Here is a 56,573-nt window from a genome sequence, read left to right as displayed (position 1 = left end):
CCAACCACCATGCCCACGCCCGGCAGCACGGCGATACCGAAGGCCAGTTCGCGCAGCTGGAAGGGGCGCTTGGCGACCCAGGGTTCGATGACGGCGGTGAACACCGGGGCCAGCGCGATGCAGGTGGCCGCCACCGAGGCATTGGCCAGCTTCACCGCGCCGTAGAAGGTGAGCCAGTGCAGGGCGACCAGCGCGCCCACGCCGCAGTAGCCGGCGAACAGGGCGGGGGAGAGTTGGCGCAACCCGCGCCAGACGCGCGGCAGCAGGGCCAGCATGGCCACCACCAGCAGCATGCGCCACCACACCAGCGGCAACGCGGGCAGGCTGATGAGCTTGCCGAGGATGGCGGTGATGCCCCACAGCAGCACGCAGAAGTGGATTTGCAGCAGCGCTTTGCGGGTGTCGGTCATCGGCATCCGCGTATTGTGCGTCAATCGGCAAGGCCCCGATAGCGCGGGGCCTTGCCCGGCCCTACGCGCCGACCTGCTGCAGTTGTTTCCGCAGCGCCACCGCGGCGCCCGGGTTGCGGTGCTTGGCGGCGCCGATGAACAGCATGTACACCTCGCGCGGCCCACTGGCGGGGGCGTCGGCCGTGATGTGCGGCAGGTCGGGGTTGTCGTCGCCACGCGCCCAGCGCATCGCGCGCAGGCACCACTGTTCCAGCGTGCGCTCGGGGTAGCCGGCACGCAGGTTGGCGCGCGACTGCATCAGCCTGGCGTAGATGAAATCCGCGGTGGGGTCGGCAAAGCTGGGGTAATCGGCCGAGCCGCTGAACACCAGGGCCGCGCCGTGCGCGCGCGCCACGGCCACCAGCTCCGGCGTCCACGCCGCGGCATTGCGCACTTCCAGTGCGTGCCGGAGCAGCTGTCCATTGGCCTTGCCGGGCAGGGCATCGAGGAACCGATCGAACTCCTGTGCACCCGCCGGATGGGTATCGCCAAACTGCCACACCAGCGGGCCCAGGCGATCCTCCAGCGCGGTGATGCCGTTGATGAAGTTGTCGGCGCGTGCGCCGGCCGCCGCCAGGTCGTGGGTCTGGGTGATCGTGCGTGGCGCCTTGGCGGAGAATTTGAAGCCCGGCGGGGTCTGCTCGCGCCACTGCGCGTACACCGCCGGCTTCTGCGCGCGGTAGAAGGTGCTGTTGATCTCGATGCAGCCAAGCTGGCGGCTGGCATGCGCCAGCTCCTCGCGCTGCGGCAGGCCGGCGGGGTAGAACGTGCCACCGCGCCAGGCCGGGAACACCCAACCGCCGATGCCGGTATGAATCGGTCCGGGAACAGCGTGCTTCAAGCGTCGGTCTCCTTCCAGGGGTCGTAGCTGCCGAACCACCACAGGTGGCCCTCGAGGTCGCGGCAGGCATAGCCGCGGCCGCCGTAGTCCTGGTCGGCGATATCGATCGCCAGCTCGGCCCCGGCGGCGACCGCGCGCTCGTAGTGGGCATCGGGGTCGGTCACGATGACGCAGGCACTCTGGGTTTCGCGGCCCTCGACGTCATCGGGTTGCACGATGAGCTTGCCCCAGTCGCCGCCGTTGTCGACCGAGCCGAGCATGATCATGCCGGAGCCGTACACCAGCTGTGCGTGGTACACGAGGTCGCCTTCGGCGTACACGGCCTGCGCGGTGAACCCGAACGCACGCTCCAGCCAGGCGATGGCCGCGCGCGCGTCGCGATAGCGCAGGCAGGGAATGATGGTGGAACCGCGGTCGGTGGGGACGGTCATGCGGGTGCTCCGGGGTGGGCGGCTTCTGGCACAGGCGAGCCTGCGGCCGGCCGCGTTACCATCGCGCGAAACCTGGCGTAACCGACCCGTCGGTGGCCTCGACGCCCCTGCAACATGCAACCGGAGACACTGATTGAACACATCCTGGATCGGAGGCCTTGTGCTGCTGGCGTGCGCACCCCTGGCGTCGGCAGCCGTGCCGGCCGAACTGCAGCGGCTGGATGCCACGGTGGAACGCGTGCGCAGCCAGTTCGACATTCCCGGCATCGCGGTGGCGGTGGTCAAGGACGGCCAGGTCGTCTTCGAGCGCGGCTATGGCGTACGCGAGCTGGGCAAGCCGGCACCGGTCGAGGCCGACACCCTGTTCGCCATCGCCTCCAACACCAAGGCGTTCACGGCCACCTCGCTGAACCTGCTGGCCGAGCAGGGCAAGCTGAAGATGGACGACCGGGTGATCGACCACCTGCCGTCGTTCCGCATGTCCGATCCGTACGTGACCGGCGAAATGCGCATCCGCGACCTGCTGTCGCACCGCAGCGGGCTCAGCCTGGGCGCGGGCGACCTGCTGTTCTGGCCGACCACCACCTACAGCAACGCCGAGGTGGTGCAGCGGCTGGGCAAGGTGCCGCTGAAAGCCGGCTTCCGCGACCGCTACGCCTACGACAACATCCTGTATGCGGTGGCGCAGCAGGTGATCGAACAGGTTTCCGGGCAGTCGTATGCGGACTTCCTGCAGCAGCACATCTTCACCCCGGTGGGCATGGCCGGCACCCGCTTCAATGCCGACCACCTGAAGCCGGGCGACAAGGCCGCCACCGGGCATGCCAAGTTCGACTTCACCGACCTGCGCACGGTGGCGCCGCTGACCTGGTCCAACAACGCCGGCGCGGGCGGGGTGTATTCCAGCGTGCACGACATGGCGCGCTGGATGAACGTGCAGCTGGCGCAGGGCAAGCTGGAAAACGGCACCGCGCTGTTCAGCCCGAAGAGCCAGCAGGCGATGTGGCAGATGATCACCCCGCAGGTGGTGCCCGAACCGAGCGTGCCGGCCCTGGCTGCCGCGCGCCCGAACTTCGCCGGCTACGGCGAGGGCTGGAGCCTGAGCGACTACCGGGGCCAGAAGCTGGTGTGGCACACCGGCGGTTGGCCGGGCATGGTGTCGCGGGTGACGTTGGTGCCGGAGCAGAAGCTGGGCATCGTGGTGCTGACCAACCAGGAAGTGGGCGCGGCCTTCAACGCGGTCACCATGGACGTGCTGGACGCCTATCTCAAGGCGCCGGCCACCGACTGGGTGGCGGCGTATGCCGCGGCGGTGGCCAAGGCGCAGGACAAGGCCGATGAGGGCTGGGCGGCGCACCAGGCGGCACGCGATCCGAAATCCACGCCGTCGCTGCCGCTGGCCCGCTACGCCGGCACCTACCGCGACCCGTGGTATGGCGAGGTGTTCGTCGAGCAGCGTGCCGGCAAGCTGCGCCTGCGTTTCGGCAGGACGGCGCAGCTGGTGGGCACGATGGAGCACTGGCAGCACGATACGTTCATCGTGCGCTGGGACGACCGCTCGCTCAACGCCGATGCGTTCGTGAACTTCAGCCTGGATCCGGACGGCAAGGTGCGCGAGGTGCGCATGCAGGCGGTTTCGTCGCTGACCGACTTCAGTTTCGATTTCCAGGACCTGGTGTTGACCCCGTGAAAACAAACGGCAGGCTGCGGTGGGATAATCGCGGCCTGCCTGTTTTCCAGGAAATGGAATGTTCCGCTGGTTCGAGTCGCTGATTCCCGTATTTCCGCCGATCGACGCGCGCATGCCGCCGCGCCGCGTGCTGCCGTTCTACCTCCACTACCTGCGCCCGGTCTGGCCGGTGCTGCTGGCCACGTTGATCGCCGGGCTGCTGCTGGCGCTGGTGGAAGTGGCCATGTTCGATTTCCTCGGCCGCATCGTCGACATGGTCAGCGAGCAGCCGGATGCGGGCTTCTTCGCCCGGCACGCCGACACGCTGCTGTGGATGGCAGCAATCACGCTGGTGGCGCGGCCGGTGCTGGTGGGCCTGCACAACCTGCTGGTCAACCAGGCCATCGTGCCGGGGTTGAGCAACCGGTCGCGCTGGCTGATGCACAACTACGTGGTGCGCCAGAGCCTGTCGTTCTTCCAGAATGATTTTGCCGGCAGCATGGCCAACCGGGTCATGCAGACCGGTACGTCGCTGCGCGAGTCGGCGGTGCAGATGGTGGATTCGCTGTGGTACATCGTGGTGTACACCGGCACGGCGCTGTACCTGTTCGCGCAGGCGGACTGGCGGCTGATGATTCCGCTGGTGCTGTGGTTGGCGGCCTACGTGGTGATCATGGTGTACTTCGTGCCGCGTGCGAAGGAGCGTGCCTGGATCGCGTCCGAGGCGCGCTCCAAGGCGATGGGCCGGATCGTCGATGGCTACACCAACATTCCCACGCTGAAGCTGTTCGCCCACGGCGGGCGCGAGCAGGCCTATGTGGCCGAGGCGATCGAGGAACTGGCGGTCAAGCACCGCCGCCAGACCCGGATCACCACCGGCATGGACCTGACCATCGCGATCGTCAACGGCTTCCTGATCGCCGGTACCTGCGGGCTGGCGCTGTGGCTGTGGAGCCACGGCAACATCACGGTGGGCGCGATCACGCTGGCCACGGGCCTGGTGATCCGCATCCACAACATGTCCGGTTGGATCATGTGGACGATCAACGGCATCTTCGAGGACATCGGCACGGTGCAGGACGGCATCACCACCATTTCGCAGCCACTGAGCGTGCAGGACCGCGCCGATGCGGTGCCGCTGGTGGTGCACGAAGGCGGGGTGCAGTTCGATGACATCCATTTCCACTACGGCAAGCAGGGTGGGGTGATCGCCGGGCTGGACCTGAGCGTGAAGCCGGGCGAGAAGATCGGCCTGGTGGGCCCGTCGGGCGCGGGCAAGTCGACGCTGGTAAACGTGCTGCTGCGCCTGTACGACCTGGAAAGCGGGCACATCCGCATCGATGGCCAGGACATCGCGGCGGTCACCCAGGAAAGCCTGCGTCGGCAGATCGGCGTGGTTACGCAGGACACGTCGCTGCTGCACCGCTCGATCCGCGACAACCTGCTGTACGGGCGGCCTGACGCCACCGAGGAACAGCTGCGTGCGGCGGTGGGCAAGGCGCGCGCTGCCGCCTTCATCGACACGCTGCGTGATGCCGAAGGGCGGCAGGGTTATGACGCGCACGTGGGCGAGCGCGGGGTGAAGCTGTCCGGCGGCCAGCGACAGCGCATCGCGATCGCGCGGGTGCTGCTCAAGGACGCGCCGATCCTGGTGCTGGACGAGGCGACCTCGGCACTGGATTCGGAAGTGGAAGCGGCGATCCAGGACAACCTGGACGAGCTGATGGCGGGCAAGACGGTCATCGCCATCGCGCACCGCCTGTCCACCATCGCGCGCATGGACCGGCTGGTGGTGATGGACCAGGGCCGTATCGTGGAAACCGGCACGCACGCCGAGCTGGTCGCAGCGGGTGGGCTCTATGCGCGCCTGTGGGCGCGGCAGACCGGTGGGTTCGTCGCGGCGGACGCTGGATAAGGCAACGTCAACGTCCAACGTCAACATCAGCGTTTCAGTTGTTCCATGCTGGGCAGGCCGGCGGGCAGCCCCTTACGGGACACGCCGTAAACCCATCCATGGGGGCTTGGCAAAAACATCCATGTTTTTGACAGTCCCTACAGGGGCTGCCCGCCGGCCTGCCCCTCGGGCATCGTGATCGGCGGAGAGAAGAGCAGCGACGCATGGCGTCGCTCTACGCGGTAGGGTCGGTTCCCAAACGACTGCCAGGACGAATGCAACATCCGATGACGCATGAAAATAATCGAAACCCGTAGAGCGACGCCCTGCGTCGCTGCTCTCCGTTCCGCCCCGCGCAATGCATGAGGGGAGGCCGGCGGGTAACCTCCGTAGGGACTGTCAAAAACATGGATGTTTTTGCCAAGCCTACAAGGACGTACTTGCGGCGTGTCCCGTAGGGGGTTGCCCGCCGGCCTCCCCAGCACGTAACAACCGAAACGCTGCTCTACAAAAACAAACGGCCCGGAATTCACCGGGCCGTTCGACGTCGTGTACCGACCAACGGTCGGCACCTACCGTTGGTCACTCGATCGGCTGGTCCAGCATGAGCTGGCGTGCGAAGCGCACCGGCGGGGCGCCGTAGGACAGCATCTGGTCGTGGTAGGCCTTCAGGTTGAACTTGTCGCCCTGCTTTTCCTGCACCGCCTTGCGCGTGTCGAAGTGCTCCTGCGCGCCGACGAAGTAGGTCGGCAGCTGCGCCGAGGTCAGCTGCGCGCGCACCCACTTGCCCGATGCCTCGCTTTCCTGCTGGAACGCATCGTGGGTCATCAGCTGCATCGCCTGCTCGCGCGTCCAGTTGTCCACGTGCACGCCCTGGTCCAGGATCGCGTTGGAGATCGTGCGCAGGTAGAACTTCAGCTGCACCAGGTGGAACAGCGGATCGTTGTCCAGGTAACCCTGCTCCTGCATCATCCGCTCGGTGTACACCGCCCAGCCTTCGGCGAACAGGCCCGAGCGCAACACCGCACGCAGGGTCGACGGGAACTTGCCCGAATGCCAGCCTTCCAGGTAGTGGCCCGGGGTGCCTTCGTGGATGCTCAGCAGGTGGATCATGCGGCTGTTGTATTCGCGCAGGAACGAATCGACCTGCTTGTCGGTCCAGTCGTCCGGAATCGGCGACACCGCGTAGAAGGTCTTCAGGTTCTTGTCCAGCGGACCCGGCGAATCGCAGTAGGCCACGGCCACGCCGCGCTGGAATTCGGGCATCAAAATGATGTCCACCGGCGCGTCGGGCAGGGTCATCAGGTCATGCTTGCGCACGAACTCGGTGGACTGCGCCAGCGCTGCCTTGGCATCGTCGACCACCTTGTCGCGCGCCGGCTTGTCGGCGTAGGCCAGCTCCAGCGCCGCTTCGATCGCCGCCTGCTGCTGTTCGTCGCTCGGATTTGCCGGCAGCGCCGGGGCGCCCGGCTTGCCGTTCAGCACCGTCTGCGCGATGCCGTACATGTCCTGGCGCACGCGCTTGAGTTCGGCGCGCGCGCGTTCGCCGATCTCGGCGCGCGACAGCGACGAGTTCAGCGCGAACTTCAGCTTCTGGTCGTACAGCTCGGCACCGATGCGGAAATCGCCCTTGGCGTTCGGCACCAGCGTCTTGTCCAGCCACGTCTGCTGTTCGTCCACCGCCTTCTTCAGGCCGTCGATGGCGGCCTGCAGGCGCTTGCCATCTTCGGCCGGCAGTTCGCCGATGTGGGGCGTGATGAAGGTATCGACGATGCTCAGGATGCCCTTGTTCTGCTTGGACACCGTTTCGGCGTGGATCTTCGGCACGCGGGCCGGGTCCAGGTTCTCGCGGGCCTGGGCGAAGATCTGCGGCAGCTTTTCCATGCGTGCGGTGGCCGACTTCAGGCGGTCGGGCAGCGGCGCGAACTCACGCGCCATCAGGCCGTACAGCGCGCTGCCTGCGGTGCCGTTGTAGATCTGCGGATCCCACTTGGACGCCTGCAGCACTTCGGCGTTCCAGATTTCGGACTGCAGCTGGTTGCGCAGGATGGCCGCATCCACCTGGTTTTCGCGCGAGAGCTTGCTCACCTCGACCTTGTCCAGTTCGCCGAGCAGGCCTTTGTAGGCGGTCAGCATCTTCTGCTGGCCGGCCGCGCTCAGGTCGTCGATCTCGCTGTCGTAACGGTGATCGCCGATCTGGGTGGCGCTGATCGGCGACAGCTGCATCCAGGTGTCCAGGGCACGCTTGGACAGGTCGGCGAAGGCGGCATCCACGGCCGCATCGGCGGCGGGGGCGGTGGCCGCGGTACCAGCCGGGGCGGTGGGGGCGTCGGCCTGCTGGCAGCCACCCAGGGCGGCGATCAGGGCAAGGGCAAGAAGATGCTGGCGCATCGGCGATCCTGTGCTGTGGACAATCGCCCAGCATAGGCGCTGCTGGCGGGCGACCGCCCGTGCCATTGGATTACCATGGGCCTTTCCCGCCGGGAGGTGTGCCATGCAGTACGAGGGAAGCTGCCATTGCGGGCAGATCGCGTTCGTGGTCCAGGCCGAGGCCCCCATCACCGAAGTGGTGGACTGCAACTGCTCGCTGTGCCGGCGGCGTGGTGGTCTGCTGTGGTTCGGCCCGCGCACGGCGTTGAGCCTGAACACGGACCCTGCGCAGCTGGCCACCTACCAGTTCAACAAGCACCACCTGCAGCATCATTACTGCCGTGAGTGCGGCATTGCCCCGTTCAGCGAGGGCGTGGACCCGCGCAGCGGCCAGGCGATGGTGGCAGTGAATGTGCGCTGCCTGCCCGGGTTGGAACTGGGTGGGCTGAAGATCAATTTCTACGATGGAGCCAGCGTGTGACGACAGGGACGATGTGGCGCAGCGGCGCCTGGGCAGGGATGCTGCTGGTGGCGCTTGCCGGATGCAGTGGCAAGCAGCACGCGGAAATGGCCAATGCCGGCGCCGCCGGTGCGGTGGCCTCGCCGGAAGGTGCGGCCCTGGCGTATGAGCACGAGGTGGACATCCAGCTCGATGCCGCGCAGATCGGGCCGCGGGTGAAGCAGATCAGCGAGGCCTGCCAGTCCAGCAGGTTCGGCGATTGCGCCGTGCTGCAGGTCGGCCAGCAGGGCGGCGAGTATCCGTCCGGCTCGATCCGGGTACGGATCGCGCCCAAGGGCGTGGAGCCGTTGATCGGGCTGGCCGGGCAGGGCGGCGACGTCGCCTCGCGCAACACCCAGGCCGAAGACCTCGCCCAGCAGGTCGCGGACACCGCGCTGACCAAGGCCCGCCTGCAGAAGGAACACGAACGCCTGCTCGCCTACCAGGACGACAAGGGGATCAAGGTCGCCGACCTGCTTGTCATCACCCAGCGCCTGTCCGAAATCGAGGCAGGGCTGGAGCAGGCCAACAAGGACGCCGCCAACCAGCGGCGGCGGATCGACACCCAACTGCTCACGCTGCGCTTCCAGACGCCTGCTGGCCAGCGCAGCCGCAGCGAGATCGGCGAGGCGCTGGGCGACTTCGGCGCGACCGTCACCAGCAGCGTGGCCTTCGTGATCCGCGCGGTGGCCGCGCTGCTGCCGGTGACGCTGGTGCTGTGGCTGCTGGGCTGGGTTGGGCTGAAACTGTGGCGTCGGCGCCGTCGGGCTTCGTCCATGCCGTGACGCGTATGCACCAACGGTGCATACCTACCGGTGGGTTGCCACGTCAGCCCTCGTCGGTTTCGTACTCGACGAACACGTCCAGTTCCAGCGCCAGCTCCTGCACGGCATCGCGCACCTTCTGCGCGGTGCTTTCATTGCCAACCTCGACCTCCAGCTCATGCGTGCCCGGCCCGATGTCATCGGACAGGCCGGCCGAGCTGGAATCGTCATCGTCCATGTGCGGCATCAGGTCGTCGGTTTCCTCGACGTGCTCGATGCCCTCGATGCTCTGGAGCAGGTCGCTGATGGCGCGCGCATCGTCTTCGGTACCGGTGATCCTGAGTCGCAGCATGGCCATGGGAAGGTCTCGTGGGAGTAGGGATTCCACCGTAGCGATGCGCCGGGCAAAAGCGGGTGAATGCCCGGCCGGCGGTCGGGCGACATTCACCCGCCGGTAGCTCACGACCGTTGGTCGTGAGGCGTTTGGTCGTGAGGGCGGTTCAACAATTCATCCGGCAACGCCGGCACCGGCGTACGTTCATCCTGGGCTTCGCGCTTGAGCCAGTCCATGAACGCCACCGCCGTCGGGCTGAGCGGCCGGTGTTCGGCGTGCACGATGTAATACGCATAGCGCGCCTTCAGCGCCGGCCCGGGCAGGCGCACCAGTTCATAGCGCTGCAGGTACGGCTGGGCGATGTGCTTGCGCGCCAGCACTGCGCCGATGCCATACACCGCCGCGCGCATCGCATCGGTGCTGTCGCTGAAGATGTGCTGCGCGGTCAGGTCCAGGCCGCGCACGCCGGCGGCCCGGAACCAGTCGCGCCAGCCCTGCGGTGACATGTCGCTGACCAGCGGCAGCGTGGCGATCTGCGCGGGCTCACGCAGCGCCGACACCCCCGGCAGGGCCGGTGACGCCACCGGGCACAGCTCGTCGTCCATCAGGTGGTGGGCGGCCAGGCCCGGCCACTGGCCCAGTCCGTAACGGATGCCCAGTTCCGGACCGTTCTCGTCGAAGCGGACCAGTTCGCTGCTGGTCTGTAGCTCGATGCGCATGCGCGGATGCAGGCGAGTGAAACGCGGCAGGCGCGGCACCAGCCAGCAGTACGACAGCGAGCGCAGGGTGGTGATCCGCAGCGGCACCACATCGGCCTGCGGGTGCAGGTTGCCGGCCACGGCGTTGGTGTCGCTCAGGGCGGCGGCGGCGGCGTCGGCCAGCTGGCGGCCTTCGGCGGTCAGGCGCACGCCACGGGCATGGCGCTGGAACAGCACCGTGCCCAGCAGTGCTTCCAGCCGCCGCACGTGGTGGCTGACCGCGCTGGCGGTGAGGTGCAGCTCCTCGGCGGCATGGGCGAAATTCTGGTGGCGCGCGGCGACCGCGAACACCCCCAGCGCGGGCAGCAGGGCAGGGCGCAGGATCATGGCGAGACCCAAATCATATTTGTGGCTTGCAGGGATACTACGCGCTTGTCGAGGCGCCGCGGCAGGTAGATGCTGCGTGTCTGATCCCTGGAGCCCGCGCCATGTTGCTGCCCGTCACCGCTGCCGTCGCTGCCCGTTCCTGCCGTGCCGGGAGCCGCCCGTGAGCGGCGCGCCGGTGAGTGCGGGGGCGATCGAGCGCGACTGGCGCACGCCGCTGGAGCTGACCGTGCTCGGCGCGATCTGGGGCTGCTCGTTCCTGTTCATGCGCGTAGCGGTGCCGTCGTTCGGGCCGTATGCGCTGGTGGAAGTGCGGCTGCTGCTGGGCGCGCTGGTGCTGCTGCCGTTCCTCTGGCAGGCGCGCGCGCAGTTCCCGGCCCGGCGCTGGCTGTGGCTGGTGCCGATCGGCCTGATCAACTCCGCCATTCCGTTCGTGCTGTTCGCCTGGGCCGCGCAGCGCGCACCGGCCGCGATCGGCGCGATCTGCAACGCGATGACCGTGCTGTTTGCCGCGCTGATCGCGTTCCTGTTCTTCGGCGAGAAGATCGGCATGCGTCGCGCGATTGCGCTGCTGGTCGGCTTCGGCGGCGTGGTGGTGCTGGCCACGGCCAAGGTGTCCGGGCTGAGCATCGGCGCGGCGGTGATTGCCGGTTCGCTGGCTGCGCTGCTCTACGGCTTGGGCGTGAACCTGGTCAAGCGCCACATGACCGGCCTGCCGCCAGCGGCGTCGGCCGGCGCCACGCTGGGCAGCGCGGCGCTGCTGATGCTGCCGATGGCGCTGACCCACTGGCCGGACGCGCCGATTCCGGCCGTGTCGTGGGCGTGCGCGGTCGCGCTGGGGGTGGTCTGCACCGGCTTTGCGTTCCTGATGTTCTACCGCCTCATCGCGCGGATCGGCCCGGCGCGCGCCTCCACCGTGACCTATCTGGTGCCGATGTTCGGCGCGCTGTTTGCCTGGCTGTTCCTGGGCGAGCCGGTGACCTGGGCAATGGTGGTCGCCGGCGCGTTGATCCTCGGTAGCGTCGCGGCCAGCCAGAAGCGCTGACGCGACGCGGCATCCCTTACCGCACGGGCACGGGGATGTTGCACAGGTCGATATGCCCGGCGGCGCGCTTGTAGAAGTCATCCACGCGGTTGCGCCGCGCTTCGACCGTATCGGCGAAGGTCTTTGAATCGGTGCGCAGCACCTGCAGCGTCGGTCGCTGCGCTACCGGCAGGTCGCTCACCCGCTGGATCGAGCGGATCGCGGTGCGCTGCGAAGCGTCGGCGTAGAAGCCCATCGGGGCCGGTCCGCGCGGCAGCGCGCTGAGCAGCTCCATGCCCTTGAGCACCCGGCCGACCACGGTGATGTTGCGGTCCAGCTGGCGCGGCGACTGGCCGGTGACCACATACAGCTCGGCGCCGATGCTGCTGTCTTCGTCGTTGTTGCGGCCGGCACCCAGCGCGCCGTAGCAGTGCGCCAGCCAGGTCTTGCCGTCCTGCCGGTCCTGGCCCACCGCGAAGCCGTCGACGAAGCCGGTCTGGTCGGCCCAGCCGTCGCGATCGGGCAGCACGCTGACCTTCAACCCTTTGCTGTCGCGCTGGAACTCCGCCGGCAGCTTGCGCTTGGCCGAGCCCAGCGGCTTGGCCGTGGCCGCGTCGTCGGCATCGGCATCGCCGAACTGCACCACGAAGTTGTCCTGCGCCCGGTAGATGCTTTCGCCATCCCAGAAATGCTCATGGGCCAGGGTCTGGATGTTGGCCACGTGCTGCGGCGCGAAGGCCGGGGCCAGCTCGATCAGGACCTCACCGGCATCCAGCTTCATCACCAGCAGGTTGGCCGGATCCGGCGTGCGCCAGTCGCTCGCGGGCGAGGCCTCCAGGATCTGCTGCGCGCTGCGATAGGGCGTGGCTGCCGTGGCCAGGCCAGGCAGCAGGCAGGAGAGGGCAAGCGCAAGCAGGGCGGGACGGCGTGGCGACATGGTGGACCCCGGGATGAACGATCCCCGATTCTGCGCGAAGCCCGGCTCCGGCCGCCAGCCCACCCTGTTCCTCGGCAGGGTGACTAACGGCACGTTCGCTATAGCTGACTTCGCACTAGTGTTGACTCCACGCTAGCTGGAGATCGTCATGAACGACCACGAGGTCCACCTGAAGAAGTTCCAGAAGGAGCTCAGTGCCGGCACCGTGTCGCTGGCCCTGCTGGCGGTGCTGGCCAAGGCCGGGGAACCGCTGTACGGCTACCTGATCGCCAAGGAACTGGAACGGACCGGCGAGGGCGTGCTGAGCGGCAAGCAGAGCGCGCTGTACCCGGTGCTGCGCAACCTCGAAGGGGCCGGGCTGCTGGAAAGCCAGATCGAACCGTCGGTGGCCGGGCCACCGCGGCGCTACTACCGCATCAATGAACGCGGCCGCGAGGTGCTGGCGTTGTGGAGCCAGGCCTGGCGTGCCACCCGAGATTCCGTCGATTCCGTGCTGGAAGGGGTACTGCAATGAACGAACAGAACAGGGCGGGCGGGGGCCTGCCGACCACCATCGGGGAATACCTGGCACAACTGCGCGCCGCGCTGCACGACGCCGATCCGGCGATGGTGCAGGACGCGCTGTACGACGCCGAGGAATACCTGCGTTCGGAACTGGCCGCCCAGCCGGGCCGCAGCGAGGCGGAAGTAATCGCCGACGTCGCCGGCAGCTACGGTGCGCCGGAGGAAGTGGCCGAGATCTACCGCGAAACCGAAATCACCGTGAACCGCGCGCTGCGCACGCCCAGTGCCAGTGTGCGGCCGATTGCCCGCGTGGTGCCCGCGCAGGTGGCCGGCGCATCGGCCGCCGCAGCCGCAGCGGCCGCAGCCGGCGGCGATGCACCGCCGGCCGACCGTGTTCCGCCGCCGCACCGCTCGGCGCTGGCACGCTTCTTCGGCGTGGCACTGGAACCGCGCACCTACGGCGCGCTGTTCTACATGCTGCTGTCGCTGGCCACCGGCATCTTCTTCTTCACCTGGGTAATCACCGGCCTGTCGATGTCGCTGGGCCTGATCGTGCTGATCATCGGCATTCCAATGACCGTGCTCTTCTTCGGTTCGGTGCGCGGCCTGGCGCTGCTGGAAGGGCGGCTGATCGAAGCACTGCTCGGCGAGCGGATGCCGCGTCGGCCGCGCTATGCCGACCGCAGCCGCAGCTGGCTGCAGCGTATCGGCGACATGTTCACCGATGGGCGTACCTGGCTGACGATGCTGTACTTCATGCTGATGCTGCCGCTGGGCATCATCTACTTCACCATCGCGGTCACGCTGCTGACAGTGGCGCTGGTCTTCATCTGGGCGCCGGTGGCCTCGATGTTCGCGCTGGGCGCCCCGAGCCTGTACTTCGAAAGCGAACTGGTCGTGCTGCCGCTGTGGGCCACCCCGGCGCTGGCGGTACTGGGCGTGGTGATCCTGTTCTGCACCATGCACCTGGCGCGCTTCATCGGCCACCTGCACGGCCAGATGGCCAAGCACCTGCTGGTGCGCCTGTAATTGTTGTGGGTGACGACCAACGGTCGTCACCTGCCGCGCGTTACCCCGCCTTCTTGCGGATCGGGGTGACATTGCTGGCGGCTTTGGCCGCCTTCTTCGGCTTCGCCGCAGCCTGCGCGTTGGCGGCGAAGAAATCGCGCACCTTGGGGTACACGGTTTCGCGCCAGCGGCGGCCGCTGAAGATGCCGTAGTGGCCGGCGCCCTCGACGACGAAGTGCTCACGGCGCGCGGCGGGGATACCGGTGCACAGTTCCTGCGCCGCTTCGGTCTGGCCCAGGCCGGCGATGTCGTCCAGCTCGCCTTCGATGCTCAGCAGCGCGGTGCCGGTGATCGCACCGGGATCCACGAGCTCACCCTGCACATACCACTCGCCGCGCGGCAGCAGGAATTCCTGGAACACCACGCGGATGGTGTCCAGGTAGTAGCGCGCCGGCATGTCCAGCACTGCGTTGTATTCGTCGTAGAAGCGGCGGTGCGCATCGGCATCTTCCATGTCGCCCTTGACCAGGTCGGCATAGAAATCCCAATGCGAACTGAAGTGCCGGCTCGGGTTCATCGACAGGAACCCGGCGTGCTGCAGGAAGCCCGGATACACGCGGCGACCGGCGCCCGGATAACCCGGCGGCACGGTGTGGATCACGTTGTTCTCGAACCACGACAGCGGGTTCTGGGTGGCCAGGTTGTTCACCGCGGTCGGGCTGCAGCGCGCATCGATCGGGCCGCCCATCATCACCAGCGAACGCGGCGTGGTTTCGCCACGGCTGGCCATCAGCGAAACGGCGGCCAGCACCGGTACGGTCGGCTGGCACACGCTGACCACGTGCAGTTTCTCCGCACCGAGGTGGCGGATGAATTCCTGCACGTAGGCGATGTAATCGTCCAGGCTGAACTCGCCTTCGCTGCCGGGCACCATGCGCGCGTCCACCCAGTCGGTGACGTACACGCGGTGGTCGCGCAGCAGGGTGCGCACGGTGTCGCGCAGCAGCGTGGCGTGGTGGCCCGAGAGCGGCGCCACCACCAGCACGAACGGCTGGTTGAGCATGGTGTTGAGCTGGTCGGCTTCGTTGCTGTGGCGCTTGAAGCGCAGCAGCTTGCAGAACGGCTTGACGACTTCTTCGTGCACCACGATCGGCACGCGCTCGCCGTCGACCTCGATTTCGTTGATGCCCCACTCGGGCTTCTCGTAATCCTTGCCGATGCGATGGAACAGCTCGTTCACCGCGGACAGGCGGTCGGCACCGGGCATCTGCGACCACCAGTGACCCTGGTTGGCGAAGAACTTGGCGTTGGCCTGGGCCTGGTGCACCCACGGGGCGAGCAGGTTGCGGGTCAATTCATGCAGCTGATAGAGCATGACGTCCGAATATGTATGGTCTTATGTTGCCGCGCAGCATACCTCACCCGGGTCTGGAACGCCTTAATAGGCGGATCCGTCGCAACCGGTCATGAGATCAACGGCCACTGCGTTCCAGGGCGGCGGCGTGGCCCGCCAGTGCGGGCGACAGCCAGCAGTGCGAACCGAGCGCGGTGAAGCCTTCGGCCGTCAGCTGGCGGCGGTACCAGGCCGCCGGGCGGGCCTGGAATCCTTCATGGTCACCTTCGAACTCGTCCTCGGCGGTGAACGCCTCCAGGAACGCCACGCCACCGGTGAGCTCGGCGAAACCGGCCAGGGCCGGTCGCAGCTCGCGGGTGGGCACGTAGTGCATCACGTCCGAACAGACCAGCAGGTCCACCGGCGCGCAGGGGCGCAGCCAGGCGAAATCGCCAACCCGGGCCGGGTGCAGGTTGCGGCTGCGGCCGTAGCGCTGCACCGCATAGTCGCTGCTGTCGAAGCCCATGTACTGCACGCGCGGGCGCAGCTTGAGCAGCGGCGCACGCCAGGCGCCTTCACCGGCACCGATGTCCAGCACGCTGCGGATCGGGCGCTCCAGGTAGTACTCGGCACTGGCGACGGCCAGTGCGACCTTGCGCGCCAGGCGCGCCGCACCGCCGGTCTGGTCGGGCTGGTACCAGCGCTGGAAGTAGGCCTGGTCGTAGGTCTTCTGCATGCGGGGACAGGGATCGAGGACGGGGTGGGTGCACATGGTAGCCGAGCCCGCTGCGTCGATCTGCCGCGCATGCGCAGCCCGCCTGAATCGGCCAGAATGAACGACATCCCAAGCCAGCCGCCGGAGCAAGCGCATGCAGTCCTACTACTGGGTCAAGACCTTCCACCTGCTGTTCGTGGTGGCGTGGATGGCGGCGGTGTTCTACCTGCCGCGGATCCTGGTGAACCTGAGTGAGACCGCCGGGCAGCTGCCCGTCGTGGAGCGCCTGCAGCTGATGGGCCTGCGCCTGTACAAGTTCGGCCACATGATGTTCGGCTTCGCGCTGATCCTGGGGCTGGTGCTGTGGTTGGGCTACCGGGTGATTCCGGACTTCCCCACCATGGTCGCGCCAGGTGCGGCGGGCTGGCTGCACGCCAAGCTGGGGCTGGTGGTGCTGTTGCTGGTGTACTACTCGTGGACCGGGCGGCTGCTGAAGGGCGCGGTGAAGGGCAAGGTGCTGCCGTCGTCGCGCGCGCTGCGCTGGTTCAATGAATTGCCGCTGGTGCTGTTCATCGGCGTGGTCTGGCTGGTGTTGGCCAAGCCGTTTTAAGGGATGGCTCACGACCAACGGTCGTGAGCTACCCGTGTGGCGCCATCCGCGGTAGGTCACGACCGTTGGTCGTGACCCACCCGTGTCGCGCCATCTGCGGTAGGTCACGACCGTTGGTCGTGACCCACCCGTGTGGCGCCATCTGCGGTAGGTCACGACCGTTGGTCGTGACCCACTGGTGCGCCGATCAGGCCGTTTCGTAGGCGCCGTAGCTGCGCAGGCGCTCGTAACGCTTCTGCAGCAGGTCTTCGGTGGACAGCTTCTCGAGCGCGTCCAGCTCGTTGAGCAGCACGGCCTTCAGGCGCTTGGCCATCTGGTTTGGATTACGGTGCGCGCCGCCGGTCGGCTCGCGCACGACCTTGTCGACCAGGCCCAGGCTCTTCAGGCGCGGCGCGGTCAGGCCCAGCTGTTCGGCGGCATCCTTGGCCTTGCCCGCATCCTTCCACAGGATCGAGGCGCAGCCTTCCGGGCTGATGGTGGAATACACGCTGTATTCCAGCATCACGGTGCGGTCGCCCACGCCCAGCGCCAGCGCGCCGCCGGAGCCGCCTTCGCCGATCACGGTGCAGATCACCGGCACCTTCAGTTCGGCCATTTCCATCAGGTTGCGCGCGATCGCTTCGGACTGGCCACGCGATTCGGCATCGATGCCCGGCCAGGCACCGGCGGTGTCGATCAGGGTCAGCACCGGCAGGCCGAAGCGCTCGGCCATCTTCATCAGGCGCAGCGCCTTGCGGTAGCCCTCCGGCTTGGGCATGCCGAAGTTGCGCTTGATCTTTTCCTTGGTGTCGCGGCCCTTCTGGTGGCCGATCAGCATCACCGAACGGCCGCCGATGCGAGCCAGGCCGCCCATGATGGCCTTGTCGTCGGCGAAGGCGCGGTCGCCGGCCAGTTCCTGGAACTCATCGCAGAAGATGCGGATGTAGTCGGCGGTGTAGGGGCGCGAAGGATGGCGGGCCAGCTGCAGCACCTGCCACGAGGTCAGGTTGCGGAAGATCTGCGCGGTACGCAGCCGCAGCTTGTCCTGCAGGGTGCGTACTTCGGCCTCGACATTGACCGCCGGGCCGGCGCTTGCGCTGCGCAGCTCCTGGATCTTTGCCTCCAGATCAGCGATGGGTTGCTCGAAGTCGAGGTAGTTCGGATTCATCGGAAGCCGTCGTGAAGAAAAGAGGGAAAGTGTAGCCGAATGCGTCTAAATGCCCCGTACGCCGTCGTCTGGTCGGGGGCTAGTTGGCCCATGGCGGGCTGTACCGGACTTTCAGCGTCCGGACCGCCGGGTCGGCCCGCAGGGCGTCCACCAGCTGGCTGTCCACGCGCACGGCGGTGTCGCCGGCCACGTCCAGCATGCCGGCTACCGGGCCCTGCTCGGTGCCCAGCAGCAGGTCCAGGCGCAGGGGGGTGCGGCCGGGACGGTGGCGGTCGAGCAGGCCGTTCACCCGCGCCCAGACCGGGTCGCCCTGGCGCAGGTCCAGGCGCAGCGACAGGCGGGTGGCGTAATTGGCGCAGATTTCCTCGAAGTCCCAGCACTGGCGGATGCGCAGGGCATAGCCGCCATTGAACTCGTCCTCGCGCAGGCCGCCCTTGACCACCAGGATGCGGTCCTTGGTCATCAGGTGGCCGAACTCGGCCAGGCCATCGGTGAACGCGCTGCATTCGACCCGGCCCTTGCCGTCTTCGAGCTGCATGAACACCTGGCTTTCGCCCTTGCGGCGCACGCCGACCACCAAGCCGGCCAGGATCACCGGGGTTTCCTGGCGCCAGGCGCGCTTCTCGCCATCCTTGCTGGGCCGGGCAGGGGGAATCAGTTTTTCCAGCATGCCCAGGTCGGTGCCGACCAGTTCCTTGACGTCGTCGGCATGCGGGTCGAACGGATGGCCACTGAGGTAGAACCCCAGCGTTTCGCGTTCACCGTCCAGCAGCTGGCCCAGCCCCCATTCCTTGGCTTCAGGCAGGTCCAGCTGCAGCGCGGTGCTGACCGGGTCGGGCGCGCCAAACAGCGAGTTCTGGCCGGAGGCCTTCTCGCGCGACATCTGGTCGGTAGCCTTGAGCACTTCAGGCAGCTGCAGCATCAGCGAAGCGCGGTTCTTGCCGAGGCCATCGAGCGCGCCGCAGTTGATCATCGCTTCAAGCGTGCGCCGGTTGAGCTTGCCCGATTCGATGCGCATGCAGAAATCCAGCAGCGAGGCGTAGCGGCCATTGGCCAGGCGCTCGTCGACCACCGCTTCGCAGGCCCCCTGGCCCACGCCCTTGATGGCGCCCAGGCCGTACTGGATGGTGTCGGCGCTGGAGGCTTCGAACATGTACGCCGATTCGTTCACACGCGGCGGCAGCACGGTCAGGCCGAGGTTGCGCACTTCGGCCAGGAAGCCCACTACCTTGTCGGTGTTGTCCATGTCCGAGGACAGCGTGGCCGCCATGAACTCGGCCGGGTAATGGCGTTTGAGCCAGGCGGTCTGGTAGCTGACCAGCGCGTAGGCGGCAGCGTGCGATTTGTTGAAGCCGTAGCCGGCGAACTTCTCCATCAGGTCGAAGATTTCGTCGGCCTTGGGGCCGTCCACGCCGCCCTTGGCCGCACCCTCGCGGAAGATCTCGCGGTGCTTGGCCATTTCGGCCGGCACCTTCTTGCCCATCGCGCGGCGCAGCAAATCGGCGCCGCCGAGCGAGTAACCGCCGACGATCTGCGCCATCTGCATCACCTGCTCCTGGTACACCATGATGCCGTAGGTGTCTTTCAGGATCGCTTCGGTACGCGGATCGGGGTAGATGATTTCTTCCTGGCCGTGCTTACGCGCATTGAAGGAGGGAATCAGGTCCATCGGGCCGGGGCGATACAGCGACACCAGCGCGATGAGGTCTTCGAAGCGGTCGGGGCGCGCGTCCTTCAGCAGGCGGCGCATGCCCGAGGATTCGAACTGGAACACCGCGCCGGTGTTGCCGTTGGCGAAGATGTCCTTGTAGGTGGGCGCATCGTCGAGCGGCAGCGCGGTGATGTCGATCGGCGGAATGCCGGCGCGGGCATGGCGCTTGTTGATCGCCTTGACCGCCCAGTCGATGATCGTCAGCGTGCGCAGGCCGAGAAAGTCGAACTTCACCAGGCCGATTTCTTCGACGTCATTCTTGTCGAACTGGGTGACGGGGTTGCGGCCACGGCCGCCTTCATCGTGTTCGGCGAACAGCGGGCAGAATTCGGCCAGCGGTTCCGGCGCGATCACCACGCCACCGGCATGCTTGCCGGCGTTGCGGGTAAGGTCTTCCAGCTGGCGCGCCAGGTCGATCAGGTCGCGCACGTCGTCTTCGTTCTGGTAGCGCTGGATCAGCTCCGGCGATGCCATTTCCGAATCCTTGCCTTCGCCCATCGCATCCTTGAGCGAAATGCCCAGGATGTTGGGAATCAGCTTGGAAACCCCGTCGACCAGGCCATACGGGAAACCGAGCACGCGCCCGGAATCGCGCACCACGGCCTTGGCGGCCATGGTGCCGTAGGTGATGATCTGGCTGACGCGTTCGCGGCCGTACTTGCGCGCGACGTAGTCGATGACTTCGTCGCGGCGGTCCATGCAGAAGTCAATGTCGAAGTCGGGCATCGACACGCGTTCGGGGTTGAGGAACCGCTCGAACAGCAGGTTGTACGGAATCGGATCCAGATCGGTGATCTGCAGTGCCCAGGCCACCAGCGAACCGGCACCGGAACCACGGCCGGGGCCGATCGGAATACCCTGGTTCTTACCCCACTGGATGAAGTCGGCCACGATCAGGAAGTAGCCGGGGAACCCCATCTTGATGATGGTGGCCAGCTCGAATTCCAGCCGCTCGAAATAGTCCTCGCGGGTTTTGCCTTCGGCCAGCGGATTCTTTTCCAGGCGGGCTTCCAGGCCCTTGCGCGATTCGCTGCAGATCCAGCTGTCCAGCGTTTCGTTTTCCGGCACCGGGTAGTTGGGCAGGAAGTAGGTGCCCAGCCGCATTTCGATGTTGCAGCGTTCGGCCAGCGCCAGCGTGTTGTCGATCGCATCAGGGATGTCGGCAAACAGCGCGCACATCTCTTCGGGCGATTTCAGGTACTGCTGGTCGCTGTAATCGCGCGGGCGCTTGGGGTCGTCCAGCACGCGGCCGGAGGAAATGCACACGCGGGCTTCGTGCGCGCTGAAATCGTCAGGGCGCAGGAAGCGCACGTCGTTGCTGGCCACCACGGGCAGGCCACGCTGGCCGGCGGCCACCAGGGCAAACTGATTGAACGCTTCTTCGCCTTCGCGACCGGTACGGGTCAGCTCCAGATGCAGGCCATCGCCGAACACCCGCTGCCAGTCGGCGAGCTGCTGCTCGGCCAGGTCATGCCGGCCTTCGCCGGCCAGACGCCCGGCCAGGCTGTCGCGGCCAGCCAGGGCAAACAGGTTGTGGCAACCGCCCTTGAGCCAGTCGGGGTGCACCGCCACGCCGCCTTCCGGGCGGTGGCCTTCCATCCAGGCACGCGTGAGCAGGCGCGACAGGCTGAGATAGCCTTCGCGGTCGCGGCAGAGCAGGGTCATGCGCCAGGGGGTCATGCCCTCTTCGGCGATCATGATGTCGGCACCGGCGATCGGCTTGATGCCGACCGTTTCAGCGGCCTTGTAGAACTTGACCAGCGCGAACAGGTTGTTCAGGTCGGTCACTGCCAACGCGGGCAGGTTCAGTTCGACGGCGCGGCTGAGCAGGTTGGCCTGCTTGGCCTTTTTCGGGTCAGCCTGATCCGGTTTCGCCGGGACACGGATGGTCGAATCCGCCAGCGAAAACTCGGTGTGGACGTGCAGATGTACGAAACGGGAAGTGGACATGCCGGGCCAATGTAATGCCCGGTCAGGGTAGCCGCGCGGGGCAAGCGGAACAAGGCTTGACAGGGGATTGGGTTAAGGCGGAAGCCAAAGCCAAAGCCAAAGCCAAAGCCAAAGCCAAAGCGCTTGGGCGGTTGGGCTATCGGCTGGGGCGGCGGCGGGGGCAGGGGTACGGGACGCGCCGTAAACCCATCCATGGGGGCTCTCTTGCAACATCCATGTTGCAAGGAAAGGTCCCGTACCCCTGCCCCCGCCGCCGCCCCAACGGAAGGTCGGCTCGCACGGAAGAGCAGGAGCAAAGGCCGGGCTTTTGATTTCCGTTGGGTACCCGCCAACTGTCAAAGGGCGGCGGGGGTGGGTTTGCGGGACCGTAGAGCGCCATGGATGGCGCGAACGAGCTTACATGGACGTACTTGCAGCGTGTCCCGCAAACCCACCCCCGTCGCCCAAGCCAGCCGAACCCGGAAGTGCCGCTTTGGCTTTGGCTGTTGCGGTTGCTGTTGCGTCAGACAGCAGCAACCAACGCGCTGTCCAGGCAATCACGCACGGGCGCGAAGCTGCGGCGGTGGTGGGGGCAGGGGCCGTGGGTGCGCAGGGCGGCCAGGTGGGCCGGGGTGCCGTAGCCCTTGTGCTGGTCGAAGCCGTATTCGGGGTGCTGCTCGTGCAGCTGGAGCATGTAACGGTCGCGGCTGACCTTGGCCAGGATCGAGGCCGCCATGATCGCGCGGTCGAGCGCGTCGCCACCGACCAGCGCCTGCGCGGGGCAGGGCAGGCCCTTGGGCACCACGTTGCCGTCGATGCGCGCGAACTGCGCCACGTGCGCGACCGCCTCGACCGCCCGGCGCATGCCCAGCATCGTGGCCTGGTAGATGTTCAGCGTGTCGATCTCCGTCACGTCCACCATCACCACGTGGAAGGCCAGCGCACGCTGCTGGATCCTGTCGAACAGCTGGTCGCGGCGGATCGCCGTGAGCTGCTTGGAATCGTCCAGCCCGTTCAGACGTGGGCGGTCCGGGCAGAACACCACCGCCGCTACCGCCACCGGGCCGGCCAGCGGCCCGCGACCGGCTTCGTCCACCCCCGCCACGTAGCGCGGCGCGACCGTCGCCAGCGCCGCCCCATCGAACAGCGCCAGCGAGGCCGCCGCAGCGTGGCGGCGGCTCATGCCGGCGCGTTCCCGCGTGGCTTGCGTGCCAGCAGTTCCGCCACCGCGTCGGCCGCGCGCGCCGACGCGTCCTGGCGCAACTGCAGGTGCAGCTTTTCGTACGTGCCCTGGATCTCGATGGCGCGTTGCGGCTGATCGAACCACTGCATGATCGCCTCGGCCAGCTTGTCCGGCACGCAGTCGTGCTGGATCAGCTCCGGCGCCAGGTCCTTGCCGGCCAGGATGTTCGGCAGCGCGAAGCGGTCCACCTTGATCAGGCCGAGCGCCTTCACGATCCGGTAGGTCAGCTCCGCCACGCGGTAACCCACCACCATTGGCCGCTTCACCAGCATCGTTTCCAGCGTGGCCGTGCCCGAGGCGAGTACCACCACGTCGGCGGCGATCATCGCCGTGCGCGCCTGGCCGTCCAGCAGGTGCGAGTAGGCCACCGGCAGCGCCGAGCGCGACAGCTGTTCCTGGATCAGTGCCCGGCAGGCCGGGTTGGCCGCCGGCACCACCACGTGCAGGCCCGGAATCCGTTCGGACACCTGCCAGGCCGCTTCGAAGAACGCGCCGCCCAGCTTGCTGATCTCGCCCAGCCGGCTGCCCGGCAGCACGGCCAGCACCTTGGCGTTGACCGGCAGGCCCAGGGCCACGCGGGCCGCTTCGCGGTCGCTGTGCAGCGGGATGTCATCGGCCATCGGGTGGCCGACGAAGCGCGCGTCGATGCCATGGCGGGCATAGATGGGCGGTTCCATCGGGAACAGGCACAGCACCAGGTCGGCGCTGGCGCCGATCTTCTCCGCCCGCTTCTCGCGCCACGCCCAGACCGACGGGCTAACGTAGTGCACCGTGGTGATGCCGCGCTCCTTCAGCCAGCGCTCCACGCCCAGGTTGAAGTCCGGGGCGTCGATGCCGATGAACACGTCCGGCTGCCACTCCAGCACCCGCGCACGAAACTCACTGCGCAGCTTCAGCAGGCGCGGCAGGTGGCGCAGGATTTCGGTCAGGCCCATCACCGCCAGCTCGCTGGCATCGAACCAGGTCAGGCAGCCGGCGCTGCGCATCGCATCGCCGCCAATCCCGGCGAACTCGGCGTCCGGGAACCGCTGCTGCAGTTCGCGCACCAGGCCGGCGCCAAGCAGGTCGCCGGAGGCTTCACCGGCAACCAGCGCAATCCGCAGCGGTCGCGAAGAGCCGGGCGCCGTCATCGCAGCAGGGGCCTCTCGGCGTGTTCGATGAAGTCCAGCATGTCCTTGACGTCGGCGCTGTGCGCGGCCTGTTCGGCCAGCTGCACCTTGGCTTCCGCCAGCGGCAGGCCGGCCACGTACAACGTGCGGTAGGCGCGCTTGATGCTGGCGATGCGCTCGGCATCGAAGCCGCGGCGCTTGAGGCCTTCGCTGTTGATGCCGCGCGGGCGGCCCAGCGAATCGCTGCCGACCATGGTGAACGGTGGCACATCGCCATTGGTCAGTGCACCCATGCCCAGGAAGGCGTGCGCACCGATCCGGCAGAACTGGTGGGCCCCAGCGAAACCGCTGATGATCACGTAGTCGCCCACGGTCACGTGGCCGGCCAGGGTGGTGTTGTTGGAGAACACGCACTGGTTGCCGACGTGGCAGTCGTGCGCCACGTGCGTGTAGGCCAGCATCCAGTTGCCGTTGCCGATGGTGGTGACGCCACCGCCGCCGCCGGTACCGCGGTTGAGGGTGACGAACTCGCGGAACACGTTGTCATCGCCGATCACCAGTTCGGTGCGCTCGCCGGCGTACTTCTTGTCCTGCGGTTCGCCGCCCACGGCAACGTGGCCGATGAAACGGTTGTTGCGGCCGATCCGGGTCGGGCCGTGGATCGAGCAGTGCGGGCCGACTTCGGTGCCTTCGCCGATCTCGACATCGGCACCGATCAGGCAGAACGCACCGATACGTACATCCGCCGCCAGTTTCGCCGACGGGTCGATGACCGCGGTGGGGTGGATGAGCGGCCCGTTCATTCGCGGGTGCCGGCGCAGAGTACTTCGGCGCAGGCGACGATCTCGCCGTCGACCTTGGCCACGCAGTCGTACACCGCCATGTTGCGGATCACGCGCTTGATCTCGACATGCATTTCCAGCACGTCGCCGGGCACCACCTGCTTGCTGAAGCGGGCCTTGTCCACCTTGACCATGTAGAAGAGCTTGGACTGCGCATCGCGGCCCAGGGTGAGCTGGGTCAGCACGCCGCCGGCCTGGGCCATGGCTTCGATGATCAGCACGCCGGGCATGATCGGCTGGCTGGGGAAGTGGCCCTGGAAGAACGGTTCGTTGATGCTGACGTTCTTGGTGGCGACGATGGTGCGCTTCTCGTAATCGATCGCGACGACCTTGTCGACCAGCAGGAAGGGATAGCGGTGCGGGATCAACGCCTGGATTTCGGTGATGTCCGGCAGCTTCTGTGGGTGGCTCATTCCTTCTCCTTGCTTACAGACAGGATGCGACGGGCCAGTGCATCGAGCTGCTTGAAGCGCGCGGCGTTCTTGCGCCACGTGCGATTGTCGGTCAACGGGGTCCCGGACGAGTATTCGCCCGGTTCGGTAATGGAGTTGCGCACCACGGACTTGCCGGTGATCACCACCTTGTCGCAGATCTCGAGGTGGCCGACGACGCCGACGGCGCCGCCGAGCAGGCAGTAACGGCCGATCTTGGCGCTGCCGGCAATGCCGGTGCAGCCGGCGATGGCCGAGTGGGCGCCGATCTGGACGTTGTGGGCGATCTGGACGAGGTTGTCCAGGCGCACGTCGTTGTCGAGCACGGTATCTTCGAGGGCGCCGCGGTCGACGCAGGTATTGGCGCCGATCTCGCAGTCATCGCCGATGCGCACGCCACCCAGCTGAGGCACTTTGATCCAGCTGCCGGCGTCCATCGCCAGGCCGAAGCCATCGGCGCCGAGCACGGCGCCGGGATGGATGCGCACGCGTTTGCCGATGCGGACGCGGGTGACCAGGGTGACGCGGGCGATCAGTTCGCAGCCGCTGTCCAGGCTGCAGTCTTCGCCGATGATGCTGCCGGCGCCGATGATGCAGTTCTCGCCGATCACGCTGCGCGCGCCGATGGTGACGAACGGGCCGATGTGGGCGCTGGCGGCGACCTGGGCCTCGGGATCGATGACGGCGCTGGGGTGGATGCCCGGCGGCCGGGTCGGGGCGATGTCGAACAGCGCGCCGATCTTGGCGAAGGTGGTGTAGGGATCCTTGGCGATCAGCGCGGTACCGGGCGCGGCTTCGGCATCGTCGGCGCGCAGCACCACGATCCCGGCCTGGCTGTCGGCCAACTGGGCGCGGTAGCGCGGGTTGGCCAGGAAGGTCAGCTGGCCGGGGCCGGCATGGGCAAGCGTGGCCACGCCACGGATGGCGGTGCTGCCATCACCATGGACCTGCAGGCCAAACTGCTCGGCGAGTTGCTGGGCGGTATAGGTAGGAGTGTTCACGCCGGGAGTTTACCGTGTGGCGTGACTTCGGTCATGTTCGGGGGTGTTCATGGGTCGGCGCCTGATGGCGGTTGGATTCAGGCGAACAGCCTGTGGGCTGCCGGGTTCGCGCGCAGGGCCGGCGGGTGCGGGGGTACGGGGGGCGCCGTGAACCCATCCCTGGGGGCTCTTACCAAACATCCATGTTTGGTAAAGCCCCCGTACCCCCGCACCCGCCGGCCCTCCGACGGTGCGTCGGTGGCCAAGGGTGATCAAGAGCGGCCAAGCCCCACAAACAAAAACGCCGGGCGATGCCCGGCGTTTTCGTGTGCGATCGGTGGTTTTAGAATTGGCCACCGAACGTGAACTGCAGGCGTTCGATTTCGTCGCCGTCTTCCTTCTTGAGCGGGAAGGCGTAGCTGATCGAGATCGGGCCGACCGGGGCGCGCCACAGCAGGGCGACACCGGCCGAGGCACGCAGTTCGTTGGCCTTGAAGTTGTCCACGCCGTTGTACACGTTGCCGACGTCGAAGAACGCCGAGACGCGGGCCGACGGGCTGTCGAACAGGCGCGGGAAGTAGGCTTCGACCGAACCCACGGTTTTCAGCGAACCACCCAGCGGCTGGCCACGGTTGTACGAAGCGGTCGGCTCCGAGCGCGGGCCAAGGGTGTTGTCTTCGAAACCGCGCACCGAGTTGGTACCGCCGGCGTAGAAGTTTTCGAAGAACGGCAGGCCCGAAGCGGTCACGGTGCGGGTGGTGCCATCCGGGTTGGTGATCACGCGGGTGACATCGTTGCCGTAGGAGTCGCCGTAGCCGACCTCGGCGCGGGTATTGATGACCAGCGACGGGATGATCGGCCAGTACTTGGAGACCTGGTAGTTCAGCTTGTAGTACTCGACCGTCGAACCCGGCAGGGTCGTTTCCAGGCCCACGCGCTGGTACATGCCGCGGGTGGGCATGAAGTAATCGTTGCGGGTGTCGCGCGCCCAGCCCAGCTCCGTGCGCCAGGAGTGGAACGTGCGCTGGCCGATGGCATCGATGTAATCGATGATCGCCTGCGGCGTCGCACCCTGGTAGGTGGTGATCTGGTTGCTGTCGATGCCCACCATCAGCGAGACGGTGTCGTTCTCGGTGATCGGCACGCCGAACACCACCTGCGCCGCACCGTTGGTGCTGTTGTACTGCGCGGTGTTGAAGTCGGAGTAATCCAGCTCGCGCCAGGACAGGTTGTAGCCCAGCGACACGCCGTCGTCGGTGAAGTACGGGTTGGTGTAGGAGAAGCCGTAACGCTGCAGGTAGCTGCTGCGCGACGCTTCGACCGACACGCGGTTGCCGCCGCCCAGGAAGTTGTTCTGCGACAGCTGCACCGAGGTGGTCATGCCGTAGGACTGCGAATAGCCCAGGCCGAACACGAAGCTGCCCGAGGTGGTTTCCTTGACGTTGTAGACCACGTCGACCTGGTCGTTGCTGCCGGTGACCGGCGGCGTTTCGACATCCACCGATTCGAAGTAGCCCAGACGCTGCAGGCGGATCTTGGAACGGTCGATCGCGGCCTGCGAGTACCAGCTGTTCTCGAACTGGCGCATTTCACGACGCAGCACTTCATCGGAGGTGCGGGTGTTGCCCTTGAACACGATGCGGCGCACGCCCACGCGGGGGCCCGGCACGACCTGCATGTTGATCGCCACGGTGCGTTCGGCGCGGTTGCTGGTCGGGATCGGGTTCACCTTGGCGAACGCGTAACCGATGTTGGACAGCGAATTGGTGATGGCGTCCGAGCTGAATTCCAGCAGGGCGCGCGAGAACGTATCGCCGGACTTCTGGATCAGCATGCGCTCCACGTCTTCCTGCGGAAGGATGGTGTCGCCGGTGACCTTGATCTCGGAGATCTTGTACTGCTCACCTTCGGTCACGCCGGCGGTGATGAACATGTCGCGCTTGTCGGGGCTGATCGAGACCTGGGTGGAATCGATGCTGAAGTCCACGTAGCCGCGGTCCAGGTACCAGGCATTGAGCTTTTCCAGGTCGCCGGACAGCTTTTCCTTGGAGTACTGGTCGTCGCGGCGGTACCACGACGCCCAGTTGTGCTCCTTGGATTCCCAGGTTTCCAGGATGTCCTTGGACTCGAACTTCTCGGTGCCGACCAGGTTCACGTGCTGGATCTTGGCGGCCTTGCCTTCCTTGATCGCAATGGTGATGTCCACGCGGTTGCGGTCAAGCGGGCTGACGGTCGGGGTGATCTCGACGTTGTATTTGCCACGGTCGTTGTACTGGCGGCGCAGTTCCTGGGTCACCCGGTCCAGACTCAGGCGATCGAACGTGCCGCCTTCGCTCAGGCCGATGTCGCTCAGGCCCTTGAGCAGCTGGTCGCTCTTGATGTCCTTGTTGCCGGTGACGGTCAGCTTGTTGATCGCCGGGCGTTCCTTGACCGTGACCACCAGGATGTCGCCCTGCCGCTCAAGCTGGACGTCCTCGAAGAAGCCGGTCTTGTACAGGGCACGGATCGACTCGCCGACCTTGTTGTCGGTCAGGGTCTCGCCACGTTCCACCGGCAGGTAGGTGAACACGGTACCGGAGGTGATGCGCTGCAGACCATCGACACGGATGTCGCTGACGGTGAAGGGCTCGGCTGCCTGGGCCAGGGCGGGCGCGCCGAAACCGGCGGCGAGTGCGAGGGCAAGCAGGCGGCGATTGGGGAGTCGCGTCATGTCACGTCCGGTTGGAGTCGAATACGATGTTGCGGGATGCCGGCGCATAAGACGACGACAAAAGGGTAAAAGTTCATCGCGGGAACAGACCGAGGATGTCGTTGTAGAACGCCAGTCCCATCAGTCCGGCCAGCATGGCCAGGCCGATGTACTGGCCCGCCGCCATGGCACGCTCGCTGAGCGGGCTGCCCTTGACCAACTCGATAAGGTAATACAGCAGGTGCCCGCCGTCCAAGATGGGGATGGGCAACAGGTTGATGATGCACAGGCTGAGCGAGAGTACGGCCAGGAACCAGAGGAACCAATCAAGGCCGCGCTGGGCGGTCTGGTTGGCTACCCGGGCGATGGTGACCGGGCCGGAAACGTTCTGCAGCGAGGCGTTGCCGGTCACGATGCGGCGCATCATGCCGAGCGAATCGCCCGCCGCGCGCGCGGTTTCGCGCAGCGCCGCGGGGATGGCCGCCAGCGGGCCGTACTGCAGGGTGGTGTCATAGGCCGGTGCGCTGGCCTGCGGGAAGCCGATGCCGATCTGCCACGTGGGCTGGCCGCGGCCGTCCTTACCCTGGCGCGGGGTGACTTCCAGCGCCAGCCGGTCGCCATTGCGCAGCACCTCGATCATGCCCGGGCCGCCGCGCTTGCCCAGCGCGAGGATGGCCGGGGAGACCTGGTCGGCCGCATCGATGCGCTGGCCATCCACCGCTACCACCAGGTCGCCCGGCAACAGCACGCCCTGGGCGGCGGAATCGGGCAGTACCTGTTCGACCAGTGCCGGCTGCAGGTGGAACTGCCAGGTCAGGCCGGCCAGCGAGGCCACCCAGCGCTCATCGAAGCCGGCCGGCAGCTGCGACAGCGGCAGGGTGCGGGTGCGCAGCTGCTCCTGCGCATCGACCACCTCCACCTTCGCATCGTGGCGGTCCATGGCGGCCGTGGTCAGGGCCATGGCGGCCTGGCCCGCGGTGACCACGCTGCGGTCATCCACGCTCAGCACGCGGTCACCGGCCTGCAGCCCGGCCACCTGGGCCATGCCCGTGGTGCGGCCGATGGTGGCCGAATAATCCTGCTTGCCCAGTACGAACATGGCCCACAGCAGGGCCACGCACAGCACCAGGTTGGCGATCGGGCCTGCCGCCACGATCGCGATGCGCTGCCAGACGCTCTTGTGGTTGAAGGCCAGGCCGCGTTCGGCCGGGTGTACCTCGACCTCGCGCTCGTCGAGCATCTTCACATAGCCGCCCAGTGGAATGGCGGCGATGGCGAATTCGGTGCCGTTGCGGTTGCGGCGCATCCACAGCGGTTTGCCGAAGCCGACCGAGAAGCGCAGCACCTTCACGCCACAGCGCCGCGCGACCCAGTAGTGACCGAACTCATGGAACGTCACCAGCAGGCCAAGGCTGACGATCATCCACCAGACGGAGCCGATGAATTCACCCATGGTGGACGTCGCGGGAAAGGAGCAGGAAGGGCATTCAGGCGTGGTCGATGGCGGCTTGGGTGATCTGGCGGGCGTGCTGGTCGGCGGCCAGCAGGCCCTCCAGTGTATCGGCGGACGCGGAAGGCAGTGTTGAAAGAGCGTTAGCCACCAGCCCTGGAATGGCTAGGAAAGCGATCCGCCCCTGAAGAAACGCTGAAACAGCTACTTCATTGGCCGCATTGAGTACCGCCGGGGCAGTGCCGCCGGCGGCCATCGCCTGCCAGGCCAGGCCCAGGCAGGGGAAGGCGTCGGTGTCGGGGGCCTCGAAATCCAGCCGGCCCTGGCTCAGCAGGTCCAGCCCGCCCACCCCGGATTCGATGCGGTGCGGCCAGCCCAGGCCCACCGCCAGGGTGGTGCGCATGTCCGGCAGGCCCATCTGGGCCAGGGTGGAGCCGTCGACGAATTCGACCAGCGAATGCACCAGGCTCTGCGGGTGCACCAGCACTTCGATGCGCTCGCCGGGGATGTTGAACAGATGGTGGGCCTCGATGACCTCCAGCCCCTTGTTCATCAACGTCGCCGAATCCACCGAGATCTTCGGGCCCATCGACCACTTCGGGTGGGCAACTGCCTGGGCCGGGGTGACTTCGGCCAGCTCGGCCCGGCTGCGCCCGCGGAAGGGGCCGCCGGAGGCGGTGAGCAGGATCCTGCGCACGCCGGCCTGGTCCAGGCTGGCGTCGCGCGAACGCAGGCACTGGAAGATGGCGCTGTGTTCGCTGTCGATCGGGATGATCTCGGCCCCGGCGGCGGTGGCGCGCTGCATCAGCAGCTCGCCGGCCAGGACCAGCGATTCCTTGTTGGCCAGCAGGATCCGCTTGCCAGCGCCGGCGGCGGCCAAGGTCGAGGACAGCCCGGCCGCGCCGACGATGGCGGCGACCAGGGTGTCGCATGCGTCGCTGGCGGCCAGCTGGTCCAGCGCGGCGGCGCCGGCATGCGCCTGGGTGTCCAGGCCGGCGGCGCGCAGGCCATCGCGCAGTTCCGCATACAGCGCTTCGCTGGCGATCACCGCATGCGCGGGCCGGTGGAGCGCGCACAGCGCGACCAGCGCCTGCACCTGGGTGCCGGCGGCCAGCACGGTGGCGCGGTAACGGTCCGGGTGGCGCGCGATCACGTCCAGCGCGGATGCGCCGATCGAGCCGGTGGCACCGAACACGGCGACCCGGCGGGGGGCGGTAGTGCTCTGCATGCTCAGAATCCGAAGATTTCCTTGCCCAGCGCGAACACCGGCAGCGCGGCCAGCACGCCGTCGATGCGGTCCAGCACGCCGCCGTGGCCCGGAATGATGTGGCCCGAGTCCTTGGCGCCGGCATGGCGCTTGAGCAGGCTTTCGTACAGGTCGCCGAGTACCGAGGCGAACACGGCGACCACCGTGGTGATGACCAGGCCGACCACGTGGCCAGGCGCGACCCCGGCGATCCAGCCGAACACCAGGGCCACCAGCAGGCCGGCCAGCATGCCGCCGCCCAGCCCTTCCCAGGTCTTGTTGGGGCTGATGCGCGGGGCCAGCTTGGTGCGGCCCAGGGTACGGCCGGCGAAGTAGGCGCCCGAGTCGGCAGCCCAGACCACGGCCAGCGCGGTCAGCAGCCACAGGTGGCCCTTGTCGCCGCTGGCGTGGATAAGCACCAGCGAGGCCCAGGCGGGCACGATGGCCAGGGTGCCGGCCAGCAGTTTGAGCGACCGCGCCGGGCTGCCGGGTTCAGCGCCGAAGGTGAAGAAGCGCAGCCACAACAGGGCCAGCAGCCACCAGCCGATGCCCACCAGTGCGGCGATCTGGTACAGCACCAGCGTGCCGGCGTCGGCCCACACGATCAGCACCATCAGCACCAGGTTCAGCACCAGCAGCACGGTGCGGGCCAGCGTGTCGTCCACGTCGGCCAGCTTCAGCCATTCCCACAGGCCGATCAGGAACACGGCGGCGGCGGCGGCGGCCAGCCACTGGGTGGGCAGCAGCAGGATCGCGGCGATGGCGACCGGCGCCATGATCAGCGCGGCGATGACTCGGGTTTTGGTCATGGGGTGGACGTCTCGGTGGCCAGGGCGGCGATCTGGGCGCTGGTCAGGCCGAAGCGGCGTTCACGTGCAGCGTAGGCGTCGAGCGCCTGCTGCAGGATGGCGGCGTCGAACTCGGGCCACAGCACCTCGGTGAACCACAGTTCGGTATAGGCCAGCTGCCACAGCAGGAAGTTGCTGACGCGGGTGTCGCCACCGGTGCGGATGAACAGATCCGGCGGCGGCAGGTCGGCCAGGGCGACGCGGCTGCCCAGCAGCGCTTCGTCGATCTGTTCGGGCAGCAGGCGCCCGGCCGCGACCTCGGCGGCCAGTTCGCGTGCGGCCCTGGCGATGTCCTGGCGGCCACCGTAGCTGGCGGCGATGCTCAGGGTCATGGCGGTATTGCCGGCGGTACGTTGCTCGGCCAGCTGCATGCGGCTGACCAGCCCGGCACCGAAGCGTTCACGCTCGCCGATGAAGCGCACGCGCACGCCGCGGCGGTGGAGTTCATCCACCTCGCGGTCCAGTGCATTGAGGAACAGCTTCATCAGTGCGTCGACTTCGTCGCTCGGCCGGCCCCAGTTTTCGCTGGAGAAGGCGAACAGCGTGAGCGCGGCGATGCCACGCTCCAGGCAGAAATCGATGGTGCGGTTGACCGCGCGCGCGCCGGCCCGGTGGCCGATCACGCGCGGACGACGGCGCTTCTGCGCCCAGCGTCCGTTGCCATCCATGATGATGGCAACGTGGCGGGGCACGGCGGCGGTGGAGCTGCTGGTCGGGGCCTGGGTCATGCTCAGACCGCCATCAGTTCCTTTTCCTTTTCGGCAACCACACTGTCTACGTCCTTGATGGACTTGTCGGTCAGCTTCTGGATGTCGTCTTCGCCGCGCTTCTTGTCGTCTTCGCTGATCGACTTGTCCTTCAGCAGGGCGGCGATGGCCTTGTTCGCATCCTGGCGGATGTTGCGGATGGCGATCTTGGCGCCTTCGCCTTCCTTCTGCACCTGCTTGCCAAGCTCGCGGCGACGCTCTTCGGTCGGCGGCGGCAGGTTCAGGCGGATGACGGTGCCGGCCACGTTGGGGGTCAGGCCGAGGTCGGAGGCGTAGATCGCCTTCTCCACGTCCTTGATCATGCCCTTGTCGAACAGGGTGATGACCAGCGAGTGGCCTTCGGAGACGCTGATCGAGGCGACCTGGTTGAGCGGCGTGTCGGTGCCGTAGGCCTTGACCGTGATCCGGTCCAACAGGGCCGGCGAAGCACGGCCGGTGCGGATGGAGGTCAGGGTTTGCTTCAGAGCATCGATGCTCTTTGCCATGCGCGTCTGCGCGTCCTGCTTGATTTCGTTGAGCATCGCCCGAATCCTGGGTGTCACTGGGAATCGGGCGATTATAGGCGAAATGGGGTGAACCAAGGTCCGCGCTGAACGGGCGGGTGCCGGCCGTGGCCGGCGCGCCGGTCAGGTGGCGTCGCGGCCGCGCACCAGGGTGCCGATGTTCTCGCCGTGCAGGATCTTCAGCAGTTCGCCCGGCTGGCCCATGTCGAACACGCGCAGCGGCAGGTCGCTGTCGCGGGCGAGGGCGAAGGCGGCGGTGTCCATCACTTCCAGACCACGGCGGATCACTTCGTCGTAGGTCAGGCTGTCGAAGCGGACCGCATCGCTGTGCTTGTTGGGGTCCTTGTCGTACACGCCGTCGACCTTGGTGGCCTTGAGCAGCAGGTCCGCGCCGATCTCGATGGCGCGCAGCGCGGCACCGGAATCGGTGGTGAAGAACGGGCTGCCGACGCCGGCGGCGAAGATCACCAGGCGGCCCTTTTCCAGGTGGCGGATGGCGCGGCGGCGGATGTAGTCCTCGCACACGTCGTTGATCTTGATGGCGCTCATCACCCGGGCCTTGGCGCCCAGCTTCTCCAGCGCGTCCTGCATGGCCAGCGCGTTGATCACGGTGGCCAGCATGCCCATCTGGTCGCCGGTGACGCGGTCCATGCCGCCGGCGGCCAGGCCGGCGCCGCGGAAGATGTTGCCGCCGCCGATGACCAGCGCCACTTCGGCTCCGGCCTGCTGCGCTTCGATCACTTCGCGCGCCAGGCGGTTGATGACCTTGGGGTCGATGCCGTAGTCCTCATCCCCCATCAGTGCCTCCCCGGAAACTTTCAGCAGGATGCGGCGATAGGAAAGATTGGACATGGTGGCCTCTGGATGCGTGGAAAACGCGGGAATTCTACTGGATGCGGCGGCACTCGGCGTGGAAAATCTGCTGCACTGCGGCGCAGCCCTGCCACAGCGGTGGATCGCCGCTTCCTGACTCCATTCAGGCCGTGGCGGTTCCCGGTGAACGCGCAATCACGCGGTTGCGCCCCAGGTTCTTGGAACGGTACAGCACGTCGTCGGCGGCCTTCAGCAGGTCCTGAACATCGGCGAAACGCTCATAGCCGCCCTGGGTGGCCACGCCGGCGGAGAAGGTGACGAACAGCGGGCCGTCGGCCACCTCGGCCATGGGGGTGTTGACGATGCTGGCCAGCACCCGGCGCACCACGTCCAGCGCCACCAGCTCGGTGGTGTTGGGCAGCAGGGCGATGAATTCCTCGCCGCCGAAGCGGGCCACGGTATCGCTGTTGCGCAGGTGTTCCTGCAGCTGGGTGGCGAACTCGCGCAGCACCTGGTCACCGAGCAGGTGGCCGTGGGCGTCGTTGATCTTCTTGAAATCGTCCAGGTCGATGAAGGCCACCGACAGCGGCCAGCCGTGCCGGGTGGCGCGCAGGAACTCCTGTTCCAGCACGGCCTCGAGCTGGCGGCGGTTGAGCACGCCGGTCAGGGCGTCGCGGTGGGCCTGTTCGGCCAGCCGGTTGGCGCGTGCCTCGAATTCGTCGGCGCGCTGGCGGGCCAGGGCGGCATCCTGCATTTCGCGCAGGTTGCGCAGCGTCGCCAGCTCCTGGGCATGGTCGATCAGCTGCTGCACGCGCGCAGGCGAAATCAGCGTGGTCTCGAACAGGGCGCTGATCTCGGGCAGGGCTTCGCCGATCCGGGCCAGCACCTGGTCGAACTGCGCGCTGTCCAGCTTGAGGGTCTCGTTGACCTGCTGCAGGGCATGTTCGCGGGCAGCATCGGCGTCGGCGCTGAGCCAGATGTCGGCGACCGCGCCGGACAGGGCCACGCAGGCCTGGAAGTTGTCCTCGGCCGCGGCCGGCGATTCGCTGCGGGCGATGGCGTCCACCAGGTAGCGCGGCAGATCCCACTGTTCGGCCATCCACGCGCCCACCTCGGCATGGGTGCAGTCCAGGTGCTCACGTTCGAGGGCGATCAGGGCCTCGTTGTCGCGGGCCTGGCGCAGCAGCGGCAGGTAGCGCTCGGGCTCGCTCTGGGCCAGCACGAGCACGCCGATGTCCTGCAGCAGGCCGGCCAGCATCAGCTCTTCGGCCTTGCGCAGGCCGCGGGCCTGGCCGAGCAGGCTGGCCGCCAGCGCGCTGAGGATGCTGCGCCGCCAGGCGCGCTCGCGCACGTCCTGGCCCTGGCCGGGGGCGGTCAGGTCCTGGGTGACGGTGAAGCCCAGGGCGAGGCTGACGGTGGCGTTGAGCCCCAGCATGGTCAGTGCCTGGCCGAGGTTCTCGATCCGGCGGCGGCTGGCATACAGCGGCGAATTGGCAATGCGCAGCATGCGCGCGCTCAGCGCCATGTCGATGGCGATGACGTCGGCGGCCGTGGTGATGTCGGTTTCCGGATCCTGCGCCAGTTCGATGATGCGCAGGGCAATACCGGGCGGCGAGGGCAGGTTGCGGCAGAGCGCCAGGGCGGCTGTCAGCTCGGGAGGCATGGCGGGAATACTGAGGTGATGTGGCAAGAATACATGGTGTGCGTCACAGATTTGAGTGTTGGTGCTTGCGTTGTGGGAAATGTTGCCTGCGACAGGTGGGGGTCGAGGTGCCTTTCGATGCAAAACCAACGGGCAGATCGTGCGGCGGTGGGGCAATGAGCTCTTTGGTACCACATCCGCTGGCGGATGGGGGAGTGGCACTGGTGGCGTCAGCTGCTGCAATGCGGTGGGCGGCGCGGGTACCATGCGGCCTCCAATAAAAAAGGATGGACCCCATGGCCGTAAAGTCGCTTCAGGAATTCCTCGCCAGCACGCACGAAAAAGATGTCAGTGCGGACGCCTTCGAGCTTGAGAGCCCGCACATGCTGGAGATACGGGTGAACGGCATGGTCTGGGCCAAGGCCGGTTCGATGGTGGCGCGCAAGGGGGCGGTGAAGTTCACCCGCCAGGGGCTGCTGGAGCAGGGGCTGGGCACGCTGCTGAAGAAAATGGTGAGCGGTGAGGGGCTGCAGCTGATGAAGATCGAGGGGCAGGGGCGGGCCTATCTGGCCGATGCAGGCAAGCAGGTGACGCTGCTGCGGCTGGCGGGCGAGTCGATTTTCGTCAACGGCAACGATGTGCTGGCCTTTGAGACGGGCATCGAGTCCAAGATCACCATGATGCGCAAGGTGGCAGGCATGCTCTCGGGCGGGCTGTTCAACATGCGCCTGAGCGGGCACGGGATCGTGGCGATCACCTCGCATTACGAGCCGCTGACGCTGCCGGTGACGGCGCAGGGCGGCCCGGTGTTCACCGACCCGAACGCAACGGTGGCCTGGTCGGGCTCGTTGACGCCCGAGATCGTCACCGATATTTCGCTGGGTACGCTGGTCGGGCGCGGTTCGGGCGAAACCCTGCAGCTGCGCTTCGCCGGCGAAGGCTGGGTGGTGGTGCAGCCGTATGAGGAAGTTTCGTTCCAGGCGAAGGGCTGAGGGTCGCCGGCCACAAAAAAAAGCCCGGCTTGCGCCGGGCTTTTTCGTGTCATCGCTTGAGGCGATGGATCAGGCCAGGCCGGCCTGCTTCATCACTTCGGCGGCGTAGTCTTCCACCACCTTCTCGATGCCTTCGCCAACAGCCAGGCGCTTGAAGCCGATCACGTCGGCGCCGGCGGCCTTGACCACCTGCTCGACGGACTGGTCGGTGTTCAGCACGTACGGCTGGCCGTACAGGGTGACTTCGTTGACGATCTTGGCGATCTTGCCGCTGATGATCTTCTCGAGGATGTCGGCCGGCTTGGACTTGTCCTTGTCGGACATCTTGGCCAGTTCGATTTCCTTTTCCTTGGCAACGAACTCGGCCGGCACGTCGGCAGCCTTGTTGTGCGGCGGGTTCATGGCAGCCACATGCATGGCCAGGCCACGCGCCAGCTCGGCGTCGCCGCCGGCCAGTTCAACCAGCACGCCGATGCGGCCGCCGTGCACGTAGGCCGCGACGTTGTTCGACGATTCCAGGCGGACGATGCGACGCACGTCGACCTTTTCGCCGACCTTGGCAATGACCGCAGCGCGGGATTCTTCGACGGTTTCGCCCGACGGCAGCTTGGCGGCCTTCAGCGCATCGATGTCGGCAGCGCCCGAGCTCAGCGCGACCGAGGCAACGGCCTTGGCGAAGTCCAGGAAGTTGCTGTCCTTGGCGACGAAGTCGGTTTCGGAGTTGATTTCGACCAGCACGGCCTTGTTGCCGTCCTGTGCCGACACGATGATGCCTTCGGCAGCAACGCGGTCAGCCTTCTTGTCGGCCTTGGCCAGGCCCGACTTGCGCAGCCACTCCGCCGAAGCGTCGATGTCGCCGCCGTTTTCGGTAAGTGCCTTCTTGCACTCCATCATGCCGGCGCCAGTGCGCTCGCGCAGTTCCTTGACCAGGGAAGCAGTGATTTCCACGGGAATTCCTCACGAAAGAAAGGGGTTGGGCCGGCATCGTGGCCGGCCCATGTGACAGCATCCTGTCATCGCGCCAGTGGCAGCGGACAGGAGCGGTGGACGCCAGGCGCCCACCGCGGGCCTGGATCAGGCCTGGGCTTCGCCCTTGTCGGCAGCAGCCTTCTTGGCCGGAGCGCGGCGGGCCGGCTTGGCTTCTTCGGCAGCCGGGGCGTCGGCGAACTCTTCTTCACGGACGGTGGCAGCGTGCGGAGCAGCAGCCTTGCCTTCCAGCACGGCGTCGGCAGCGGCGCGGGCGTACAGCTGCACGGCACGGATGGCGTCGTCGTTGCCCGGGATCGCGTAATCGACCAGTTCCGGGTTGTAGTTGGTATCGACGACAGCGATCACCGGGATGCCGAGCTTCTTGGCTTCCTTGATGGCGATGTCTTCGTGGCCGATGTCGATGACGAAGATCGCGTCCGGCAGGCGGTTCATTTCCTTGATGCCGCCCAGCGAGGCTTCCAGCTTGTCACGCTCGCGACGCAGGCCCAGCACTTCGTGCTTGACCAGCTTGTCGAAGGTGCCGTCGGTTTCGCCGGCTTCCAGTTCCTTCAGGCGGGCAACCGACTGCTTCACGGTACGGAAGTTGGTCAGGGTGCCGCCCAGCCAGCGCTGGTTCATGAACGGCATGCCGCAACGCTCGGCTTCTTCGCGGATCGACTCGCGGGCGCTGCGCTTGGTGCCCAGGAACAGGATGGTGCCGCGCTTCTGCGCGACGCTGGAAATGAAGTTCATCGCGTCATTGAAGAGCGGAACGGTCTTTTCCAGGTTGATGATGTGGATCTTGCCGCGGGCGCCGAAGATGTACTGGCCCATCTTGGGGTTCCAGTAACGGGTCTGGTGGCCGAAATGGACGCCGGCTTCCAGCATCTGACGCATGGTGACCTGGGGCATTGCAATACTCCTGATAGGGAACCGGCCGCCACGGGTGATAGAGGGCGGTCCGCCGCAAGGCGGGGGGTTCCGGGGTTTGGCTTCCCTGTCGCTTCCGTGTCCGAACTCCTCGCGGAGCACCCCGGCACGGATATGGGCGGCAGGTGTGGATTCACCGGTGACGTCCGGTGTTGACGGGTTTCCTGCGCACAGGGCGCGAAGAAATCCGGTCGATTATAGCCCGGGCCGGCGGTCCGGCGCAATTGGCGGGCTGGCGGCCGGGATGTCGGCTGGTTCCGCGTCGCCGATCCGGGCCCGGAAACGGCCCCCGGCATAGGCTGTGGCGGGGCCGGGCAGGGCCCACAGGCGGGTGCTGCCGGCCAGGACATAGCCGGCCAGCTCGGGAAGCAGCAGCGTGGCGCGTCCGTCGGGGCCAATGAAGGTCAGGTCCGCCAGCCGCGCGTGGCCGGTGCCGCCATTGTAAAGCGCCAGCAGGGCGTGGCCGGCAGCGTCGCGAAGGTCAGCGGACAGGGCGGGCGCCGGGCGCGGCTGCGGCCCGGCCACGAACACCGGCAGCGAGACCTGCAGCGGCGGGCTGGCGGGGCCGGCCCGGAGCACCAGCCGGTAGCCCTGTTCAGCGGTGGGGGCGGCGCCGATCCGGACCACCCGTACCCGCTGCCGGGCGTTTGGTGCCAGCGCCAGCCGGGTCGGGCTCACCACCACGTCCTGCGCCGGGGTCAGGCGTTCGGCGTCGGCGCTCTGTTCCCACCGGTACAACCGCGCCTGGCCCGACCACGGCTGCGCCGTCTCGTTGTGCAGCCACAGTTCGGCGTCCTGCTGGTCCGGGCGCAGCGCAACCCGCAGCGGGGAAATGTCCAGCGCCTGCGCGGCGGCCGGAGCAAGCAGCGCCAGCAGCAGGCAGGCGCGGATCAGAAGGTCAGGGTGAGCCATGGCCGGCGGGCGTCTTCGTCGTCTTCGTCCGCCGGGGTCAGCTGCTGCACCTGGGGCGGGGCCGGGATTTCCTCGTCGCTGCGTCGGTGTGCGCTGCGGCAGCTGGCACGCGCTGCGTCTGCGTCCAGTGCGCACGCCTCCACGATCCGCAGGCGGACCTGCAGCGGCGCATTGGCCGCGTTGGCGGCAGACAGCAGGGTGGTCAGCGCCACGCAGGTGGCCAGGCGGGCGCGGCGGCGTCGGTTCATCCGGATCGGCAGCGGGGGGTCGTTGGGATATCGGCCCGGCGCTGGCGGTCTTGAGGGGTGCGACTCAGTAGGTGATCGTCACCTTGATCTGGTCGCTGTAGCTGCCGGCGGCCACTGCGCCGACCGTGGGCGGTGCACGCCCATATACGGTCAGGGTCTGGGCGCTGCCGGTCCCCGTGCCCGAGACCAGGTCCACGTTGGCGGTGCTGCCCCAGCGCTGGGTGCGGGTGCTTTCGCGGTACAGCGCATAGGGAATGAAAAAGGCCGGGTTGGTGGTGTGCCGCATGCGCCGCACGCTGCCGTTCGCGTACAGGCCGTTGTCCAGCGCGATGGTGTAGGCGGTGCGGTTGAGGCAGGTCAGGCCGATGGTCGACGTGCGGTCGATGTTGGCGGTGATCGTGCCGGCACTGGTGCCGAAGTCCATGTCGGTAGTGACATAGGCACTGCACTGCGGCAGCACGGTGGCGGTGACCGTGAACGGGAAGCCGCCGGTGGCGGTCTTGTGCCCGCTGACGCCGGTGGCCGTGGTGCACGCCGCCGGCGCGGTGGCCGTGCCCAGCAGGACCTCGTTGTAGGCATATTCCAGGCGGACGTCGGCACCGCTGAACGCGGTGCTGTAACTGCCGGCCGCCAGCGTCTGGCTGGCTGGGATGCGACCGTAGATGGTCACGGTGACCGCGCCGCTGCCGCCGGTGAGCAGGGGCACCGAGTAGTTCAGGTCCACCACCTGCGGCCCGGGCGAGGTGCCGGGGGTCAGACCCCATATGGTGCTGTAGGCGGCGCTGGTGAACAGCTGGAAGCTGAGCGGATCCGCGGTGGTGTTGGTCATCCGCCGCAGCGGTGAAATGGCCACGCCGGTGCTGCCCACGCCGATGCCGATGCAGGCGCGTACCGACGCCGTTGCCAGCAGGCTCAGCGCGGCGGTGTTGCAGGTGATGGTGAACGTGGTGGTGGTGAAGCTGGGCGCAGCGGCGGCGTTGCCGACGTTGCCGAAGGCGGCCGTGACCGGGGTGGTGGTGGTGCAGGTGGTGTCGGCGCGGGCCACGCCGGCGCCCACTAGCCCGGCCAGTGCCAGCAACCCCCCCAGCAGCAGGCGCAGGCTCATGGCCCGGCTCCGGCCACGCAGCGCAGCGGCCCCAGCCGCAGCGCGGCGCTGCCCGGCGCCGGGCTGACCGGCACGCGCACTTCGCAGCGCCCGTCATCGGTGTCCACCTGCAGCACTGCCTGGGCCGGCAGATCTTCCAGGTAGACCTCGCCGTCGTAGCCCACCGTAGCGCTGCGCTGGTCCGGCAGCCGCACCTGGCTGCCGGCGGGCACGGGCCGGTCCTGCGCGTCGTGCAGGACCAGTGTGATGGCGCGGGTGCGGCGCAGTCCGAAACTGACCCCCAGCCCGGCGCTCTGCCGCGGCGTCACCAGCGTGTCCACGCGGTCGGCACGCATGTAGGCCGGCAGCTCCAGGGTGTCGATCGAAATCCGGTTGCGCTGCCAGGACAGCAGCGGGGTGACCAGCAGCATGCCGTCGTCGTCGGTCACCCCGATCACCCGATTTTCCAGGCGGACCGGTACGCCGCCCACGCCGTTGGTGGAGACCACCGCGAACGCGTCGGGTACCTCACGTGCGGCGAACAGGTGCCCGCCCATCCAGACCAGGCTGCCGCTGGCGTTGGCATAGGCGAAGTTGGCATCGCCCTGGCGCGCCGCGCCCAGCGAGTAGCGGCCCACCCGGTTCAACCAGCCGGCTTCGACCAGCCCGCCGGTGCCGTCATCGCCCTGCCGGGCCTGCACCCGCCAGCCGTAACCGCCCTGGCTGCCATCGCCGGGCACCGGCTGGGATACATCCACCGTGTACAGGTTGCGGTCGCCATTGCGCTGGGCGGCCAGGTTGCTCTGGCGGTTGTTGCCCAGGCTGGCCGACAGCGACAGGTACACGCTACGGTCGGCGTTGTCGTCCAGGTTCTGGTTGAACGAGGCGTAGGCCGACCAGCGTTCGGAGAACGTGCGGTTCCAGAACACGCTGGCGTAGCGGCGGTCGTCGCCATCCGGGTAGGACAGGCGCAGGTAGCTGGCGCTCAGCGAGCCCAGCCGGCCCAGGCTGGCACCGGCGGTGACCTGGTCGGTCACGTCCGGTGGCAGCGCACCCTGCAGGCTGCCCAGGTCCTGGAAGTCGCCATGCGTACGGCGGGTGGCGGCGTTGAGGTTGAACACCCGGTTGTTCCAGCTGTACCCCAGCGCCCACTGGCCTCCCTGCATGCCGTCGCGGCGGCTGTGCGCATAGGACGCGTTGACGACGCCGGCCTGGCCCAGCTGCCACCAGCCGCCGGCGCCGGCGCTGGCCACGCCACCCCCGCCTTCGGCATGCAGTTCGGCAGTGAAGCGGTTGCTGACCCCGCGCCGCCAGGTGGCGCTGCCCACGGTGGCACTGTCGTAGGCGAACGAGCGGATGCCGTAGTCGCGACGCATCCGGCCCACGCCCGCCGACCAGTCCGAGAGTCCTTCAGCCAGCAGCTGCTGGGTGCCATAGAAGGCAAAATCCAGGGTCTGCATGCGGCCGTAGGCATCGGTGATCACCACCTGCGCATTGCCGGTGCCGCTGATGCCCGGCTGCGCGGCCAGCTGGAACGGCCCCACCGGCACCTCGCCGTTGTACTGGCGCAGGCCGTCGACATAGAGCTCGACGTTGGAGGGCACCACGGCCTCGCCCAGGAAGCTCGGGGTGGGGGTGAGCACGCGGTAGGGCTGCAGGCCGTAGTTGCGCCCGATCTGGATGCCGCCCATGCGCACCGGGCGGCTCCAGTCGACGAAGCCGCTGAAGAAGTCACCGACGGTGAGGGTCAATGCGTTGTCGGGAAAATCCAGCTGCCACGCACTGTCCAGGCGCACGCTTTCGCCGCGCCAGTCGCTACGGCCGTCCTGGTAGGTGCGCAGCAGCTGGCTGCTGCGCAGCACGCCGCGGCCCATGCCGAACACCCGCCATTCGGTGGTGAGCGCCAGGTTGCCGGCGTCCTGGTTGTGGCTGGCATAGACGTCATAGTTGAGCAGGGCGCCTGGCGAGGCACTGGCCGTCGGGGTGCTCTGCGTGGCGGCCCCCACTTCGGTGACCGGCAGGTTGAGCTGTTCCAGCGGGATTTCCAGCGCCAGGGTCTGCAGGGAGGCGTCGTAGCGCATCACCAGCCCGCTGAGCTGGTCCAGTGCGACCGGCGCGCCGTCGGGCGCGGCGAAGCCGAGCTGGCGCAGCACGGGCGGATCGGCGCGCAGCTGGCCCGCCAGTTCGGTGAACGGCAGCAGGCCACGGGGGCTGCCGTTGAGGGTGACGTCCAGGTACAGGGTCTGCGGTGCGGTCAAGGGCGTAGGCGCCGGCAGCATCACATCATCGGCAGCCCCCAGTTCGGCGCTGGCGGCAGGCAGTTCGGCCGCCCATGCCGGTGCGCCCGGCATTCCAGACGAGACCGCGCCGGCAGCCAGGGCGACGCGCACGCAGGCCTCAGCGAGCCGGTGGCGTCGGGGACAGGGGCGTGGCTTGCGCGCCGCCATTGATCTTCGCCGATAGCGTGGCCCCGGCCAGCCGCGTCGCAGGAATATCCAGCGGCCAACGCATGGTCTGGCCGCTGAGCACGTAGCCGATCAGGCCGGGCTGGAAGACCTGCGGGCGATCCAGCGGACCTACCGCCAGATCGGCCAGTTGCGCATAGCCATCGCCACGGTTGTGCACTTCCAGCACCACCTTGCCATCGGGCTGAACAAGCACGCTGCTCTGCAGCTCGGGCTTGCCTGCGGCGCTGCCATCGGGTTGGATGAACACCGGCAGCGAGTAGCGCAGCACGAACTGCATGCCCTGGCGGTTGGGGTCCAGCGTGGGCACCTCGTCGACGATGACCCGGTACGACAGCTGTGCGTCGGGCGCTTCCGGCTGGGCACGCACGACGCGGATCAGCTGCTGCTGTCCGGCCGCGAGCGACTGCATGGGCGGGCTGACCACCAGGTCTGACGTGGGATCGAGCTGGTCGCGGCCGTCGCGCTGGGTCCAGCGGAATACGCGGGCCTGGACGCTTACCGGGGCCGATCCGCTGTTGCTGACCCACAGCGCTTCGGCGTTCTGGCGGGCGCTGAGCTGCAGCGAGGTGGGCGCAACCTGCAGGCTGGCGGCCCGCAGGCCGGGCATGCCAAGCACTACCAGCAATGCACAGGCGCAGACAGCCGCCGTGGAGCGCGGTACGCGCCCCCGTTCGAGTGCTGACATGGCGGCCTCAGTACGAGATGGTGGCGGTGACCGTGTCCTGGTAGGTACCGGTGGCGGCGTTGTTCACGCTGGGATTGGCCACCTGGCCATAGATCGGATACGCCTGCGCCAGGCCGGTCCCGGTGCCGGCCACCGTGTTGGTGCCGGTGGTCGCGCCCCAGACGTTTGCACGGCCCGCGTCGGAATACAGCTGGTACCCGACGAAGTTGTTGGTGGTCACCGCCGCATCGGTGTTGCGCATGCGCCGGGTGGTGACGTCATTGGCGGTCGCGGCGTTGGAGCCGGCGTTCAGCGCGATGGTGTACGGCGTCAGCGCCGAGCACTGCGCAGTGACCGAGCCCTGGGCGTTGGACGGGGTGGTGGCGGTGGACAGCGCCGTGCCGAAATCGACATCGGTCGCGGCGGCCGCCGTGATCGTGCAGGCCTTGGTGATGATGATGCGCACGTTGAAGGTGGTGGTGTCGGCCGCCATGGCGGGCGAGGCCAGGGCCACCAGGCCAAGGCTGAACAGCAGGGGACGCGGGGCGTGAAGGAATCGCATGGTCTTCTCCTTGGACGGGGGTCCTGGATGAACGAATCGATGCCGGCGTACTGCAGGGGGAGGGCGCCAGGGGCGGCGCTGACCCCCTTATAAAAGCGATGTTGTAGGGGGGGTGTGAGGAAAACTGGCCGGTTTTCACAGTTTTTCCGTTCCCTGCCCGCCCAAGCCCTGCCGCTGTGGGGCTTCGACCCGAACGTGGGCTGTCAGCGTTCCAGCCCTTCCCGTTCAGAATGGCCCCGGATCAGCGATAATGGGCGCCATGAGCGTGAATCTGAAAACCCCCGAGGAAATCGAACTGATGCGCGTCGCCGGCCGCCTGGCCAGCGAAGTGCTCGACATCGTCACCCCGTACGTCAAGCCGGGCGTGACGACCGAAGAGCTGGACCGCATCTGCCACGACCACATCATCAACGTGCAGAAGGCCACGCCGGCCAACGTCGGCTACCGTGGCTTCCCGAAGACGGTCTGCACATCGGTCAACAACGTCATCTGCCACGGCATCCCGAGCGAAGCCAAGGTCCTGAAGGACGGCGACATCGTCAACATCGATGTCACCGTGATCAAGGACGGCTGGCACGGCGATACCAGCCGCATGTACTACGCCGGCACGCCGTCGACGATGGCCAAGCGCCTGGTCGACACGACCTACGCGGCGATGTGGGCCGGTATCCGTGCGGTGAAGCCGGGCGCGACGCTGGGCGACATCGGCCACGCGATCCAGTCGCTGGCCGAAGCCGAGCGCTTCAGCGTGGTCCGCGAGTACTGCGGGCATGGCATCGGCAAGGTCTACCACGACGAACCGCAGGTGGTGCACTACGGGCGTCCGGGCCAGGGTCTGGTGCTGCAGCCGGGCATGACCTTCACCATCGAGCCGATGATCAATGAAGGCACCCGCTACAACAAGGTGCTTCCCGATGGCTGGACCGTGGTCACCAAGGACCGCAAGCTGTCGGCGCAGTGGGAGCACATGATCGCGGTCACCGAGACCGGCGTGGATGTGCTGACCCTGTCGCCCGGCGAATCGCAGGTCTGAGCATGTTGCCGGCGAGCCCGACCCTGGACGCGCCGGCCGACGCCGTCGCCGACCCCGAGTGGGCGGCGGAGGCTCGCCAGACCCTGCAGCAGGCCGACGCGCGCCTGTACCGGCGCTTCGACCAGAACGACAACATCGAGCGTCTGCTGGCGCTGCGCGCCCGCGCTGCCGACCATCTGATCCGGCTGGCATGGCAGCGCTGCGTGCCGGCCGATGCCGGGCTGGCGCTGTTTGCGGTGGGTGGCTACGGGCGCGGCGAACTGTTCCCGCGCTCGGACATCGACCTGCTGGTGCTGGGCGCGCCCGAGGCGCAGCGTCGGCATGAAGCGGCCTTGGCCCGCCTGTTCGCGCTGCTGTGGGATTGCGGCCTGCCGGTCAGTCATGCAGTGCGGTCGGCGCAGGAATGCGTGCAGGCCAGCGCCGACCAGACCGTGCTCACCGCCTTGATCGAATCGCGCCCGCTGGTGGCCGACGAGGCGGCACGCCAGGCGCTGAAGCAGGCCGTCAACCGCGAGGGCCTGTGGCCGCCGCGCGAATTCTTCCTGGCCAAGCGCGACGAACTGCTGGCCCGCCACCAGCGATTCGGCGACACCGCCGACAACCTGGAACCGGACATCAAGGATGGTCCGGGCGGGTTGCGCGATCTCAATACGCTGGGCTGGATGGCACTGCGCGCGTTCGGCGTGCGCGAGCTGGAAGCGCTGGTCGGGCTGGGACACCTCGGCCCCGATGAAGCCGCCGCATTACGCCGTGAGCGCTGCGCGCTGGCGCAGCTGCGGTTCGGCCTGCACCTGGTGGCCAACCGCCCGGAAGAGCGCCTGCGCTTCGATTACCAGAAGACCCTGGCCGCGCGGCTCGGCTTTGCCGACGACGTGGAGAGCCTGGCGGTCGAGAAGATGATGCAGGGCTTCTACCGCAGCGCCACCGTGGTGCGGCGGATCAGCGACCGCCTGCTGCAGCGCTTCGAAGAACAGTTCGACGGGGAGGCCGTGCCCGAACCGGTCAGCGTGGGCTTTTCCTTGCGCCGCGGCTACCTGGCCGCCAACGACCCGCAGTGGCCGCAGGGCGATATCGAGCAGGTGTTCGCGCTGTTCTCCAGCTGGGCCTACAACCCCGACGTGCGTGGTCTGCACTCGCTCACCGCGCGGGCCTTGGCCGAAGCGCTGGCAGAGCTGCCGGCGTACACCGAGGCCAGCACTGCCGCGCGCGAACAGTTCATGACCCTGCTGCGCAGCCCGCGCGCGGTGGATACGCTGGCACGCATGGCCCGCCTGGGCGTACTGGGACAGTGGATTCCCGCCTTCGCCCAGGTGTCCGGGCGCATGCAGTTCGACCTGTTCCATGTCTACACCGTCGACCAGCACACCTTGATGGTGCTGCGGAACATCGGCCTGTTCGCCACCAGCCGCGCCGACGAGCGCTTCTCCATCGCCCACGAGGTCTGGCCGCGGCTGCGCAAGCCGGAACTGCTGCTGCTGGCCGGGCTGTTCCATGACATCGCCAAGGGCCGCGGCGGCGACCATTCCGAACTCGGCGCGGTGGATGCCCGCGACTTCTGCCAGGCGCATGCGCTGAGCGGTTCCGATACCGACCTGGTGGCCTGGCTGGTCGAGCAGCACCTGCGCATGTCGGTCACCGCGCAGAAGCAGGACATCTCCGACCCGGACGTGATCCACCGCTTCGCCACGCTCGTGGCCAGCCGCGACCGCCTCGACTACCTGTACCTGCTGACCTGCGCCGACATCGCCGGCACCAGCCCCAAGCTGTGGAATGCGTGGAAGGATCGGCTGCTGGCCGACCTGTACTTCGCCGCGCGCCGGGCGCTGCGCGATGGCCTGGAAAACCAGATGCCGGCCGCCGAGCGCGTGCTGGAGGCGCGCGAGAGCGTGCGCGCGCTGGTGCGCGAGCGCGGCTACGACGACGCGACCATCGACCGCCAGTTCACCGTCATGCCGGATGAAAGCTTCATCCGCCTGCGCCCCGAGCAGCTCGCCTGGCAGGCCGCCGCGCTGGTGCCGGTCAAGCAGGGCCAGACCCTGGTCAAGGTGCGCCGGATCACCCCCGACGACGATGCGCTGGAAGTGTTCGTGCACTCGCCCGACCGCGACGGCCTGTTCGCTGCGATCGTGATGACCCTGGACCGCAAGGGCTATGGCATCCACCGGGCACGCGTGCTGGATGGCCCGGTGGACACCATTTTCGATACCTTTGAAGTGACCCCGGCCGACAGCTTCGCCGATGGCGATGCACCGCGGCTGGAAGCGGCGCTGCGCGAGGCGCTGGCCGGCGACCTGTCGCGGCTGCGCCCGTCGCGGCGGGTAGTGCCACGCCAGCTGCGCCATTTCCGCTTCGCCCCGCGCATCGAATTCCGCGATGCCAACGACAACGACACCGGCGGCACCCGCTTCAGCCTGGTCGCACCCGACCGCCCCGGGCTGCTGGCCGATGTCGCCTTCGTACTGCGCAACCAGGGCCTGCGTGTGCATGACGCGCGCATTGCCACCTTTGGCGAACGCGCCGAAGACATGTTCGTGATCAGCGATGAGCACGACCACCCCCTGACCGAAACCGCCCGGCAGCAGCTGCATGACGCCATGCTGCGCTGCCTGGACCCTGATCGAAACGCCGGAGACCCCCACTGATGGCCACCAAGCCTGCCAAGAAGACTGCCGCCAAGACCGCGGCGGCCAAGAAGACCGTTGCCGCTGCCCCGGCCGTGAAGAAGACCGCTGCGAAGAAAGCCGCGCCGGCCGTGAAGAAGGCGCCGGTAAAGAAGACCGTGGCCAGCAGTGCTGCGGAAACGGCGGCCAAGCGCGCCGAGAACATCGCGCGCAAGTCGCTGCGCAAGCCGGCCACCCCGGGCGTGGAAGAACTCAAGTTCGGCATCGAAAGCGCCTTCGAGCGCCGCGCCACGCTGACCCTGCATGAAATCGAAGGCTCGACCAAGCCGCTGGTCGGCCGCGTCATCGATGGCCTGGAAACCGGCGAGTTCCGCGTGGCCGAGCCGGATGGCCACGGTGGCTGGAAGGTCAACGAGTGGCTGAAGAAGGCGGTGCTGCTGTACTTCCGCGTGAATGACATGGCGGTGGTCGACGCGCGCCCGGCGCCGTTCTGGGACAAGGTGGAATCGCGCTTCGCCGGTTTCGACGAAGCAAAGTTCCGCCGCGCCGGCGTGCGCGTGGTGCCCGGTGCCATCGCGCGCCGCGGCAGCTACTTCGGCAAGGACGTGGTGCTGATGCCCAGCTTCACCAACATCGGCGCCTACGTCGGCGAAGGCACCATGGTCGATACCTGGGCCACGGTGGGCTCGTGCGCGCAGATCGGCAAGCACTGCCACCTGTCCGGCGGCGCCGGCATCGGCGGCGTGCTCGAACCGCTGCAGGCCAGCCCGACCATCATCGAAGACCACTGCTTCATCGGTGCGCGTTCGGAAGTGGTGGAAGGCTTCGTGGTCGGCCACCACAGCGTGATCGGCATGGGCGTGTTCCTGGGCCAGAGCACCCGCGTGTACAACCGCGCCACCGGCGAGATCAGCTACGGCTCGGTGCCGCCGTACAGCGTGGTGGTGTCCGGCCAGCTGCCGTCCAAGGACGGTTCGCACTCGCTGTACTGCGCGGTCATCGTCAAGCAGGTCGACGCCAAGACCCGCAGCAAGACCAGCGTCAACGACCTGCTGCGCGGCCTCGCCGACTGATGCGGTGACGCAATCGGGGCATCGCCACGATGCCCCGATGACGCTTTCACCGCGCGCTGTGGTGCGGCTTCGCAAAGCCGGTCACAGCTTGACGCACGCATTGCCCACCGCCCGTGCTCGCGTGCCTATGCTGCGCTTCCCCAGGCAGAAGGCGCTTCCGTGGAAAACGTCAGCAATGCGGTGTCGGTGATCCGCTATCCGATTCAACCGCTGCCGCAGGTCGCTGCGGATCGTGCAACGGTCGACAACGCGATTCTACCGACTGGCATTTACAACCTTCCGGGCTTCGCCGGCATGCCCAACGTGCCTGCCGGCGAATATGGCGTGCGCCTGACGCAGGCCGACTACGTCATTTCAGCGCTGTACCAGAAGATCGTGAAGCACGGTGATCTGTCCACGATCGACGCGGACCTGGATACGATCGCGCGCGTGATGTCCGGCAGCGTCGGCTTTGGCGACACCGAAGACGAACAACGCGCCTCCAACATCTACATCGGCAAGGCGCTCAACATCCTGTGCCAGCAGGTGCGCCGTACGTCCGGGCCGCCCTGCGATGGAAATCGTCTGCTGCGCGCGACCCAGCGCTGCGTTGAAACGATCCGGGCCCGCCAGGAGTTCACCCTGGAAAACGCCAGTGTGATGATGTTCCACCTGGGGGAGCTCATCAACCATCCGCCTCTGCAACGCTGCTGCAGCGCGACGATCACCGACCACCTGGCCCCGATCTTCGAAACCCTGCTGCGGCAGCATCCGATCCACGCCATCGAGGGTGCGACGCTGGCCTTCGGTCTGGTCAGCGCGCTGCGCGCGTCCGAGCATCTGATGACGCGACCGCAGGGCGCGACCCTGCCACGCCCCGCCGCCGACAGCCTTTTGTTGACCGTGCCGTCGCTGCTGGAGGCGCAGCCGGATCTTCTGCTGGGGTGGGAAAGCCGGACCCTGGCCCTGGTGGCCAAATACGGTGTGCAGTACCTGCGGCGGCTGGCGCAGCTGAGCCGGGGCCGCGGGCGCCTGGTCCAGGGCAACGCGCTGCAGATCAACGCAGCGCGCGTGCTCAAGCCGATCATCGAGGAAGCCCGCCAGCCGTCGCGGCGGATATGGGACCAGCGCGATGGCGATTACCGCGGCCTGGGCCAGGACAAGCAGCTCCGGGACTACCTGGCCTATGCCACGCATTACTACTGCCGGTGGCTGACGCAGCAGCCGGAATGGGTGCAGTCGCGGTTGACGCTGCAGGAGGCGCCGCGCCAGGTCGCCGACAACCCGGCCAATGGCCGCAGCTTTGCCAACGTGGTGCAGCGGGGCAGCGGCGTGGCGACATTCACAGAGCAGGCGTATCCCGTCCCCGCACCGTTCGTCGCAACACCAGTGCGCCGGCCGCGGTCCACCGAGATTACCCACCTGGAACCCCCCAGTGCGCTGGCCCGGTTCAGCCAGGCCGCCGGCGATCTGGTCCGGCTCGCCGAGGACGCAGACCGCTTCGACCGCGAAGACGCGGTATCGGCCACCAACGCATTGATCGTTTCGATCGAGGCGGGGCGGACCGCCTTGAACGACGCCTCCCGCGTGCAGATGCTGCTGGACATGGACGCGGTGTGCATGCGCCTGTATGCGGCCGATCCGTTCGATGCTCCGCAGTACCGGTGGCAACTGTCCAGCATGCGTGGCTTCCTGTCCTCGCAGCTGGCGCTGCTGGTGGATCGGGAAGGACGCCCGCTGATGGGGACCGACGTGCCGTTCGACTCCGGCCTGTCGTCGTGGCAGCGCTCCCTGCTCACCGAACTCAACAAGTACGATGCATCGTCTGACCTGGATGCCGGAGCCTCGGCAGGGCAGGGCTATACTGGAAGCCAGTACCCATGACCCACTGTCGGCAATGACCACCACCGTTTACGGATTGAAGAACTGCGATACCTGCAGGAAGGCCAGCAAGTGGCTGGACCGCTTCCAGGTGCCGTACACCTTCGTCGACTACCGCGACGTCAAACCCAGCCCGGAAACGCTGCTGGACTGGGCCGCCCAGGCCGGGGGGTTCCCGGCGCTGGTCAACCGTTCCTCCACGACCTGGCGGCAGCTGCCTGAGAACCGCAAGGCGGCGGCCTCCGACGCGGAGTGGAAGCTGCTGCTGCGGGAGTATCCGCAGCTGATCAGGCGTCCGGTCGTCGTGAGCGCGGACGGCGTGATGACCCAGGGCTTTTCCGACAACGGGTTCAAGCAGCGGTTCGGAGTGGGCGCGTGAACGACATTGTTGCACTGACCTGCGACCTGATCGCCCGGCCGTCGGTGACGCCCGAGGATGCCGGCTGCCAGGCACTGCTGGCCGGGCGCCTGCAGCAGGCCGGCTTCACCTGCGAACACCTGCGCCTGGGCGAGGTCGACAACCTGTGGGCCACGCACGGGCAGGGCGCCCCGGTGCTGGTGCTGCTGGGCCATACCGACGTGGTGCCGAGTGGACCGGTCGAGGCGTGGACCAGCGATCCGTTCGATCCGCAGATCCGCGACGGCGTGCTGTATGGGCGCGGCGCGGCGGACATGAAAGGCAGCGTGGCCGCATTCGTGGTCGCGGCCGAACAGTTCGTCGCCGCCCATCCGGACCACCCCGGCACGCTGGCAGTGCTGCTGACCAGCGATGAAGAAGGCGATGCCATCGACGGCGTGCGCCGGGTCGCAGAACTGTTCCGCGAGCGCGGCCAGAAGATCGACTGGTGCATCACCGGCGAGCCGTCCTCCACCGCCGTGCTCGGCGACCTGCTGCGGGTTGGCCGGCGCGGCAGCCTGTCGGGCACGCTGACCGTTCAGGGCGTGCAGGGTCACGTGGCGTACCCGCACAAGGCGCGCAATCCGATCCACCTGGCCGCTGCGGCGCTGTCCGAGTTGACCGCGCGGCATTGGGATGATGGCTTCGAAAGCTTCCCGCCGACCAGCCTGCAGGTGTCCAACATCCACGCCGGCACCGGCGCCAACAACGTGATTCCCGGCGAGCTGCAGGTGCTGTTCAACCTGCGCTACAACCCGCTCTGGAACGCGCCGAAACTGGAGCAGGAGATCACCGCCCTGCTGGACCGGCATGGCCTGGAGTACCGGCTGAAGTGGCACCGCAGTGGCGAGCCGTTCTACACCCCCGAAGGTACCCTGCGCCGGGTGGCACGCGAGGCGCTGGGCGAATTCGCCGGCGCTGCGCCGGAAGAGAGCACCGGCGGCGGCACCTCGGACGCGCGCTTCATCGCACCGCTGGGCGCACAGTGCATCGAAGTGGGGCCGGTCAACGCCAGCATCCACCAGGTGGACGAGAATGTGTCGGTGGCCGACCTGGAGAAGCTGCCGGAACTGTACCGGCGCCTGATCGAGCGCCTTCTCACCGAAGGTAGAGCCGACTGTTAGTCGGCTGCTCTACGCGCGCCGATGGTAGAGCCGACTGTTAGTCGGCTGCTCTACGCGCGCCGATGGTAGAGCCGACTGTCAGTCGGCTGCTCTACGCGCGCCGAAGGTAGAGCCGACTGTTAGTCGGCTGCTCTACGCGCAGATCCAAGGTCCCCGCAGCGGCCGGCAGCCGACTAACAGTCGGCTCTACCCTCGGCGCTACCTTCGGCTCCGCCGGCATCAGGCCACGATCAATCCAAACGCGGCCAGCGCTGCGCCCGCCTGGCGCTGTGAAATCACCGCCTTCCTGAAGTGTTTGCTGTCCATCACGTTGAGCCCGGTGATATCAGCACCGCGCAGGTCGGCGCCGTCAAAGCGGGTCAGGCGAATCTGCGCGTTGCGCAGGCTGCCGCCCTCGAACACGGCATCGCGGAAATCGCAGCCGGACAGCTCCGCATCGGAAAAATCCATTCCCTGCAGCGTAGCCTTGCGGAACGACAGCCCACGCAGGTCCGCACTGACCAGCAGGCAATCGCGGAACTCCAACGCCCAGCCGGTCACCTCCTGCAGGTGCGCGCCGGTCAGCTTGCAATCCTCGAACCGGACCGATGACAGCGTGGCGCGGCGCCAGTGGCTGTTGTTCAGATCGCAGTGCGAAAACACCGCATCGCTGAGCAGCGCCGAGCTGAAATCGCACTCGCCGCCGCGGCATTTTTCCCAGCGGCTTTCCTCCAGCGAGGCGGCCAGCCAGGACGTGCCCGCTACCGAGCAGCGCGTGAACTGGAAACCGTCCATGTCCAGCCGCGAGAAATCGGCATTGTCGAAGCGGCAGTCCTCGAACACGGCCGCACGCGGATGCGCGGCGACGATGGCCTGCATGCGGGCGCGGGAGAGGGTTTCATCACGGAACGTGGCGGTACTCATGCCGCCCATTCTGGGCGAAGCGCGCGCCCGCCGGCAGACTTGAAGGTCGCCGGCGAGTGTGTACAGCCCGGTTCAATCAAACGTCCAGAACGCCGGTTGGATGCCCTTGCGCCAATACGATTCACCGGCCAGGAAGAACTTCTGTGCCTCGGCCTTGGCAAACCATCCGGCGGCCGCCGCCTCATCCCGCGGCACCCCCGGCGGCGCACGGCCCAGGAGCAGGCCCGTGAAGTACTGGCCGAACACGTTGCCCTGCTGGGCGGCCTTGCGGTACCACTGCAGCGCCATCGCAGGGTCGCGTTCGATGACCAGGCCCATGCCCCTTTCGTAAAGCGCGCCCAGGTCCACCTGTGCCTGGGCATCGCCGCGCGCCGCGCGCCGCTGGATGTCGACCACCAGCGGGTGCAGTGCACCGGCTTGCGGGGCAATCGCGGCGGGCAGGCCCGAACTGCTCGTCGAATAGCGCTGGTAAACCGTGGCGCGCAGGTCCCAGCGCAGTGCTGCGGCCGCGTGGCCACGTTCGCGTTCGAATTTTGCAAGCGACAGCATCGCGCCCGGACTGCCGTGGTTGGCCGCAGCGAGGTACCAGCGCCCGGCCTTGCGCGGCGACGCGCGCAGGACCGGGGGCGGCGTGTCTTCAGGGCGACGGCCGGTGTACATCGCACCGCTGGCCCAGATCCGCCCCAGCGCTTCTTCCGCAATGGTATTGCGGAAACTCCAGGGCGTGGCGGCCGCAGCGCGCTCATACCAGTCCAGCGCCCGGCGGTCGTTCCAGCGTTCATGAAGTTCGGCCAGCTCCAGCATGCCCTCGATGTCGCCGCGCTCGGCGGCGGTGAGCCACTTCACTTCGGTATCGCTGGTCGGGCGGTTGGGGGCGGTGGTGCAGGCGGCCAGCGCCAGCAGCGCCAGCGCGGAAAGCGACAGGCGGAAACGAAGGGGATTCATCCGTGAGTTCCAGGAGGCAGGCGTGGATTATCCGGGACGGGGCACGTCAGGGGCTGAATCGGTTGCGCCCGCAACAGTTGCGCCTCGGCCAGAACAGCGGTACGGTCGATCCATGTCCACGCTCCTGGCCACCGCCGTCACCACCAACAACCGCAATAACCTGCGCGCGAATAATCGTGCGCGGCCAATGCGGGACTGCGACCAGGGCTAGAACAAGCAACATACGCCCGGACCCCAGAGAACCCGCATCGGCCGATGCGGGTTTTTTTGTTTCTGGCCGGTCGAATGCAGGCATTACGTGTATTCCCCCATCATCAGGAGCTGTTCCCATGTGTTCGATCTTCGGAATGTTCGGCCTGCAGGCCGGCGATGACCTCACCGCGCTGCGCCGCCACGCGCTGGACCTGTCGCAACGCCAGCGCCATCGCGGCCCGGACTGGAGCGGGGTATACGTCGATGACGGCGCCATCCTGGTCCACGAGCGGCTGGCCATCGTCGACCCGGCCGGCGGCTCGCAGCCGCTGCTGTCCGACGACGGCAGCCTGGCCCTGGCGGTCAACGGCGAGATCTACAACCACCGCGAACTCAAGGCCGAACTGGCCCAGCCGTATGCGTTCCAGACCGGCTCGGACTGCGAGGTGATCAACGCGCTGTACCAGCAGGACACCCCGGCCTCGTACCTGAACCGCCTCAACGGCATCTTCGCGTTCGCGCTGTGGGATCGGACCCAGAAGCGCGTGCTGATCGCGCGCGATCCGATCGGCGTGGTGCCGCTGTACTGGGGCCACGACAAGGACGGCCGCCTGCTGGTGGCCTCCGAACTGAAATCGCTGGTGGATACCTGCGCCGACGCCGCGCAGTTCCCGCCCGGCCACTGGTATGACAGCGCCACCGACACGCTCACCCGCTACTACGAGCGCCCGTGGCGCGACTATGACGCGGTGGAAGGCGTGGACGCTGATCGCGTTGCACTGCGTGAAGCGTTCGAGCGCGCCGTGCACCGGCAGCTGATGACCGACGTGCCCTACGGCGTGCTGCTGTCCGGCGGTCTTGATTCCTCGCTGGTAGCCGCCGTGGCTGCACGCTATGCCCGCCACCGCATCGAAGATGGCGACCAGAGCGAGGCCTGGTGGCCGCGCCTGCACTCGTTCGCCATTGGCCTGAAGGGCTCGCCCGACCTGGCCGCCGCTGCCATCGCCGCCGAAGCGCTCGGCACGGTCCACCACGGTTTCGAGTACACCTTCGAAGAAGGGCTTGATGCGCTGCCCGACGTGATCCGCCACGTGGAAACCTACGACGTCACCACCATCCGCGCCTCCACCCCGATGTTCCTGCTGGCGCGACGGATCAAGGCGATGGGCGTAAAGATGGTGCTCTCCGGTGAGGGCAGCGACGAAATCTTCGGCGGCTACCTGTACTTCCACAAAGCGCCCAACGCCCGCGAGTTCCACGAAGAGCTGGTGCGCAAGCTGGATGCGTTGAACAACTACGACTGCCTGCGCGCCAACAAATCGATGATGGCCTGGGGCGTGGAGCCGCGCGTGCCGTTCCTGGACCGCGAATTCCTCGACGTGGCGATGCGCATCGATGCGAAGCACAAGATGGTCGGGCAGGGTGCCGGTGGCGCGCGCCGGATCGAGAAAGCGGTGCTGCGCGAGGCGTTCGAAGGCTACCTGCCGGATTCGATCCTGTGGCGGCAGAAGGAGCAGTTCAGCGATGGCGTGGGTTATGGCTGGATCGATGGGCTCAAGGCGCACGCCGACGCCCAGATCAGCGACCGGGTGATGGCCGCAGCGGACAAGCGCTTCGTGCACAACCCGCCGCAGACCAAGGAGGCCTATTACTACCGCCACGTGTTCGAGCAGTACTTCCCGACCCAGGCCGCGGCCGAAACCGTGCCCGGCGGCAAGTCGATCGCCTGCTCGTCGCCGGCCGCGATCGCCTGGGACGCCAGTTTCGCCAGCATGGCCGACA

Annotated in this window: 50 protein-coding genes and 1 pseudogene (1 of these 51 only partly in view); 17 read left to right on the top strand and 34 right to left on the bottom strand. The window is 67.5% G+C overall.

Annotation, left to right across the window (positions count from 1 at the left end; translation table 11 throughout):
* The 3 genes in view from ACQG3P_RS04760 to ACQG3P_RS04750 are tightly spaced (at most 55 nt apart) and all read right to left on the bottom strand, a layout consistent with a single transcriptional unit that may run on beyond the window.
* A protein-coding gene (locus tag ACQG3P_RS04760) for a DMT family transporter (protein ID WP_426804342.1) crosses the window boundary here: on the bottom strand, positions 1 to 416 show its start. The gene continues 532 nt to the left of window position 1, outside the view; the window shows 416 of its 948 coding nt (coding positions 1-416); the start codon lies at positions 414 to 416; the stop codon falls past the left edge of the window.
* Between the two features lie 55 nt (positions 417 to 471).
* Positions 472 to 1,290: a DUF72 domain-containing protein gene (locus ACQG3P_RS04755; protein ID WP_426804341.1), complete on the bottom strand. Its 819-nt coding sequence runs from the start codon at positions 1,288 to 1,290 to the stop codon at positions 472 to 474.
* Positions 1,287 to 1,721, bottom strand: a complete 435-nt coding sequence (locus ACQG3P_RS04750) for a VOC family protein (RefSeq protein WP_426804340.1) — start codon at positions 1,719 to 1,721, stop codon at positions 1,287 to 1,289. The genes ACQG3P_RS04755 and ACQG3P_RS04750 overlap by 4 nt, the downstream gene beginning before the upstream one ends.
* Before the next feature lie 133 nt (positions 1,722 to 1,854).
* On the opposite strand from ACQG3P_RS04750, the gene ACQG3P_RS04745 reads away from it, so the two are divergent.
* The gene (locus tag ACQG3P_RS04745) at positions 1,855 to 3,411 is read left to right on the top strand and encodes a serine hydrolase (RefSeq protein WP_068850409.1); all 1,557 of its coding nucleotides are present in this window, start codon (positions 1,855 to 1,857) and stop codon (positions 3,409 to 3,411) included.
* A gap of 58 nt (positions 3,412 to 3,469) precedes the next feature.
* Positions 3,470 to 5,305, top strand: coding sequence for a multidrug efflux ABC transporter SmrA (gene smrA / locus ACQG3P_RS04740; protein ID WP_093533155.1), 1,836 nt, complete (start codon positions 3,470 to 3,472; stop codon positions 5,303 to 5,305).
* A gap of 561 nt (positions 5,306 to 5,866) precedes the next feature.
* On the opposite strand, the gene ACQG3P_RS04735 is transcribed toward smrA, so the two are convergent.
* Entirely contained in the window at positions 5,867 to 7,675 is a 1,809-nt protein-coding gene (locus tag ACQG3P_RS04735; protein WP_426804339.1) for a DUF885 domain-containing protein, read from the bottom strand.
* 103 nt (positions 7,676 to 7,778) lie between these two features.
* On the opposite strand from ACQG3P_RS04735, the gene ACQG3P_RS04730 reads away from it, so the two are divergent.
* Both ACQG3P_RS04730 and ACQG3P_RS04725 read left to right on the top strand, forming a co-directional pair.
* Complete coding sequence (locus tag ACQG3P_RS04730; RefSeq protein ID WP_426804338.1) at positions 7,779 to 8,135, top strand: GFA family protein; 357 nt, start codon at positions 7,779 to 7,781, stop codon at positions 8,133 to 8,135.
* Between the two features lie 38 nt (positions 8,136 to 8,173).
* Complete coding sequence (locus ACQG3P_RS04725) at positions 8,174 to 8,938, top strand: DUF4349 domain-containing protein (RefSeq protein ID WP_414715887.1); 765 nt, start codon at positions 8,174 to 8,176, stop codon at positions 8,936 to 8,938.
* Positions 8,939 to 8,981: 43 nt separating this feature from the next.
* On the opposite strand, the gene ACQG3P_RS04720 is transcribed toward ACQG3P_RS04725, so the two are convergent.
* Both ACQG3P_RS04720 and ACQG3P_RS04715 read right to left on the bottom strand, forming a co-directional pair.
* Positions 8,982 to 9,275, bottom strand: coding sequence for a hypothetical protein (locus ACQG3P_RS04720; protein WP_093533157.1), 294 nt, complete (start codon positions 9,273 to 9,275; stop codon positions 8,982 to 8,984).
* A gap of 101 nt (positions 9,276 to 9,376) precedes the next feature.
* Positions 9,377 to 10,336, bottom strand: coding sequence for a LysR substrate-binding domain-containing protein (locus ACQG3P_RS04715; protein ID WP_426804337.1), 960 nt, complete (start codon positions 10,334 to 10,336; stop codon positions 9,377 to 9,379).
* Between the two features lie 160 nt (positions 10,337 to 10,496).
* Between ACQG3P_RS04715 and ACQG3P_RS04710 the strand changes: the two genes are divergently transcribed.
* Positions 10,497 to 11,378 carry a DMT family transporter gene (locus tag ACQG3P_RS04710; protein WP_217537285.1) on the top strand — a complete coding sequence of 294 codons (882 nt, stop codon included), beginning with the start codon at positions 10,497 to 10,499 and terminating at the stop codon, positions 11,376 to 11,378.
* Between the two features lie 16 nt (positions 11,379 to 11,394).
* Here the strand turns inward: ACQG3P_RS04710 and ACQG3P_RS04705 are convergent, their stop codons facing one another.
* Positions 11,395 to 12,294: a peptidylprolyl isomerase gene (locus ACQG3P_RS04705; protein WP_426804336.1), complete on the bottom strand. Its 900-nt coding sequence runs from the start codon at positions 12,292 to 12,294 to the stop codon at positions 11,395 to 11,397.
* A 148-nt stretch (positions 12,295 to 12,442) separates the two neighbouring features.
* Between ACQG3P_RS04705 and ACQG3P_RS04700 the strand changes: the two genes are divergently transcribed.
* From ACQG3P_RS04700 to ACQG3P_RS04690, 3 genes and pseudogenes are all read left to right on the top strand, one after another.
* Positions 12,443 to 12,808 (top strand): PadR family transcriptional regulator, encoded by a 366-nt coding sequence (locus ACQG3P_RS04700; RefSeq protein ID WP_426804335.1) that lies wholly within the window; start codon positions 12,443 to 12,445, stop codon positions 12,806 to 12,808.
* Positions 12,805 to 13,020: pseudogene (locus ACQG3P_RS04695) on the top strand (HAAS signaling domain-containing protein); the annotation flags it as partial. The gene ACQG3P_RS04700 and the pseudogene ACQG3P_RS04695, both read left to right, overlap by 4 nt.
* A gap of 252 nt (positions 13,021 to 13,272) precedes the next feature.
* Complete coding sequence (locus ACQG3P_RS04690; RefSeq protein WP_426804358.1) at positions 13,273 to 13,827, top strand: sensor domain-containing protein; 555 nt, start codon at positions 13,273 to 13,275, stop codon at positions 13,825 to 13,827.
* A gap of 40 nt (positions 13,828 to 13,867) precedes the next feature.
* Here ACQG3P_RS04690 and ACQG3P_RS04685 read toward each other — a convergent pair whose 3' ends face one another.
* Positions 13,868 to 15,181: a polyhydroxyalkanoate depolymerase gene (locus ACQG3P_RS04685; protein WP_068850440.1), complete on the bottom strand. Its 1,314-nt coding sequence runs from the start codon at positions 15,179 to 15,181 to the stop codon at positions 13,868 to 13,870.
* Between the two features lie 97 nt (positions 15,182 to 15,278).
* On the bottom strand, positions 15,279 to 15,875 hold the full coding sequence (locus ACQG3P_RS04680) for a class I SAM-dependent DNA methyltransferase (protein ID WP_068850442.1): 597 nt from the start codon (positions 15,873 to 15,875) through the stop codon (positions 15,279 to 15,281).
* A 133-nt stretch (positions 15,876 to 16,008) separates the two neighbouring features.
* On the opposite strand from ACQG3P_RS04680, the gene ACQG3P_RS04675 reads away from it, so the two are divergent.
* Positions 16,009 to 16,464: a CopD family protein gene (locus tag ACQG3P_RS04675; RefSeq protein WP_093533162.1), complete on the top strand. Its 456-nt coding sequence runs from the start codon at positions 16,009 to 16,011 to the stop codon at positions 16,462 to 16,464.
* Positions 16,465 to 16,651: 187 nt separating this feature from the next.
* On the opposite strand, the gene ACQG3P_RS04670 is transcribed toward ACQG3P_RS04675, so the two are convergent.
* The 15 genes from ACQG3P_RS04670 to ACQG3P_RS04600 all read right to left on the bottom strand — a co-directional run bounded on the left by ACQG3P_RS04670 (position 16,652) and on the right by ACQG3P_RS04600 (position 35,835).
* Complete coding sequence (locus ACQG3P_RS04670; protein ID WP_068850446.1) at positions 16,652 to 17,611, bottom strand: acetyl-CoA carboxylase carboxyltransferase subunit alpha; 960 nt, start codon at positions 17,609 to 17,611, stop codon at positions 16,652 to 16,654.
* 79 nt (positions 17,612 to 17,690) lie between these two features.
* Entirely contained in the window at positions 17,691 to 21,272 is a 3,582-nt protein-coding gene (dnaE, locus tag ACQG3P_RS04665) for a DNA polymerase III subunit alpha (protein ID WP_426804334.1), read from the bottom strand.
* 502 nt (positions 21,273 to 21,774) lie between these two features.
* Positions 21,775 to 22,434 (bottom strand): ribonuclease HII, encoded by a 660-nt coding sequence (locus tag ACQG3P_RS04660; protein ID WP_095363337.1) that lies wholly within the window; start codon positions 22,432 to 22,434, stop codon positions 21,775 to 21,777.
* The gene (gene lpxB / locus ACQG3P_RS04655; RefSeq protein ID WP_426804333.1) at positions 22,431 to 23,624 is read right to left on the bottom strand and encodes a lipid-A-disaccharide synthase; all 1,194 of its coding nucleotides are present in this window, start codon (positions 23,622 to 23,624) and stop codon (positions 22,431 to 22,433) included. The genes ACQG3P_RS04660 and lpxB overlap by 4 nt, the downstream gene beginning before the upstream one ends.
* A complete protein-coding gene (lpxA, locus tag ACQG3P_RS04650) occupies positions 23,621 to 24,406 on the bottom strand; it encodes an acyl-ACP--UDP-N-acetylglucosamine O-acyltransferase (RefSeq protein WP_068850457.1) in 786 nt (261 codons plus the stop codon). Before lpxA ends, lpxB begins: the two co-directional genes overlap by 4 nt.
* The gene (fabZ, locus tag ACQG3P_RS04645) at positions 24,403 to 24,858 is read right to left on the bottom strand and encodes a 3-hydroxyacyl-ACP dehydratase FabZ (RefSeq protein ID WP_093533165.1); all 456 of its coding nucleotides are present in this window, start codon (positions 24,856 to 24,858) and stop codon (positions 24,403 to 24,405) included. Before fabZ ends, lpxA begins: the two co-directional genes overlap by 4 nt.
* A complete protein-coding gene (gene lpxD / locus ACQG3P_RS04640; RefSeq protein ID WP_068850463.1) occupies positions 24,855 to 25,877 on the bottom strand; it encodes a UDP-3-O-(3-hydroxymyristoyl)glucosamine N-acyltransferase in 1,023 nt (340 codons plus the stop codon). The genes fabZ and lpxD overlap by 4 nt, the downstream gene beginning before the upstream one ends.
* A gap of 322 nt (positions 25,878 to 26,199) precedes the next feature.
* On the bottom strand, positions 26,200 to 28,566 hold the full coding sequence (gene bamA / locus ACQG3P_RS04635) for an outer membrane protein assembly factor BamA (protein WP_068850466.1): 2,367 nt from the start codon (positions 28,564 to 28,566) through the stop codon (positions 26,200 to 26,202).
* A 73-nt stretch (positions 28,567 to 28,639) separates the two neighbouring features.
* Positions 28,640 to 29,998, bottom strand: a complete 1,359-nt coding sequence (gene rseP / locus ACQG3P_RS04630) for an RIP metalloprotease RseP (protein WP_426804332.1) — start codon at positions 29,996 to 29,998, stop codon at positions 28,640 to 28,642.
* Between the two features lie 34 nt (positions 29,999 to 30,032).
* Positions 30,033 to 31,223, bottom strand: a complete 1,191-nt coding sequence (locus ACQG3P_RS04625) for a 1-deoxy-D-xylulose-5-phosphate reductoisomerase (protein WP_210131476.1) — start codon at positions 31,221 to 31,223, stop codon at positions 30,033 to 30,035.
* A gap of 2 nt (positions 31,224 to 31,225) precedes the next feature.
* Complete coding sequence (locus ACQG3P_RS04620; protein ID WP_068850477.1) at positions 31,226 to 32,050, bottom strand: phosphatidate cytidylyltransferase; 825 nt, start codon at positions 32,048 to 32,050, stop codon at positions 31,226 to 31,228.
* The gene (gene uppS, locus ACQG3P_RS04615; protein ID WP_068850479.1) at positions 32,047 to 32,817 is read right to left on the bottom strand and encodes a polyprenyl diphosphate synthase; all 771 of its coding nucleotides are present in this window, start codon (positions 32,815 to 32,817) and stop codon (positions 32,047 to 32,049) included. The genes ACQG3P_RS04620 and uppS overlap by 4 nt, the downstream gene beginning before the upstream one ends.
* A gap of 2 nt (positions 32,818 to 32,819) precedes the next feature.
* On the bottom strand, positions 32,820 to 33,377 hold the full coding sequence (gene frr, locus ACQG3P_RS04610) for a ribosome recycling factor (RefSeq protein ID WP_068850481.1): 558 nt from the start codon (positions 33,375 to 33,377) through the stop codon (positions 32,820 to 32,822).
* A 105-nt stretch (positions 33,378 to 33,482) separates the two neighbouring features.
* Entirely contained in the window at positions 33,483 to 34,211 is a 729-nt protein-coding gene (gene pyrH / locus ACQG3P_RS04605) for a UMP kinase (protein ID WP_068850483.1), read from the bottom strand.
* Positions 34,212 to 34,335: 124 nt separating this feature from the next.
* Positions 34,336 to 35,835, bottom strand: coding sequence for a GGDEF domain-containing protein (locus ACQG3P_RS04600; protein WP_068850486.1), 1,500 nt, complete (start codon positions 35,833 to 35,835; stop codon positions 34,336 to 34,338).
* Positions 35,836 to 36,110: 275 nt separating this feature from the next.
* Here ACQG3P_RS04600 and ACQG3P_RS04595 point away from each other — a divergent pair, with 275 nt between their 5' ends.
* Positions 36,111 to 36,806: an AIM24 family protein gene (locus ACQG3P_RS04595; RefSeq protein WP_068850489.1), complete on the top strand. Its 696-nt coding sequence runs from the start codon at positions 36,111 to 36,113 to the stop codon at positions 36,804 to 36,806.
* A 69-nt stretch (positions 36,807 to 36,875) separates the two neighbouring features.
* Here ACQG3P_RS04595 and tsf read toward each other — a convergent pair whose 3' ends face one another.
* From tsf to ACQG3P_RS04555, 8 genes are all read right to left on the bottom strand, one after another.
* The gene (tsf, locus tag ACQG3P_RS04590; protein WP_068850491.1) at positions 36,876 to 37,754 is read right to left on the bottom strand and encodes a translation elongation factor Ts; all 879 of its coding nucleotides are present in this window, start codon (positions 37,752 to 37,754) and stop codon (positions 36,876 to 36,878) included.
* 126 nt (positions 37,755 to 37,880) lie between these two features.
* Entirely contained in the window at positions 37,881 to 38,687 is an 807-nt protein-coding gene (rpsB, locus tag ACQG3P_RS04585) for a 30S ribosomal protein S2 (RefSeq protein ID WP_068850494.1), read from the bottom strand.
* 213 nt (positions 38,688 to 38,900) lie between these two features.
* Positions 38,901 to 39,617 (bottom strand): fimbrial biogenesis chaperone, encoded by a 717-nt coding sequence (locus tag ACQG3P_RS04580; protein ID WP_184127265.1) that lies wholly within the window; start codon positions 39,615 to 39,617, stop codon positions 38,901 to 38,903.
* On the bottom strand, positions 39,596 to 39,865 hold the full coding sequence (locus tag ACQG3P_RS04575; RefSeq protein WP_068850497.1) for a hypothetical protein: 270 nt from the start codon (positions 39,863 to 39,865) through the stop codon (positions 39,596 to 39,598). The genes ACQG3P_RS04580 and ACQG3P_RS04575 overlap by 22 nt, the downstream gene beginning before the upstream one ends.
* A gap of 64 nt (positions 39,866 to 39,929) precedes the next feature.
* Positions 39,930 to 40,964, bottom strand: a complete 1,035-nt coding sequence (locus ACQG3P_RS04570) for a Csu type fimbrial protein (RefSeq protein WP_083214260.1) — start codon at positions 40,962 to 40,964, stop codon at positions 39,930 to 39,932.
* A 2-nt stretch (positions 40,965 to 40,966) separates the two neighbouring features.
* Positions 40,967 to 43,300 carry a fimbria/pilus outer membrane usher protein gene (locus ACQG3P_RS04565; protein WP_426804357.1) on the bottom strand — a complete coding sequence of 778 codons (2,334 nt, stop codon included), beginning with the start codon at positions 43,298 to 43,300 and terminating at the stop codon, positions 40,967 to 40,969.
* A 46-nt stretch (positions 43,301 to 43,346) separates the two neighbouring features.
* The gene (locus ACQG3P_RS04560) at positions 43,347 to 44,102 is read right to left on the bottom strand and encodes a fimbrial biogenesis chaperone (protein ID WP_426804331.1); all 756 of its coding nucleotides are present in this window, start codon (positions 44,100 to 44,102) and stop codon (positions 43,347 to 43,349) included.
* Positions 44,103 to 44,109: 7 nt separating this feature from the next.
* Complete coding sequence (locus ACQG3P_RS04555) at positions 44,110 to 44,643, bottom strand: Csu type fimbrial protein (RefSeq protein ID WP_426804330.1); 534 nt, start codon at positions 44,641 to 44,643, stop codon at positions 44,110 to 44,112.
* Positions 44,644 to 44,902: 259 nt separating this feature from the next.
* On the opposite strand from ACQG3P_RS04555, the gene map reads away from it, so the two are divergent.
* The 6 genes from map to dapE all read left to right on the top strand — a co-directional run bounded on the left by map (position 44,903) and on the right by dapE (position 52,751).
* Positions 44,903 to 45,676, top strand: a complete 774-nt coding sequence (gene map / locus ACQG3P_RS04550; RefSeq protein WP_210131471.1) for a type I methionyl aminopeptidase — start codon at positions 44,903 to 44,905, stop codon at positions 45,674 to 45,676.
* A gap of 2 nt (positions 45,677 to 45,678) precedes the next feature.
* A complete protein-coding gene (locus tag ACQG3P_RS04545; protein ID WP_426804329.1) occupies positions 45,679 to 48,318 on the top strand; it encodes a [protein-PII] uridylyltransferase in 2,640 nt (879 codons plus the stop codon).
* Positions 48,318 to 49,370: a 2,3,4,5-tetrahydropyridine-2,6-dicarboxylate N-succinyltransferase gene (gene dapD / locus ACQG3P_RS04540; protein WP_426804328.1), complete on the top strand. Its 1,053-nt coding sequence runs from the start codon at positions 48,318 to 48,320 to the stop codon at positions 49,368 to 49,370. Before ACQG3P_RS04545 ends, dapD begins: the two co-directional genes overlap by 1 nt.
* A 159-nt stretch (positions 49,371 to 49,529) precedes the next feature.
* Positions 49,530 to 51,233 carry a hypothetical protein gene (locus tag ACQG3P_RS04535; RefSeq protein WP_320458898.1) on the top strand — a complete coding sequence of 568 codons (1,704 nt, stop codon included), beginning with the start codon at positions 49,530 to 49,532 and terminating at the stop codon, positions 51,231 to 51,233.
* A 13-nt stretch (positions 51,234 to 51,246) separates the two neighbouring features.
* A complete protein-coding gene (locus ACQG3P_RS04530; protein WP_093533178.1) occupies positions 51,247 to 51,609 on the top strand; it encodes a Spx/MgsR family RNA polymerase-binding regulatory protein in 363 nt (120 codons plus the stop codon).
* Positions 51,606 to 52,751 (top strand): succinyl-diaminopimelate desuccinylase, encoded by a 1,146-nt coding sequence (dapE, locus tag ACQG3P_RS04525; RefSeq protein WP_426804327.1) that lies wholly within the window; start codon positions 51,606 to 51,608, stop codon positions 52,749 to 52,751. Before ACQG3P_RS04530 ends, dapE begins: the two co-directional genes overlap by 4 nt.
* A 219-nt stretch (positions 52,752 to 52,970) precedes the next feature.
* Here the strand turns inward: dapE and ACQG3P_RS04520 are convergent, their stop codons facing one another.
* Positions 52,971 to 53,654 carry a pentapeptide repeat-containing protein gene (locus ACQG3P_RS04520; RefSeq protein ID WP_184127252.1) on the bottom strand — a complete coding sequence of 228 codons (684 nt, stop codon included), beginning with the start codon at positions 53,652 to 53,654 and terminating at the stop codon, positions 52,971 to 52,973.
* 72 nt (positions 53,655 to 53,726) lie between these two features.
* Positions 53,727 to 54,599: a tetratricopeptide repeat protein gene (locus ACQG3P_RS04515; RefSeq protein WP_426804326.1), complete on the bottom strand. Its 873-nt coding sequence runs from the start codon at positions 54,597 to 54,599 to the stop codon at positions 53,727 to 53,729.
* Positions 54,600 to 54,928: 329 nt separating this feature from the next.
* Between ACQG3P_RS04515 and asnB the strand changes: the two genes are divergently transcribed.
* Positions 54,929 to 56,573, top strand: a 1,645-nt coding sequence (asnB, locus tag ACQG3P_RS04510) for an asparagine synthase B (RefSeq protein ID WP_426804325.1), incomplete at its 3' end; no start/stop codon positions are given.

The organism is Stenotrophomonas sp. SrG, assembly GCF_050031795.1.
Classification (GTDB): Bacteria; Pseudomonadota; Gammaproteobacteria; order Xanthomonadales; family Xanthomonadaceae; genus Stenotrophomonas; species Stenotrophomonas rhizophila_A.
The sequence above is the reverse complement of the archived record's forward strand: the minus strand, read 5'-3'. Positions and strand labels throughout refer to the sequence as shown.

Bases quoted from the DNA above. Each gene is read 5' to 3' on its own strand.
- ACQG3P_RS04555 (WP_426804330.1), bottom strand. From the start codon at position 44,643: ATGCGATTCCTTCACGCCCCGCGTCCCCTGCTGTTCAGCCTTGGCCTG.
- ACQG3P_RS04715 (WP_426804337.1), bottom strand. From the start codon at position 10,336: ATGATCCTGCGCCCTGCCCTGCTGCCCGCGCTGGGGGTGTTCGCGGTC.
- ACQG3P_RS04690 (WP_426804358.1), top strand. From the start codon at position 13,273: ATGCTGCTGTCGCTGGCCACCGGCATCTTCTTCTTCACCTGGGTAATC.
- pyrH (WP_068850483.1), bottom strand. From the start codon at position 34,211: ATGTCCAATCTTTCCTATCGCCGCATCCTGCTGAAAGTTTCCGGGGAG.
- ACQG3P_RS04545 (WP_426804329.1), top strand. From the start codon at position 45,679: ATGTTGCCGGCGAGCCCGACCCTGGACGCGCCGGCCGACGCCGTCGCC.
- ACQG3P_RS04750 (WP_426804340.1), bottom strand. From the start codon at position 1,721: ATGACCGTCCCCACCGACCGCGGTTCCACCATCATTCCCTGCCTGCGC.
- ACQG3P_RS04515 (WP_426804326.1), bottom strand. From the start codon at position 54,599: ATGAATCCCCTTCGTTTCCGCCTGTCGCTTTCCGCGCTGGCGCTGCTG.
- lpxB (WP_426804333.1), bottom strand. From the start codon at position 23,624: ATGACGGCGCCCGGCTCTTCGCGACCGCTGCGGATTGCGCTGGTTGCC.
- ACQG3P_RS04670 (WP_068850446.1), bottom strand. From the start codon at position 17,611: ATGAATCCGAACTACCTCGACTTCGAGCAACCCATCGCTGATCTGGAG.
- smrA (WP_093533155.1), top strand. From the start codon at position 3,470: ATGTTCCGCTGGTTCGAGTCGCTGATTCCCGTATTTCCGCCGATCGAC.
- ACQG3P_RS04700 (WP_426804335.1), top strand. From the start codon at position 12,443: ATGAACGACCACGAGGTCCACCTGAAGAAGTTCCAGAAGGAGCTCAGT.
- ACQG3P_RS04735 (WP_426804339.1), bottom strand. From the start codon at position 7,675: ATGCGCCAGCATCTTCTTGCCCTTGCCCTGATCGCCGCCCTGGGTGGC.
- dnaE (WP_426804334.1), bottom strand. From the start codon at position 21,272: ATGTCCACTTCCCGTTTCGTACATCTGCACGTCCACACCGAGTTTTCG.
- ACQG3P_RS04625 (WP_210131476.1), bottom strand. From the start codon at position 31,223: ATGCAGAGCACTACCGCCCCCCGCCGGGTCGCCGTGTTCGGTGCCACC.
- ACQG3P_RS04575 (WP_068850497.1), bottom strand. From the start codon at position 39,865: ATGAACCGACGCCGCCGCGCCCGCCTGGCCACCTGCGTGGCGCTGACC.
- ACQG3P_RS04565 (WP_426804357.1), bottom strand. From the start codon at position 43,300: ATGCCGGGCGCACCGGCATGGGCGGCCGAACTGCCTGCCGCCAGCGCC.
- ACQG3P_RS04520 (WP_184127252.1), bottom strand. From the start codon at position 53,654: ATGAGTACCGCCACGTTCCGTGATGAAACCCTCTCCCGCGCCCGCATG.
- ACQG3P_RS04730 (WP_426804338.1), top strand. From the start codon at position 7,779: ATGCAGTACGAGGGAAGCTGCCATTGCGGGCAGATCGCGTTCGTGGTC.
- ACQG3P_RS04580 (WP_184127265.1), bottom strand. From the start codon at position 39,617: ATGGCTCACCCTGACCTTCTGATCCGCGCCTGCCTGCTGCTGGCGCTG.
- ACQG3P_RS04685 (WP_068850440.1), bottom strand. From the start codon at position 15,181: ATGCTCTATCAGCTGCATGAATTGACCCGCAACCTGCTCGCCCCGTGG.
- ACQG3P_RS04530 (WP_093533178.1), top strand. From the start codon at position 51,247: ATGACCACCACCGTTTACGGATTGAAGAACTGCGATACCTGCAGGAAG.
- uppS (WP_068850479.1), bottom strand. From the start codon at position 32,817: ATGACCCAGGCCCCGACCAGCAGCTCCACCGCCGCCGTGCCCCGCCAC.
- rseP (WP_426804332.1), bottom strand. From the start codon at position 29,998: ATGGGTGAATTCATCGGCTCCGTCTGGTGGATGATCGTCAGCCTTGGC.
- rpsB (WP_068850494.1), bottom strand. From the start codon at position 38,687: ATGCCCCAGGTCACCATGCGTCAGATGCTGGAAGCCGGCGTCCATTTC.
- ACQG3P_RS04560 (WP_426804331.1), bottom strand. From the start codon at position 44,102: ATGTCAGCACTCGAACGGGGGCGCGTACCGCGCTCCACGGCGGCTGTC.
- ACQG3P_RS04675 (WP_093533162.1), top strand. From the start codon at position 16,009: ATGCAGTCCTACTACTGGGTCAAGACCTTCCACCTGCTGTTCGTGGTG.
- frr (WP_068850481.1), bottom strand. From the start codon at position 33,377: ATGCTCAACGAAATCAAGCAGGACGCGCAGACGCGCATGGCAAAGAGC.
- dapD (WP_426804328.1), top strand. From the start codon at position 48,318: ATGGCCACCAAGCCTGCCAAGAAGACTGCCGCCAAGACCGCGGCGGCC.
- map (WP_210131471.1), top strand. From the start codon at position 44,903: ATGAGCGTGAATCTGAAAACCCCCGAGGAAATCGAACTGATGCGCGTC.
- ACQG3P_RS04680 (WP_068850442.1), bottom strand. From the start codon at position 15,875: ATGCAGAAGACCTACGACCAGGCCTACTTCCAGCGCTGGTACCAGCCC.
- ACQG3P_RS04595 (WP_068850489.1), top strand. From the start codon at position 36,111: ATGGCCGTAAAGTCGCTTCAGGAATTCCTCGCCAGCACGCACGAAAAA.
- fabZ (WP_093533165.1), bottom strand. From the start codon at position 24,858: ATGAGCCACCCACAGAAGCTGCCGGACATCACCGAAATCCAGGCGTTG.
- ACQG3P_RS04600 (WP_068850486.1), bottom strand. From the start codon at position 35,835: ATGCCTCCCGAGCTGACAGCCGCCCTGGCGCTCTGCCGCAACCTGCCC.
- ACQG3P_RS04660 (WP_095363337.1), bottom strand. From the start codon at position 22,434: ATGAGCCGCCGCCACGCTGCGGCGGCCTCGCTGGCGCTGTTCGATGGG.
- ACQG3P_RS04620 (WP_068850477.1), bottom strand. From the start codon at position 32,050: ATGACCAAAACCCGAGTCATCGCCGCGCTGATCATGGCGCCGGTCGCC.
- ACQG3P_RS04720 (WP_093533157.1), bottom strand. From the start codon at position 9,275: ATGGCCATGCTGCGACTCAGGATCACCGGTACCGAAGACGATGCGCGC.
- ACQG3P_RS04705 (WP_426804336.1), bottom strand. From the start codon at position 12,294: ATGTCGCCACGCCGTCCCGCCCTGCTTGCGCTTGCCCTCTCCTGCCTG.
- bamA (WP_068850466.1), bottom strand. From the start codon at position 28,566: ATGACGCGACTCCCCAATCGCCGCCTGCTTGCCCTCGCACTCGCCGCC.
- lpxA (WP_068850457.1), bottom strand. From the start codon at position 24,406: ATGAACGGGCCGCTCATCCACCCCACCGCGGTCATCGACCCGTCGGCG.
- ACQG3P_RS04725 (WP_414715887.1), top strand. From the start codon at position 8,174: ATGCTGCTGGTGGCGCTTGCCGGATGCAGTGGCAAGCAGCACGCGGAA.